General features: G+C 64.0%; 47 protein-coding genes. 22 read left to right on the top strand and 25 right to left on the bottom strand.

Features of this window, described 5'->3' with window-relative positions; translation table 11 throughout:
- Positions 1-104 precede the first annotated feature (104 nt).
- Positions 105-1,199, bottom strand: coding sequence for a cell division protein ZapE (zapE, locus tag ACVOLS_RS14170; protein ID WP_481546128.1), 1,095 nt, complete (start codon positions 1,197-1,199; stop codon positions 105-107).
- A 2-nt stretch (positions 1,200-1,201) separates the two neighbouring features.
- Positions 1,202-1,873 carry an alpha/beta hydrolase gene (locus tag ACVOLS_RS14165; protein ID WP_481546127.1) on the bottom strand — a complete coding sequence of 224 codons (672 nt, stop codon included), beginning with the start codon at positions 1,871-1,873 and terminating at the stop codon, positions 1,202-1,204.
- A 62-nt stretch (positions 1,874-1,935) separates the two neighbouring features.
- Between ACVOLS_RS14165 and ACVOLS_RS14160 the strand changes: the two genes are divergently transcribed.
- A complete protein-coding gene (locus ACVOLS_RS14160) occupies positions 1,936-2,796 on the top strand; it encodes an EamA family transporter (protein WP_481546126.1) in 861 nt (286 codons plus the stop codon).
- A gap of 158 nt (positions 2,797-2,954) precedes the next feature.
- On the opposite strand, the gene ACVOLS_RS14155 is transcribed toward ACVOLS_RS14160, so the two are convergent.
- The 3 genes from ACVOLS_RS14155 to ACVOLS_RS14145 form a co-directional block, all read right to left on the bottom strand.
- Positions 2,955-4,688, bottom strand: coding sequence for an ExeM/NucH family extracellular endonuclease (locus ACVOLS_RS14155; RefSeq protein ID WP_481546125.1), 1,734 nt, complete (start codon positions 4,686-4,688; stop codon positions 2,955-2,957).
- Positions 4,689-4,796: 108 nt separating this feature from the next.
- Positions 4,797-5,315 carry a c-type cytochrome gene (locus ACVOLS_RS14150; RefSeq protein ID WP_481514223.1) on the bottom strand — a complete coding sequence of 173 codons (519 nt, stop codon included), beginning with the start codon at positions 5,313-5,315 and terminating at the stop codon, positions 4,797-4,799.
- Positions 5,316-5,451: 136 nt separating this feature from the next.
- Positions 5,452-6,069 (bottom strand): TetR/AcrR family transcriptional regulator, encoded by a 618-nt coding sequence (locus ACVOLS_RS14145; RefSeq protein ID WP_481546124.1) that lies wholly within the window; start codon positions 6,067-6,069, stop codon positions 5,452-5,454.
- Between the two features lie 144 nt (positions 6,070-6,213).
- On the opposite strand from ACVOLS_RS14145, the gene ACVOLS_RS14140 reads away from it, so the two are divergent.
- From ACVOLS_RS14140 to ACVOLS_RS14130, 3 genes are all read left to right on the top strand, one after another.
- On the top strand, positions 6,214-7,377 hold the full coding sequence (locus ACVOLS_RS14140; RefSeq protein ID WP_481546123.1) for an isovaleryl-CoA dehydrogenase: 1,164 nt from the start codon (positions 6,214-6,216) through the stop codon (positions 7,375-7,377).
- A gap of 395 nt (positions 7,378-7,772) precedes the next feature.
- A complete protein-coding gene (locus tag ACVOLS_RS14135; protein ID WP_481546122.1) occupies positions 7,773-9,383 on the top strand; it encodes a carboxyl transferase domain-containing protein in 1,611 nt (536 codons plus the stop codon).
- Positions 9,384-9,740: 357 nt separating this feature from the next.
- Positions 9,741-11,720: an acetyl/propionyl/methylcrotonyl-CoA carboxylase subunit alpha gene (locus ACVOLS_RS14130; protein WP_481546121.1), complete on the top strand. Its 1,980-nt coding sequence runs from the start codon at positions 9,741-9,743 to the stop codon at positions 11,718-11,720.
- Positions 11,721-11,773: 53 nt separating this feature from the next.
- Here the strand turns inward: ACVOLS_RS14130 and ACVOLS_RS14125 are convergent, their stop codons facing one another.
- Positions 11,774-12,955, bottom strand: a complete 1,182-nt coding sequence (locus tag ACVOLS_RS14125; protein ID WP_481546120.1) for a putative peptide maturation dehydrogenase — start codon at positions 12,953-12,955, stop codon at positions 11,774-11,776.
- A 116-nt stretch (positions 12,956-13,071) separates the two neighbouring features.
- On the opposite strand from ACVOLS_RS14125, the gene ACVOLS_RS14120 reads away from it, so the two are divergent.
- Positions 13,072-13,413, top strand: coding sequence for an NHLP-related RiPP peptide (locus ACVOLS_RS14120; RefSeq protein ID WP_481546119.1), 342 nt, complete (start codon positions 13,072-13,074; stop codon positions 13,411-13,413).
- On the opposite strand, the gene ACVOLS_RS14115 is transcribed toward ACVOLS_RS14120, so the two are convergent.
- From ACVOLS_RS14115 to aceB, 4 genes are all read right to left on the bottom strand, one after another.
- On the bottom strand, positions 13,368-15,977 hold the full coding sequence (locus ACVOLS_RS14115; protein ID WP_481546118.1) for a putative peptide modification system cyclase: 2,610 nt from the start codon (positions 15,975-15,977) through the stop codon (positions 13,368-13,370). The two genes, ACVOLS_RS14120 and ACVOLS_RS14115, sit on opposite strands and share 46 nt — an antisense overlap.
- Positions 15,961-17,028, bottom strand: a complete 1,068-nt coding sequence (locus ACVOLS_RS14110; protein WP_481546117.1) for a GGDEF domain-containing protein — start codon at positions 17,026-17,028, stop codon at positions 15,961-15,963. The genes ACVOLS_RS14115 and ACVOLS_RS14110 overlap by 17 nt, the downstream gene beginning before the upstream one ends.
- A gap of 171 nt (positions 17,029-17,199) precedes the next feature.
- On the bottom strand, positions 17,200-18,531 hold the full coding sequence (aceA, locus tag ACVOLS_RS14105) for an isocitrate lyase (protein ID WP_481546116.1): 1,332 nt from the start codon (positions 18,529-18,531) through the stop codon (positions 17,200-17,202).
- A gap of 39 nt (positions 18,532-18,570) precedes the next feature.
- A complete protein-coding gene (aceB, locus tag ACVOLS_RS14100; protein ID WP_481546115.1) occupies positions 18,571-20,214 on the bottom strand; it encodes a malate synthase A in 1,644 nt (547 codons plus the stop codon).
- 107 nt (positions 20,215-20,321) lie between these two features.
- Between aceB and ACVOLS_RS14095 the strand changes: the two genes are divergently transcribed.
- The gene (locus tag ACVOLS_RS14095; protein WP_481546114.1) at positions 20,322-21,290 is read left to right on the top strand and encodes a LysR family transcriptional regulator; all 969 of its coding nucleotides are present in this window, start codon (positions 20,322-20,324) and stop codon (positions 21,288-21,290) included.
- A gap of 66 nt (positions 21,291-21,356) precedes the next feature.
- A complete protein-coding gene (locus ACVOLS_RS14090) occupies positions 21,357-22,265 on the top strand; it encodes a LysR substrate-binding domain-containing protein (protein ID WP_481546113.1) in 909 nt (302 codons plus the stop codon).
- Between the two features lie 145 nt (positions 22,266-22,410).
- Here the strand turns inward: ACVOLS_RS14090 and ACVOLS_RS14085 are convergent, their stop codons facing one another.
- The 6 genes from ACVOLS_RS14085 to lepB all read right to left on the bottom strand — a co-directional run bounded on the left by ACVOLS_RS14085 (position 22,411) and on the right by lepB (position 30,637).
- Entirely contained in the window at positions 22,411-23,706 is a 1,296-nt protein-coding gene (locus ACVOLS_RS14085) for an MFS transporter (protein ID WP_481546112.1), read from the bottom strand.
- A gap of 628 nt (positions 23,707-24,334) precedes the next feature.
- Entirely contained in the window at positions 24,335-26,032 is a 1,698-nt protein-coding gene (gene dld / locus ACVOLS_RS14080; protein WP_481546111.1) for a D-lactate dehydrogenase, read from the bottom strand.
- The gene (gene lldD, locus ACVOLS_RS14075) at positions 26,029-27,168 is read right to left on the bottom strand and encodes an FMN-dependent L-lactate dehydrogenase LldD (RefSeq protein WP_481546110.1); all 1,140 of its coding nucleotides are present in this window, start codon (positions 27,166-27,168) and stop codon (positions 26,029-26,031) included. The genes dld and lldD overlap by 4 nt, the downstream gene beginning before the upstream one ends.
- Positions 27,169-27,171: 3 nt before the next feature.
- The gene (lldR, locus tag ACVOLS_RS14070; protein WP_282268290.1) at positions 27,172-27,936 is read right to left on the bottom strand and encodes a transcriptional regulator LldR; all 765 of its coding nucleotides are present in this window, start codon (positions 27,934-27,936) and stop codon (positions 27,172-27,174) included.
- A 54-nt stretch (positions 27,937-27,990) separates the two neighbouring features.
- Positions 27,991-29,649 (bottom strand): L-lactate permease, encoded by a 1,659-nt coding sequence (gene lldP, locus ACVOLS_RS14065; protein WP_481546109.1) that lies wholly within the window; start codon positions 29,647-29,649, stop codon positions 27,991-27,993.
- Between the two features lie 367 nt (positions 29,650-30,016).
- Positions 30,017-30,637: a signal peptidase I gene (lepB, locus tag ACVOLS_RS14060; protein WP_481546108.1), complete on the bottom strand. Its 621-nt coding sequence runs from the start codon at positions 30,635-30,637 to the stop codon at positions 30,017-30,019.
- A gap of 195 nt (positions 30,638-30,832) precedes the next feature.
- On the opposite strand from lepB, the gene ACVOLS_RS14055 reads away from it, so the two are divergent.
- From ACVOLS_RS14055 to ACVOLS_RS14030, 6 genes are all read left to right on the top strand, one after another.
- Positions 30,833-31,243 (top strand): hypothetical protein, encoded by a 411-nt coding sequence (locus ACVOLS_RS14055; RefSeq protein WP_481546107.1) that lies wholly within the window; start codon positions 30,833-30,835, stop codon positions 31,241-31,243.
- Between the two features lie 3 nt (positions 31,244-31,246).
- Positions 31,247-31,696: a 3-dehydroquinate dehydratase gene (locus ACVOLS_RS14050; RefSeq protein ID WP_481546106.1), complete on the top strand. Its 450-nt coding sequence runs from the start codon at positions 31,247-31,249 to the stop codon at positions 31,694-31,696.
- Position 31,697: 1 nt separating this feature from the next.
- The gene (locus tag ACVOLS_RS14045) at positions 31,698-31,904 is read left to right on the top strand and encodes a hypothetical protein (RefSeq protein ID WP_481546105.1); all 207 of its coding nucleotides are present in this window, start codon (positions 31,698-31,700) and stop codon (positions 31,902-31,904) included.
- A gap of 188 nt (positions 31,905-32,092) precedes the next feature.
- Positions 32,093-32,437, top strand: coding sequence for a hypothetical protein (locus tag ACVOLS_RS14040; RefSeq protein WP_481546104.1), 345 nt, complete (start codon positions 32,093-32,095; stop codon positions 32,435-32,437).
- Positions 32,438-32,512: 75 nt separating this feature from the next.
- Complete coding sequence (locus ACVOLS_RS14035) at positions 32,513-32,944, top strand: hypothetical protein (protein ID WP_481546103.1); 432 nt, start codon at positions 32,513-32,515, stop codon at positions 32,942-32,944.
- On the top strand, positions 32,941-33,378 hold the full coding sequence (locus tag ACVOLS_RS14030; protein ID WP_481546102.1) for a hypothetical protein: 438 nt from the start codon (positions 32,941-32,943) through the stop codon (positions 33,376-33,378). Before ACVOLS_RS14035 ends, ACVOLS_RS14030 begins: the two co-directional genes overlap by 4 nt.
- Positions 33,379-33,621: 243 nt before the next feature.
- Here the strand turns inward: ACVOLS_RS14030 and ACVOLS_RS14025 are convergent, their stop codons facing one another.
- From ACVOLS_RS14025 to ACVOLS_RS13990, 8 genes are all read right to left on the bottom strand, one after another.
- Positions 33,622-34,482, bottom strand: coding sequence for a PA4780 family RIO1-like protein kinase (locus ACVOLS_RS14025; protein WP_481535837.1), 861 nt, complete (start codon positions 34,480-34,482; stop codon positions 33,622-33,624).
- Positions 34,483-34,760: 278 nt separating this feature from the next.
- Positions 34,761-36,317, bottom strand: a complete 1,557-nt coding sequence (locus tag ACVOLS_RS14020; protein ID WP_481546101.1) for an FAD-binding oxidoreductase — start codon at positions 36,315-36,317, stop codon at positions 34,761-34,763.
- A gap of 14 nt (positions 36,318-36,331) precedes the next feature.
- On the bottom strand, positions 36,332-37,912 hold the full coding sequence (locus ACVOLS_RS14015) for an alpha/beta hydrolase (protein ID WP_481546100.1): 1,581 nt from the start codon (positions 37,910-37,912) through the stop codon (positions 36,332-36,334).
- 9 nt (positions 37,913-37,921) lie between these two features.
- A complete protein-coding gene (locus ACVOLS_RS14010) occupies positions 37,922-38,929 on the bottom strand; it encodes an NADP-dependent oxidoreductase (RefSeq protein ID WP_481546099.1) in 1,008 nt (335 codons plus the stop codon).
- On the bottom strand, positions 38,929-40,101 hold the full coding sequence (locus tag ACVOLS_RS14005; protein WP_057626965.1) for an acyl-CoA dehydrogenase family protein: 1,173 nt from the start codon (positions 40,099-40,101) through the stop codon (positions 38,929-38,931). Before ACVOLS_RS14005 ends, ACVOLS_RS14010 begins: the two co-directional genes overlap by 1 nt.
- Positions 40,102-40,156: 55 nt before the next feature.
- Entirely contained in the window at positions 40,157-41,521 is a 1,365-nt protein-coding gene (locus ACVOLS_RS14000) for a flavin monoamine oxidase family protein (protein WP_481546098.1), read from the bottom strand.
- Between the two features lie 180 nt (positions 41,522-41,701).
- On the bottom strand, positions 41,702-44,137 hold the full coding sequence (locus ACVOLS_RS13995) for a TonB-dependent receptor (RefSeq protein ID WP_481546097.1): 2,436 nt from the start codon (positions 44,135-44,137) through the stop codon (positions 41,702-41,704).
- 89 nt (positions 44,138-44,226) lie between these two features.
- Positions 44,227-45,078 carry a DUF1838 family protein gene (locus ACVOLS_RS13990; RefSeq protein WP_481546096.1) on the bottom strand — a complete coding sequence of 284 codons (852 nt, stop codon included), beginning with the start codon at positions 45,076-45,078 and terminating at the stop codon, positions 44,227-44,229.
- A gap of 181 nt (positions 45,079-45,259) precedes the next feature.
- On the opposite strand from ACVOLS_RS13990, the gene ACVOLS_RS13985 reads away from it, so the two are divergent.
- The 6 genes from ACVOLS_RS13985 to ACVOLS_RS13960 all read left to right on the top strand — a co-directional run bounded on the left by ACVOLS_RS13985 (position 45,260) and on the right by ACVOLS_RS13960 (position 49,797).
- Positions 45,260-45,478 carry a hypothetical protein gene (locus tag ACVOLS_RS13985; RefSeq protein WP_481546095.1) on the top strand — a complete coding sequence of 73 codons (219 nt, stop codon included), beginning with the start codon at positions 45,260-45,262 and terminating at the stop codon, positions 45,476-45,478.
- 45 nt (positions 45,479-45,523) lie between these two features.
- On the top strand, positions 45,524-46,711 hold the full coding sequence (locus ACVOLS_RS13980; RefSeq protein ID WP_481546094.1) for a class I SAM-dependent methyltransferase: 1,188 nt from the start codon (positions 45,524-45,526) through the stop codon (positions 46,709-46,711).
- Positions 46,708-47,067 carry a hypothetical protein gene (locus ACVOLS_RS13975; RefSeq protein ID WP_481530407.1) on the top strand — a complete coding sequence of 120 codons (360 nt, stop codon included), beginning with the start codon at positions 46,708-46,710 and terminating at the stop codon, positions 47,065-47,067. The genes ACVOLS_RS13980 and ACVOLS_RS13975 overlap by 4 nt, the downstream gene beginning before the upstream one ends.
- Before the next feature lie 45 nt (positions 47,068-47,112).
- Positions 47,113-47,619 carry a DUF3598 family protein gene (locus ACVOLS_RS13970; protein WP_481546093.1) on the top strand — a complete coding sequence of 169 codons (507 nt, stop codon included), beginning with the start codon at positions 47,113-47,115 and terminating at the stop codon, positions 47,617-47,619.
- 272 nt (positions 47,620-47,891) lie between these two features.
- On the top strand, positions 47,892-49,034 hold the full coding sequence (locus ACVOLS_RS13965) for a nitrilase-related carbon-nitrogen hydrolase (protein ID WP_481546092.1): 1,143 nt from the start codon (positions 47,892-47,894) through the stop codon (positions 49,032-49,034).
- 184 nt (positions 49,035-49,218) lie between these two features.
- Complete coding sequence (locus ACVOLS_RS13960; RefSeq protein WP_481546091.1) at positions 49,219-49,797, top strand: methyltransferase family protein; 579 nt, start codon at positions 49,219-49,221, stop codon at positions 49,795-49,797.
- Between the two features lie 4 nt (positions 49,798-49,801).
- Here ACVOLS_RS13960 and ACVOLS_RS13955 read toward each other — a convergent pair whose 3' ends face one another.
- Entirely contained in the window at positions 49,802-50,551 is a 750-nt protein-coding gene (locus tag ACVOLS_RS13955; protein WP_481546090.1) for a hypothetical protein, read from the bottom strand.
- 141 nt (positions 50,552-50,692) lie between these two features.
- Here ACVOLS_RS13955 and ACVOLS_RS13950 point away from each other — a divergent pair, with 141 nt between their 5' ends.
- The 3 genes from ACVOLS_RS13950 to ACVOLS_RS13940 all read left to right on the top strand — a co-directional run bounded on the left by ACVOLS_RS13950 (position 50,693) and on the right by ACVOLS_RS13940 (position 53,077).
- A complete protein-coding gene (locus ACVOLS_RS13950; RefSeq protein WP_481546089.1) occupies positions 50,693-52,069 on the top strand; it encodes an amino acid permease in 1,377 nt (458 codons plus the stop codon).
- Between the two features lie 93 nt (positions 52,070-52,162).
- Positions 52,163-52,747: a YdeI/OmpD-associated family protein gene (locus ACVOLS_RS13945; protein ID WP_481546088.1), complete on the top strand. Its 585-nt coding sequence runs from the start codon at positions 52,163-52,165 to the stop codon at positions 52,745-52,747.
- A gap of 63 nt (positions 52,748-52,810) precedes the next feature.
- Positions 52,811-53,077 carry a hypothetical protein gene (locus ACVOLS_RS13940; RefSeq protein ID WP_282272864.1) on the top strand — a complete coding sequence of 89 codons (267 nt, stop codon included), beginning with the start codon at positions 52,811-52,813 and terminating at the stop codon, positions 53,075-53,077.
- The last annotated feature ends 135 nt before the right edge of the window (positions 53,078-53,212 follow it).

The raw sequence follows: 53,212 nt of genomic DNA, 5'->3' as shown, positions 1-53,212 counted from the left end.
GCAGTGGCTTTACCGGCAATACCTCTTGCCGAGCATGGCTCGGCACTACATTGGCATTGCTGGTAATACCCCTGCCGAGCATGGCTCGGCACTACAGGGGCGGGTCAGTTGCGGTGCGCGGTGCCCAGGTACTCGGCGCTCTGCATCTCGATCAGGCGGCTGGCGGTGCGCTCGAAGGCGCCAGCCAGGCGGGTGCCGCTGTACAGCAAGGGCGGTGCGTCCTGGGCGGTGCAGACCAGGTTGACCTGGCGGTCGTACAGCTCATCGATCAGATTGACGAAGCGGCGCGCGGCATCTTCGTTGAGGCGATCGAAATGCGGGATGCCACCCAGCAACACGGTGGTGAACTCGCGGGCGATCTCGATGTAGTCCGACGGCCCACGCGGGCCTTCACACAGTGCGGCGAAATCAAACCATGCAATGCTCTTGCCACGGCCACGCACCGGGATCTTGCGACCTTCGATCTGGATGTTGCCGCCGCGTGCTTCTTCAGCACCGCTCAGCTCCTTCCAGCGTCCGGCCAGCCACGCATCACTCTCAGCATCGAGCGGCGCGCGGTATACCGGCGAGCGGGTCAGCGCGCGCATGCGGTAGTCCTCGGTGCCTTCGGCGTACAGCTCGACGCAATACTTCTCCAGCAAGGCAATCGCCGGCAGGAAGCTGTCACGCTGCAGGCCGTTGAGATAGAGGTTCTCCACCGCCGTATTGGAGGTGGTCACCAGGGTCACGCCCTCGGCGAACAGCCGCTCCAGCAAGCGCCCCAGCAACATCGCATCGCCGATATCGGTGACGAAGAATTCATCCAGCACCAGCACGCGCAGCTTGTCGCGCCACTGCTGGGCGATCTTCGCCAGCGGGTCGCTCTGCCCCTGATGCAGGTGCAGCTGCTCGTGGATACCGCGCATGAAGCGGTGGAAGTGGGTGCGGTACTTCTGCTCGATCGGCAGGCCGTCGTAGAACAGGTCGACCAGGAAGGTCTTGCCGCGTCCAACACCACCCCAGAAGTACAGGCCCTTTACCGGCTCGGGCTTCTTCCAGAACGCGGACAAACGATCAAGCCAGCCGTCCTGTGCACTGTCGACAATGGCCAGGTGGATGCGGTCCAGCTCGGCCAACGCGGCGTGCTGGGCAACATCGTCGCGCCAATCGCCGCGGGCCACGCCGGCGGCGTAGCGTTGTGAGGGGGTCATTGCATCCATGCTCAGTTGCTGCCGTCGGGCAGCCAACGCCGCACTTCATGCTGGATGGCGCCACGCAGGTCAATCAGCTTGCGATGGAAGAAATGCGAGGTATCCGGCATGCGCACCAGCTGGGGCGGATTCGGCAGCGATTCCAGCCACTGGTACACACCCTGCGCGTCGACCACTTCGTCGGCATCGCCCTGCACTACCAGCCAGTTGGCCGGCGGCTGCACTTCGGAGAAATCCCAGGTGCGGCGGCCAACCGGCGGTGCGATCGAGATCAAGGCCTGCGGCTGCAACTGTGCAGCGGCGCGCAGCGATACATAGGCGCCGAAGCTGAAACCGGCCAGCCACAATGCGGCATCCGGGCGTTCGCTGCGCACCCAGTTGACCACCGCGCGCAGGTCGTCGGCTTCGCCTTCACCGTTGTCGTAGGTGCCGACCGAGGCGCCGACGCTGCGGAAGTTGAAACGCACGGTGGAGATGCCCAGGTCGCGCAGCGCGCGCGAGACCATGGTCACCACCTTGTTGTGCATGCTGCCGCCCTCGATGGACAGCGGGTGGCAGATGACGGCGATGATCGGACGTGCGGCGGACTCGCCATCGGGCAGGTCGATGCCGACTTCCAGCGGACCGGCCGGGCCGTCCAACATCAGCGTCGCCGATTCGTGGGGGAATGGGAGAGTTTGCATGCGGCCATAATAGCGGCCCCGTCCGGCGGCTTCACGCCCGCCCTTCACAACTGCCCAAATCCATGCATTTCCTTGTCCTGAGTGTGATCTGCAGTGTTCTGGTATCGGTGCTGCTGAAACTGGCACCGCGTCGTGGTGTCGATATCGCCCAGGCGGTGACCTGGAACTACCTGGCTGCCAGCGTGCTGTCGCTGTTGTTGCTCAAGCCTTCCTTGCAGTCACTGCAGAGCGGGCATACGCCGTGGCTGGCGCTGCTTGGCCTTGCCGTGGCCCTGCCCGGCATCTTCCTGGTGCTTGCGCGCGCAGTACGCGAGGCCGGCATCGTACGCAGCGACGTAGCCCAGCGGCTGTCCTTGCTGCTATCGCTGGCTGCTGCCTTCCTGCTGTTCGGCGAACAGGCCAATGGCTGGAAGCTGGCCGGGCTTGGGTTGGGCTTATTGGCCATCGTCGGTGTGACCGCGCGCGATGGCGGCACCGCAGAGCGTTCGCGTTCCAGCTGGGGCTGGTTGCTTGGAGTCTGGGCCGGCTTTGCCTTGATCGACATCCTGCTCAAGCAGGTGGCCGCCGCCGGTACGCCGTCCATCGCGGCCCTGCTGGTGAGCTTCGGCATCGCCTTCGTACTGATGCTTGTGTGGCAGCTGCAGCGGCACGTCAGCGGCAAGAGCCGGCTGACGCTGGGCAATCTTGGCTTTGGCCTGCTGCTCGGGCTGCTCAACTTCGGCAACATCCTGTTTTACGTGCGGGCGCACCAGGCGCTGCCACACAGCCCGGCGACGATTTTCGCGGGCATGAACATTGGCGTGGTGTGCCTGGGTGCGCTGGTCGGCGTACTGGTGTTCGGCGAGAAGACCAGCGTGTGGAACCGCGTTGGCCTAGCGCTGGCGGTGGTGGCGATAGCCTTGATTGCGCGCGGGACGCTTTGAGGGTTTCTGCTGGCTTGGAGCAACAGCAAAGGCACCCCTCCCCGGCCCTCCCCTTCGCTGCGCGAAAGGGAGGGAGAAAAACTGCCCCCTCCCTTTGCCGCAGGCAAGGGGAGGGCGGGGGAGGGGTGCTCTTAAGCTTCTAGCTTCTAGCCCTCACCTTAAGGCTCAAACCCCAACAGCAACGGATCATGGTCCGAGCTGCGCCACGGCCCCGGCACATTGCGGCCCTGATAACCAACCTCGTCGGCCTCATCGGCATTGATATGCCACTCGGCGGCGCCCTTCAGCCGTGCGGCCATGCCCGGGCTGAGCAGCGCGTGATCCAGACGACCGGTCAAACCGTTGTAGACGTAGCTATAAGGCTGCTGCACACCGGCTACCTTGAACGCGTCCTGCCAGCCGTCGGCATTCAAGGTGCGGATCGGGTCTTCCATCGCATAGGCGTTGAAGTCGCCCAGCAGCACCGCATCACGGCTGCCGGTGCCGGTGGGATCTTCCTGCAGCCAGCTGTGCAGCAGCTTGGCCGATTCCACGCGGGTCGCGTTCCAGCAGCCCTGGCCATCATTGCGGTCGGCATTCTCACCGCTCGCTTCCGAGCAGCCCTTGGACTTGAAGTGGTTGGCCACCACCACGAACGGGGTGCCCTTGCGACCCATGCGGAAGGCCTGTGCCAGCGGCACGCGGCTGCGTTCGCCAAACGGCTCGCGCTCCAGCACCGCAGGTTTGCCAACTGGGCTCACCTTTGAAGCGCGGTAGATGATGCCGACCCGGATCGGGTTGTCGCCCGGGCCCTTGCCTGCATCGACGAAGCGCCAGTCGCCATCCTTGCCCCGCGCGGCGTTGAGCGCACGCACCAGCTGATCGATAGCCGAGCCCGGGCCATAGCCGTCGTTCTCCAGCTCCATCAGCGCGGCAACATCGGCATTGAGGCTGCCGATGGTGGTGATCAGCTTGGCCTGCTGTGCCGCCTGCTGTTCGGCGGTCTTGGCACCACGCAGGGTCGGATAGCCGCCGCCCTTGCCGTCGCCATTGAAGTAATTCTCCAGATTGAACGCTGCGATGCGCAGGCCGCCAGCCACGGTCGGTGGCTGCTGCGGACGCTCTGCATCCACGACTACCGGCGCGGTCAGCTGCAGGCGATAGCCGCCATCGAAACGCTGGTCGACGATGCCCTGCACGTCGCGCAGCTGCGCGCCGCTGCGCAGCAGCTGGTCCGCAGCCAGATAGGGCACCGCGCCCGGCTCACGCTTGCCGCTGGCATCGTCCAGGCGCAGGCGACGGCGGTTGTTGTCGGCAATCACCGCTGCCTGTTCGGGGCTGCCGGCGGCGGCCACTTCGCTGGGTTGCCACAGGCGGCCACCGAAGGCAGCGGTCAGTTCACCGTAGCGCGACAGTTGATCCTGGCCGGCCACGGTCAGGCCGCTCGGAATGCGCACCTGCATGCCTTCCAATGCTTCCCAGTTGGCCGGCACATCGGTCAACACCAGCGCTGCCGGCAGTGGGCGCGCGGCGGCTGGAATGACGGTCTGCGCCTGCAGCGTGGTCAGGCCCTGCCCGCTCTTGCCGGCGGCCTGCTCTTCGACGGTGCCGGTAATGCGCAGCCACTGGCCGACCTGCACGGCCTGCTCCTTGGGGACAACCACGAACAAGGCATCTGACGTATTGGCATCGCCGTCACCTGCGTCCTGCACGAAGATGCCGCCCAGGCCATCACGCATATCTGCGGTCACCGCGCCCTCGATGGTGACGGTCTTGCCCGCATATGGGCTGTGGTCGGTCGTGCCCTGCACGCTGCCGATCGGCAGTACGACCGGCTTGGAGGGGGCAGCCAGCGCCGCGCCGGAACAGGCGGCAGCCAAGGCCAGGGCAAGCAAGCTAGGGGTACAACGCATGGACGCACTCCGGGGAAGACGGAAACACAAAGCGCCGCCCTGGTGGGGCGGCGCCGGCTATTCTGCAGCAATCGGGTCTATTGCCAGCTGCGTGAGTCTGGCGGCTTTCTATTTCAGATTGGCCAGCATCCAGTCCACGGTGGCGTGGATCTGCTCTTCGCTGAGCCCGGCATTGCCGCCCTTGGGCGGCATGATGCCGCCGTCCGGGCCGGTATAGCCCTCGATGGCGTGCTTGTAGAGGGTGTCCTTGCCCTGCGCCAGGCGCTTGTCCCAGTGGCTGTGGTCCAAGGTCGGCGCGTTGCCCACGCCGGTGGTGTGGCAGGCAGTGCAGAGGCTGTCGAAGATGGTCTTGCCGTCCAGAGTGCCACCGTAGGCGCCGCTGGCGGCTGCCGCGGCGGCAGCTGCTGCAGAGGCGGCGGCCTGTGCCGATGCACCGGTGGCACCGGCATACACCGCACCGATGGGCGCAATGCGTTCCTCGATGCGTTTGGTCGCGGTCGGCGACACTTCCTTGGGAATGACGTGCTGCAGGTAGGACGCGAAGATGATCAAGCCAATCGTGATGACGGCCAGGATGGCGATCACGATGGAAAAGCGTTTCAGGAACTCAAGGTCGTAATTCCGCACGTCTCATCACCCCGGGCGAGTTGTCGGTGGACCAGCAGCTGCTGGGCGAGTATAGACCAGCGTCCGCCCGCTCCCGCAATGCCCATGAACACGCACAGAAGTGCGGCATTGCAGCATCCCAAGGTGGTTACAGCACTCAGTGCGGCAGCGGTGCTCCAGCTGCGCGCAGGCACAGCGCACTGATCGCGCTGACCAGATGTTCGCCATCGCGCAGGCCATCGCGGCTGGGCGCGGTCGGCCCGACCAAGGCTTCGGTAAAGGCACCGACGATGCAGGCCGCGCTGATCTCCAGATCCTGCGCGGGCAGTTCGCCAGCGCGCACGCCGTCTTCGAGGATGCGCTTGAACACATCACCGAACAGACGCCGGCAGCGGATGCGCTCGGCCTCCACTTCCGGGTCCACCGGCTCGGCGATGAAGGCATAGGCCAGGCCCGGACCGGCCATGGCGCGGCGCACGAATGAGGCCACCGCCAGTTGCAGCCGCTGCGGCGCCGGCAAGGGCTCATCGGCAATGGCGGCGAGGATCTCCAGCTCGTGCTCGACGGCGAAGGTCAGCACCTCGACGAACAGCTCGGCCTTGGACGGGAAATGCCGGTAGATCAGCCCGGTCGACACCCCCGCCTCGGCCGCCACCGCAGTGATCGGCGCATTGCGGTAGCCGCCCGCAGCCACCAGCCGGCGGGCCGCGACCAGGATCCGCTCGCGGTTACCCGCCAGCCGTTTTTCCATCAATTCCGAGCGCTTGTAAGCCATTTGTTGATTCTATGTTCAATTTTTGAATTTGTATTCACTTTTTACCCGGGAGCCGCTAGGCTGCGCGCAAACGCCCGTGCCGACGGCCTGCCCGTCCCCCCAACCCGGTGCGCCCCTTATCGCCAAGCAGTACCGGAGCCAGCCATGCACGTCCCCACCCTGAATTTTGATCTGGGCGAAGAAATCGACATGCTGCGCGAAAGCGTGGCGCAGTTTGCCGCCGCGCACATCGCGCCGCTGGCAGCCGAAGCAGACGCCAGCAACCACTTCCCCAACCAGCTCTGGCGCCAGCTCGGCGAACAGGGCCTGCTGGGCATGACCGTGGAAGAAGAATACGGCGGCAGCGGCATGGGTTACCTGGCGCATGTGGTGGCGATGGAAGAAATCTCGCGCGCCTCCGGCGGTATCGGCCTGTCCTACGGCGCGCACTCCAACCTGTGCCTCAACCAGCTGCGCAAGAACGCCAGCGAAGCACAGAAGCACAAGTACCTGCCCAAGCTATGCAGCGGCGAACACGTTGGTGCTTTGGCGATGAGCGAGCCGGGTGCGGGTTCTGACGTGGTGTCGATGAAGCTGCGCGCCGACCTGCGTGGTGACCACTACGTGCTCAACGGCAACAAGATGTGGATCACCAATGGTCCCGATGCCGACGTGCTGATCGTCTATGCCAAGACCGATGCGAATGCCGGCTCGCGCGGCATCACCGCCTTCATCATCAAAAAGGGCATGAAGGGCTTCTCCACCGCGCAGAAGCTGGACAAGCTCGGCATGCGCTCGTCCAACACCTGCGAGCTGGTGTTCCAGGACTGCGAAGTGCCGGTCGAGAACGTGCTGGGTGCAGTCGGCGGCGGCGTCAAGGTACTGATGTCCGGCCTGGACTACGAGCGCGTGGTGTTGTCGGGCGGCCCGCTCGGTCTGATGTCTGCGGCGCTGGATGTGGTGCTGCCGTACGTGCATGAGCGCAAGCAGTTCGGCGAAGCAATCGGCACCTTCCAGCTGATCCAGGCCAAGCTGGCCGACATGTACGTCGGCCTCAATGCCTGCCGCGCCTATGTGTATGCAGTGGCCAAGGCCTGCGACCAGGGCCGCACCACGCGCCAGGACGCGGCTGGCGCGATTCTTTACTCGGCCGAGAAGGCGACCTGGGCGGCAGGTGAAGCGATCCAGATCCTTGGCGGCAATGGCTATATCAACGAGTACCCTGCTGGCCGTTTGTGGCGTGATGCCAAGTTGTATGAGATTGGTGCCGGCACTTCCGAGATCCGCCGTATGTTGATTGGGCGCGAGTTGTTCCAGAAGACCGCATAAATGCCGCTTAAGCCCCTCTCCCGCTTGCGGGGTGAGAGGGGCAGCTTGCGAACCACTGGTTCGCTGCCCGTCGAACGACCTTGCGCCAGCGCAAGGGCCGGGGCGCGGAGCGGGGGTTGGGGTGAGGGGAAGCTTCTAGCAAGCAGACCCAGTGCTTTAAAAGCTCCCCTCATCCGCCCCTGCGGGGCACCTTCTCCCGCAGGCGGGAGAAGGGACGCAACAGCAACAGCAGAGCAACGGCAAAAGCCAAGCAAAAGCCAAGCAAGAGCCAAGCAAGAGCCAAGCAAGAGCAAAGCAAGAGCAAAGCAACAGCAAAGCAAAAGCAAAAGCAAAAGCACCAACCCTGCCGCCATGTTTACGCGCGCAGACAAGCTCAAGAATCCAGGACCTCGGCCATGACCGTACTCACCTCCCAGCTGCAACCCGGCAGTGACAGCTTCGAAGCCAACCGCGCCGCGATGCAGGCCCAGGTCGATGATCTGCGCGCCACACTTGAAGCCACCGCGCGCGGCGGCAGCGATGCGGCCCGGGCCAAGCACAGTGCACGCGGCAAGCTGCTGGTACGTGAACGCATCGATGCCCTGCTCGATCCCGGCAGCCCCTTCCTTGAGGTCGCACCGCTGGCTGCGCACGGCATGTATGCCGATCCGGTGCCCGGCGCTGGCATGGTCGCCGGCATCGGCCGCGTCTCCGGGGTGGAATGCCTGATCGTCGCCAACGATGCCACGGTCAAGGGTGGCACCTATTACCCGGTGACGGTGAAGAAGCACCTGCGCGCGCAGGAAATCGCCCAGCAGAACCGCCTGCCCTGCATCTACCTGGTCGACTCCGGCGGTGCCTTCCTGCCGCTGCAGGATGAAGTCTTCCCCGACCGCGATCATTTCGGCCGCATCTTCTACAACCAGGCCAATCTGTCGGCGCAGGGCATCCCGCAGATCGCCTGCGTGATGGGCAGCTGCACCGCAGGCGGCGCCTATGTGCCGGCGATGAGCGATGAGACCGTCATCGTCAAGGAACAAGGCACCATCTTCCTCGGCGGTCCGCCGCTGGTGAAGGCCGCCACCGGTGAAGTGGTCAGCGCCGAAGAACTGGGCGGGGCCGACGTGCATACGCGCATCTCCGGTGTTGCCGACCACATGGCCGACAACGACCTGCAGGCGCTGGCGCGGGTGCGCTCCATTATCGCCAACTTGAACTGGCGCAAGCCCGATGCGGGCGTTGCCCTGCAGGCCAGCGAGGCGCCGTTGTTTGATGCGCATGAGCTTTACGGGGTGATTCCCTCCGATACACGCAAGCCCTATGACGTCCGCGAGGTGATCGCGCGCATCGTCGATGGTTCGCGTTTCGATGAATTCAAGCCGCGCTATGGCAACACCTTGGTCACCGGTTTCGCGCATGTGCATGGCCATCCGGTCGGCATCATCGCCAACAATGGCATCCTGTTCTCCGAGTCCGCGCTGAAGGGCGCGCACTTCATCGAGCTGTGTTGCCAGCGCAATATCCCCTTGCTGTTTCTGCAGAACATCACCGGCTTCATGGTCGGCCGCAAGTATGAGCACGGCGGTATCGCCAAGGATGGTGCCAAGCTCGTCATGGCGGTGGCCAACGCACGCGTGCCGAAGTACACGGTGGTGATTGGTGGTTCGTTCGGTGCCGGCAACTACGGCATGTGCGGGCGCGCGTATTCACCGCACTTCCTGTGGATGTGGCCGAATGCGCGGATCGGGGTGATGGGCGGTGAGCAGGCGGCCAGTGTGCTGGCCACGGTCAAGCGCGATGGTATCGAGGCCAAGGGGGGTGCGTGGTCGGCCGAAGAGGAAGATGCGTTCAAGCAGCCGATCCGCGATCAGTTCGAGTTGCAGGGTCATCCGTATTACGCGAGTGCGCGTTTGTGGGATGACGGGGTGATTGATCCGGCGGATACGCGCCGGGTGCTTGGGCTGGCCTTGGCTGCCAGTCTCAATGCGCCTGTGCAGGACACACGGTTTGGTGTGTTCCGGATGTGATGCGCATGCAGCCCCTTCTCAAGACAACGTCAGGAGCAAGGGCTTTCACTCCCCTACGGGGAGCGAGTCACTTTTCTTTGCTTGTGCAAAGAAGAAGTAACCAAAAGAAAGCACACCCTGCCTCCGCGCCCGGCACGCTGCGCGTGCCGGGTCCACTCCACCGGTGGGATTTTTCGACACGACATCCCTGTCGTGGCAAAAAACGATGTGCATCCCTGCACGTCGCCCTTCGGGCATTTCCCACCGGCTCCGTCGCTACGGAAGGGGCCCGTAAAGCCGATGCAAGAGCAACCGCAACAGCACCGGCGAAAGCCTTTGGCTCCTCCCCTGCCCGCGCGGCACATCGTGGATAAGACAATGTTCAACAAGATCCTGATCGCCAATCGCGGTGAAATCGCCTGCCGCGTTATCGCTACCTGCCGTCGCCTTGGCATTGCTACCGTCGCGGTTTACTCCGATGCAGATCGCAATGCGCGGCATGTGCGGCTGGCTGACGAGGCCATCCATATCGGTACCGCGCCGGCTGCCGAGAGCTATCTGCGTGCCGAGGTCATTCTCGATGCGGCGCGGCGCAGTGGTGCGCAGGCTATCCACCCGGGCTATGGATTTCTCTCCGAGAACGCTGGCTTCGCGCGTGCGTGTGAGGCTGCGGGTATCGTCTTCATCGGGCCGCCGGCCAGCGCCATCGATGCGATGGGTGACAAAAGTTCAGCCAAAGCATTGATGCAGACTGCCAATGTGCCGCTGACGCCGGGTTATCACGGTGAACGGCAGGAGCCGGAGTTCCTGCGCGCGCAGGCCGATGCGATTGGCTATCCGGTGCTGATCAAGGCCAGCGCCGGTGGTGGTGGCAAGGGCATGCGCAAGGTCGAGGCCAGTGCTGATTTCGAGGCTGCGTTGGCCAGCTGCCAGCGCGAGGCGCAGGCTTCGTTCGGCAATGCACATGTGCTGGTGGAGAAGTACGTCGAGCGTCCGCGTCATATCGAGATCCAGGTGTTCGGCGACAGCCATGGCAACGTGGTCTATCTGTTCGAGCGTGACTGCTCGGTGCAGCGCCGCCACCAGAAGGTGCTGGAAGAAGCGCCCGCGCCCGGCATGACCGCCGAACGTCGCGCCGCCATGGGCAAGGCGGCTACCGATGCTGCGCGTGCGGTCGGTTACGTCGGCGCCGGCACGGTGGAGTTCATTGCCGGGCCGGATGGCGATTTCTATTTCATGGAAATGAACACCCGCCTGCAGGTTGAGCACCCGGTTACCGAGCTGATCACCGGCACGGATCTGGTCGAATGGCAGCTGCGAGTCGCCGCTGGCCAGCCGATGCCGAAGACGCAGGAGCAGTTGCAGATCCACGGTCACGCCATCGAGGCACGGCTATACGCCGAGGACGCCGACCGCGGCTTCCTGCCTTCGACCGGCACACTGCGCCATCTGCGCCTGCCACAGCCCAGTGCCAATGTGCGCGTGGACGCCGGTGTCGAGCAAGGCGATGCAATCACCCCGTACTACGATCCGATGATCGCCAAGCTGATCGTCTGGGACGTGGACCGCGCCAGCGCCCTGCAGCGCATGCAGCAGGCCCTGGCCCAATGCCGGGTCGTTGGTGTGACCACCAACGCCGCCTTCCTGCGCCGGCTGGTGCTGACCGACTCGTTCCGCAACGCCAATCTGGACACGGCGCTGATCGAGCGCGAGCGTGAGGCGCTGGATATCCACCATGTCGCTGCCAGCGACAATGATTGGGCGCTGGCCGGCGTGCTTGCCGTAGCCAACGAAGCCGCGCACGACAATGACGCATCACCGTGGGCAATCGCAGACAGCTGGCGCCTTACTGGCTCGGCCGCACGCTTGGTGACGCTGGAACACCTGGATCAGCGCAGGCAGCTGGAGGTGCGCGACAGCGCCAACGGCTGGCAGGTGCAGGTCGGCGACGCATCGATCGCCGTGACAGGGAAGACCAGCAGCGCTGGTTACACTCTGCAGCTGGGCCAACGTCTGCAGCGCGGCAACGCGATCCGCGAAGGCAATACGCTGTACGTCTTCGGCAACGAGCAACAGCAGCGCTTCAACATCCACGACCCGGTCGCCGAAGCCGACAGCAGCAACGACCACGGTGGCAGTCTGTTGGCACCGATGCCCGGCCGCGTCGTCACCCTGCTGGTGCAGCCCGGCACCACTGTCAGCCGCGGCACGCCGTTGCTGGTGATGGAAGCGATGAAGATGGAGCACACCCTGCAGGCGCCGGCCGACGGCACCGTGCATGGCTTTCGCGCCAAGGCCGGTGACCAGGTTGCCGATGGCGCAGTGCTGGTGGATTTCGAGGCCGCTCCAGTCGTTTGAGCAAGCACTGCGGTCATCGCTGGCGATTTGGCTATAGCGCCAGCGATGCCTCCTCAGACATCGGCAGCCGAGGCCTGCCAGATATGCTCGGCCGGATCGAGCTCCATCGTCACCATCTCCGCTGCCCGCCATCCGAATCCGCAAACGGCCAGTACACCTTCGGTCAACGGATCCAGACCGAGCACCTGTTCCAGCAATGCTTCATTGATCGCGCAGGTGACATAGGCACCCAATCCCATCTCGGTCGCCGATATGTAGAGTGTCTGCGACAGATGCCCGGCTTCCAGCACGATGGCCCGGTATGCCTTGGCGTGGTGCCGGTACTTCCAGAAATTGCGGGTATAGCGCGGCGACAGGATCACCATCACGTGCGCGTCAGCGAACCAGTGCTGTTGCGCCACCGCGTCCAGCATCAGCTGGTCAATCGGCATCGCTGATGCAGGCAACGGTTCCAGCGCGTGCACCAACGGGTGATAGTGGTATAGACCATCGGCAAAGCCTTCGACGTTGCGCACCAGCAGGTAGGCTTCCATCGGGTGCAAGCCGCCGCCGGAAGGGCTGCTTTTCTTTAGGAAGACCGTGTCGTCCGTTACGCGCACCGAGGAGTGCGCGGCGAACACCCGCCCGAGCAATCCGGACAACAGCGCACCCGGCAATGGTCGGGTGGTATCGAAGTTGCGACAGGTCACGCGCTGCTCAAGCAGCCGATCGAAATCGCTTCCCTGTTGCGCGGGCAGTGCAATCCGCTCACCGTCGGCGACGCGACTGATGACTTCGGCAGGCGGCGCGCCCAGTTGCTGCCTGAGCTCTGCCGCGGTTGAGGTACCGGTATCGGCCATCGCCTGCACCGCATCGGCCCCCATCCAGCGCGTGAAGGCATGGAAGGTTGCTGCGAGTGGGTGCCAATGCGCCCCGCGAAGCTGCTCATCCCGCTCGCGGAACGTCGCGTAGCGCGCATGTCGACCTATCACCAAGCCTTTGCGCAGCAGCGAACGCAACGGCGCAGCCACGTCCGTTCCAAGCTCACCTCCGTCTATCCAGGCCTCCGGACTGATCCGCCCAAGCAGCATGCATTCGGCCTCGTCGACAGGCACTTCGCTGCCGATGTGGGGCGCCATGGCAACCCAATGACAACTGCGTGTCAGACCATCCCCGCCCGCCAACAGCCCGGCCAGATCGAACTCGACCCGCTCGCGCGGCTCCAGATGCAGGATCGAACAGCGTCTTACCTTCACACACCCACTCCTCGGACGTATAGTTACGGGATCCCTGAATGGGAGCGTAACAAGGCAGTCAGGCGTAATGCCTGATCCCCTAACCACAACCAGAAGTCTGCAGCGAAGGACACAACGTGGCAACGAAGAAACCCGGCATGCCGAAAGCGCATATCGCACTCACACCCGCAATTGCCGATCATCTTCTCGACCTGCTGAGCACGGATAACAGCTTCAGGCGCGCTTTCAAGAAGGACCCGGCTACCGCCCTTCTACAAATCGGCCATGAACCAACAGGGCAGGATGCCAACGCAGAATTGGACTACCTGCGTACCAGCCTCTCAGTGGAACGTCTGGCCAGCAAGGACAGCATCGCCAAATCCCGTGAAGAGATCAGGAAAATGCTGACCAACGGCCTGTCCATGATTCCCATTCAACTGAATGTGGAAGGCAGTGCTTCGCGACGGACCCGCAAGTAATCAGGCAGGGTCCTGGTTTTCCAGTAGGCATCAAACGCCTGTAGTTCCTTGAGCGCCGCATCGCGGCGCCCAAGCTGTGCCAGCAGTTCAATCTTCCTGAGCCGGGCCAGGTTGGAATCGGCGATGTTCAGACTCTGCCCGCACCATCCGCACCCGCCATGCTCGACGTAGGCCCAACCGCGGTGCGACACCATCCAATCAACCTGACGCAGCGCCGCCTCAGGATTTCCTTCTGCCGCGTAGGCCTCCATCAGCGCTGCCCGCAACTGGAAGGAGCCATGCTGGCCGAGCGTTGAAATCAGGCTCTCCAGTGCCAGCGCGCCGTTACCAGAGGCCATTGATTCACGCGCCTTGAGAACCTGCAGAAACCCTCCCACGGGCTGCATGGCAACAATCTCCGGTGCCTGTTCCAGCCGCTGGATGAGCTGCCGGGCCGGCTCGTGGTCACCCAAGCGCTGTGCGAGGATCGCACCATAGGCTGCGGTAATGGCTTCGCCACGCGCGGTAAGGCCTGCGGCACCATCCAGCTGGGCTATCGAGGCACGGACGATATTACGGCTAGCCTGCAGTGCACTCCTGCGATCACCAGACATCCATTGCATCACGGCAAGCTGTATCTGCCCCTGCCGGAACCTGCCGCCCTCAGGCGGCAACGCCTGCAGCAGCCGCCGCGCTTCCACCGACGCAGCCTGCAGTTCGCCCTGGTCAAGGAAGTGGGAGACACGATCAAAATGCGGCGCGGCAAGCTTCGCATCACGGGGCCACAGGCGCTCCGCTTCCTGGAAATTACCCTGTGCAGCACGCAGATTGGCCTGCCACACCGCTGTGGTCACCAGTCCACTTTCGGCAGAGCGCGAGAATGCGGCCGACGCATCTTCGTAGTTTCCCAGCGCCAGCGACAGCCGCCCCAACGCCTCTTGCGAGAGCGATGCGAACTCGTAGCGCGACTCGGAAGCACGACGGATATAAGGCAGCGCTTCCTCGTAACGGTTCTCCATTTCCAGGGCATAGCCGACGTTGGCAGCTGCGGCATAGAAATCCGGGTAGAGGTCGGACATCTGCCGCCACTTCTGCTGGGCTTCGCCGGGGCTGTTGATCTGCACCTCCCAGGCCTGCATGTACATCGCCTCCCTCGGCGACAGGCGGCTGGTCATCGCCTTCGTTTTCTGCAGGCTGAGCAAGCCTTTTGGAAGCTGCTCGGTCGCATTGAGCGAGCGCAGCACGCCCAGGTGCGCCAGTGCGAAATCCTTGTCCAGCGACACCGCGTGCTCATACAGCCCCAATGCCTGCTTGTACTGGCCTTTACCGTAGGCCTCCTGGCCCATCGCATAGGCGCGCAAGGCGTCCAGGTCACCAGTGCTGACTTCCGGTAGCGGCCGGGAATCACGCCCGATGGATGCTATCGCCTCACCAAGACGGCCACGCAGGCGAGCAGTCACCTGATCGACCGAGGCCAGCGCCGACTCAAGCCCACGCCCATCGGCAAACTCCGTGTACACCGTGTTCTGGGTAACCGGGTCGACGATCTCCACCGTGACACGCAGTCGCCCACCCACCTCCGACACCAGCGGCAGAATCACAGCGCGCGCGCCGTCCCGCAGCGCGACTTCGGAGGCTACGGCGCGGTCAACCAGAACCTTCTCCGGGTCCTTGCGCATCCGCGACAGCGTGTCGCGAACCTTCATGTCGCTGAGGACATTGATGTACTTCGACTGCTCCAGGCTGATCCGGAATGCCTGCTGCAAGGATTCATCCAGAACCTTCTGCCCGGTCAGGTTGCGCAGATCACCGACCACGACCCAATCACGCTCGGTGAAGGCGATCGCAGGTTCGGGACGCACCAGTATCCAGACCACGCCAGCGGCTACAACCACCAGCATCAACTCGGCGGCCAGGGCTGCTGGCCGCCTCCACAACGGCATTTTCCGCCAGGCCTTGCCCGAACGCACCGGCATGCGCAGTGGGGCATTGCCCGCCGCACCCACTTCAAACACCTCCTGCGGTGCCGGCAGGCCCTTGAAGTACCAATGACCGTGCGACTTCCATCGCAGGCCATTGCCGCGCTCGCCAAGCTCGCGCTGCGCGGCGCGCAGCAGCCCTTCGGCAACGGCCGATAACAGGATCTGGTTCGGCCGCGCCAGGGCCATCAGGCGCGCAGCGGTAGGCTTGGCCACGCCTTCCACATCCATGGGCTTGGCACCGGCGGCCACCGCTTCTTCGTCATTCCGCCAGAACAATACGTCGCCGACATGGATGCCAACCCGCGCCTGCAACGGCAGCTCCCGCTCCTTGCCGACCTCGGCCAGCAGATCCAGGTAATCCAGCGCAAAACCCAACCCATGCGCAGGCACGTCGAACAGCAACAGCATTCCATCGGAACGGTCGATCAGGCGTCCCGTCCAGCGCTGCAGCAACTGCAGTACACGCACATCCAGGCTGCGGAACAATTCGGCCGCCGCCGCATCACCGATCCGCGCGGTCAATGCCACCGAGTCACATAGGTCCGTCAACACCAGCGTCTTGAGCTGGCGATCGGATGAGGGGGGTTCAGTCTCGCTGGACATGGTCTACACCGAAAAATTCAAGGTCGACAGATTCTTCCTGGAACCACTGCGCACGATTGCCACCGGCGCGCTTTGCCATGTACAGCGCTTGATCCGCGCGCGAATAGGCGTCGTTCCAATGATGATCCTCATCGATCAACACCATGCCGACACTCAGCGAGCAGGCACCAACCGTCGCGCCTGGGTAGGCGATCAAGTGGCGCATGGCTTCGAGCACGAATTCGGCGGTGCGCGGAAGGCTCTCGGCGTCCGCCTTCATCAGCAATACGCAGAACTCGTCGCCACCAAGACGGCAGGCGATATCGTCCTTGCCGGTCACCGAGGCGAGAATGCGGCCGAAGCACTGCAGCGCATGGTCACCAGCGAGGTGACCGTAAGAGTCGTTCAAGCCCTTGAAGTCATCGCAGTCGAGCAGCAACAGCCCCTGCGGGCGATGACCGGAGCGGTGTGACTTCTGCAGATAGGCGGTCAGCGCACGGCGGTTGCTCAGCCCGGTCAGGTCATCGCTGTAGACCAGCTCGCGGGTGTGGTGCAGCTCGTGGTTGGCGCTGTAGAGATTGCCGAGCGCGGTTTCCAACTCGTGGTTGCGACGGCTGAGCTGAGCAATCAGGCGTTGCTCGCTGGACACCACCCGCGACAGGGTGCGACGCAGGAAGAACACCACCATCGCGGGGTCCTGGTCGATCAGGCGATGGAAATTTTCGTGGGTGATCTCAAGCAGCACGCTGTCGCAGTTGGCGCGCGCATCACAGGAACGCGGGTGGCGCTCGATCAACAGACCAAGTTCGCCAAAGAAGTCGTTGCAGCCCATCGGCTTGGGTGCCAGGCCGGCGCCGAAATCCAGGCTTACGGCGCCACTGACAATGATGAACATCGAGCTGCCCAGGTCGCCACGGCGGAACAGCACCTGCTCGGCTTGCAAGGTGCGGCGAACACCAAACTCGGAGAACAGCGCGAACTCCACCGGGGACAATTGCGCACGCAGCACCGTACCCCCCGCCGACGTAGCGACGGAAAGCTCGGACTCCAGTGCTGAACCCCCTGTTGCCATGCCGCTCATTCCCTGCCTCATGGACTGCTCGCCCATCTCAGACGAGTAATCTCGCGAGCCTATCATCAAAATTATCGGTTTTGTGATCCGCTACACCGTTTGATACAGGGCCATGCCCAAAAAAAAGAAGGGGCTCGTAAGAGCCCCTTTGAAACGACCTGGCCAGCGCCCTCAGGCAGCTACTTCAGTCTGAAACTGCTCTTCCTCGGTGGACCCGGTCAGCGCGGTCACGCTGGAGGCGCCGCCCTGGATCACCGTGGTCACATCGTCGAAGTAACCAGCACCCACTTCCTGCTGGTGCGAAACGAAGGTGTAGCCCTTGTCGCGGGCGGCGAATTCCGGCTCCTGCACCTGCTCCACGTAGTGGCGCATGCCCTCACCGCGGGCGTAGTCGTGGGCGAACTTGAAGGTGTTGAACCAGTTGATGTGGATGCCGGCCAGGGTGATGAACTGGTACTTGTAGCCCAGTGCGGCCAGCTCGTCCTGGAACCTGGCGATGGTCTTGTCGTCCAGATTCTTCTTCCAGTTGAACGAGGGCGAGCAGTTGTAGGACAGCAGCTTGCCGGGGCTGGCGGCATGCACGGCCTGGGCGAACTCGCGGGCGAAGCCCAGGTCCGGGGTGCCGGTCTCGCACCACACCAGGTCGGCATGCGGGGCGTAGGCAACGCCGCGGCTGATCGCCTGCTCCAGGCCGTTCTTGACCTTGTAGAAGCCCTCGGCGGTGCGCTGGCCGGTGATGAACGGGGTGTCGTTCGGGTCGAAATCGCTGGTCAGCAGATTGGCGGCTTCGGCATCGGTACGCGCCAGCACGATGGTCGGCACGCCCAGCACGTCAGCCGCCAGGCGCGCGGCGGACAGCTTCTGGATCGCTTCCTGGGTCGGCACCAGCACCTTGCCACCCATGTGACCACACTTCTTCACCGCCGCCAGCTGGTCCTCGAAATGCACCGCGGCGGCACCGGCGGTGATCATGTTCTTCATCAGCTCGTAGGCATTCAACACGCCGCCGAAGCCGGCCTCGCCATCGGCGACGATCGGCAGGAAGAAGTCGATCGCATCTTCGGCCTTGACCTTGCCGTCGATGATGTTCTTCCACTGGATCTCGTCGGCGCGCTGGAAGGTGTTGTTGATGCGGCGGACCATGGTCGGCACCGAGTCGTAGGCGTACAGCGACTGGTCCGGGTACATGGTTTCGGAGGTATTGCCGTCGGCGGCCACCTGCCAGCCGGACAGGTACACCGCTTCCAGCCCGGCCTTGGCCTGCTGCATCGCCTGGCCGGCGCTGATCGCACCGAAGGCATTGACGTAGCCCTTCTTCGAACCGCCATTGACCAGCTCCCACAGGCGCTCGGCGCCGCGCTTGGCCAAGGTGTGCTCGGGCTGCACGCTGCCACGCAGGCGCACCACGTCGGCGGCACTGTAGGTGCGCTTCAAGCCCTTCCAGCGCGGGTTGGTGTCCCAGTCCTGCTGCAGGGCGGCGATCTGTTGCTGGTAGCTGCTCATCGTTTCGTCCTCAAAGTGGTGCGTACGTAAGGGGAAGGGTCAATCGATCTGCCGGTAGGCCGGCAAGGTCAGGAAGTCGGTCAGCTCGTCGGCGCGGCTGAGCTGGTCGAGCAGGCCGATGGCCTGGGTGATGCGGCTGCCACCGGGCAGTGCGGAGGTGTCGCCAAGGCGCGCCGGCAAAGCGCGCAGGGTGCTGGCCAGCAACGCGAAGTCGATCGCGGTGCCGTCATCGAGGTGCTGGTTGCCGGCATGCAGCCACTGCCAGATCTGGCTGCGGCTGATCTCGGCGGTGGCGGCGTCTTCCATCAGGTTGTGGATGGGCACGCAGCCATTGCCATCCAGCCAGGCGGCCAGGTAACGCACGCAGACTTCGACGTTGTTCTCGAAACCGGCGCGGGTAACCGTGCCGCTGCACGGCGCGATCAGCTCATCGCGGTTGGCCTGCACGTCACGGCGCAGCACGTGATGCTGGTTGGGACCGGACATGTGCTCATCGAAGATGGCGCGTGCCACCGGGATCAGCGCCGGATGCGCCACCCAGGTGCCGTCATGGCCAGCAGTGACCTCACGTAGCTTGTCGGCGCGCACCCGTGCCATCGCCTGCTCGTTGGCGGCGGCATCGTTGTTGATCGGGATCTGCGCGGCCATGCCACCCATCGCATGCGCGCCGCGGCGATGGCAGGTCTTGATCAGCAGTTCCGAATACGCCTTCAGGAACGGCTGGGTCATCGTCACCTGGCCGCGCTCGGGCAACACCTTGTCGGCGTGGCGGCGGAAGGTTTTCAGGTAGGAAAAGATGTAGTCCCAGCGACCGCAGTTCAGCCCGACGATGCGATCGCGCAGCACGTACAGGATCTCGTCCATCTCGAACACCGCCGGCAGTGTCTCGATCAGCACGGTGACCTTGATCTGCCCATGCGGCAGGCCGAGCATGCCTTCGATGTGCGACAGCGCGGTCTCCCACAGCGCCGCCTCTTCCATCGACTGCAGCTTGGGCAGGTAGAAGTAGGGGCCGCGGTCCTTGTCCATCAAGGTCTGCGCATTGTGGAAAGCGAACAGCGCCGCGTCGAACAGGCCACCGGCTATCGGCTGGCCATCGACCAGCACGTGCTTCTCGTCCAGGTGCCAGCCACGCGGTCGCACGATCAGCACCGCCTGCTCATCGAACGGACGCAGCATGTAGTGCTTGCCCGGGCCCTTGGCGGTAGCCGGCGCGGTGAAATCCAGATCGCCGCGCACCGCCGCCTTCATCGTCTGCTGGCCGGCCAGCACATTGCGCCAGGTCGGCGATGTCGAATCCTCGAAGTCGGCCATGAACACCTTGGCACCGGAGTTCAGCGCATTGATGACCATCTTCGGGTCGGTCGGGCCGGTGATTTCGACGCGGCGGTCCTGCAATGCGGCCGGGATCGGCGCCACGCTCCAGTCCTCCTCGCGGATGGCACGGGTGTCGGCGCGGAAATCCGGCAGGCCGCCCTGGTCGAAGAAGGCCTGGCGCTCGCGGCGGGCGGCCAGCCGTGCCTGCCGGCCCGGCTCGACCGCACGGTGCAGCGATACGAGCAGGCCCAACACGCCGGCCGGCAGCAGCGCGGACTGGCCGGCCAACTGGGTGGTCAGGGTGATGCCCGGGGTCGGGCGAGGGGCGGACTGCGGGGTAGCGACTGCGTGGGCGACGGCGGACATCGGACTTCCTGCGTATGTCGGGGACTCCAACGTGCCGCCGCAGGCAGGTATTTAACAAAACAGTTTTTGCAATGTTATCTATAAGTTGTGCTAATACTTACTTCAAGATGCCAGCCAAGCCGCCCGTAACCCCGCGTTTTTCTTACAAGTCTGATCGGCTCAAGCCGCTGCGGGCGTTCCTGCAGACGCTGCGCCTGGGCTCGGTTTCGCGTGCCTCGGAAGCACTTTTTGTCAGCCAACCGGCGGTGAGCCTGCAGCTGCAGGCGCTGGAGCGGGAGTTGGGAGTGGTGCTGTTCGAGCGCAGCGGGCGCCGCCTGGTGCCCACCCGCGAGGGCCAGCTGCTGTACGACATGGCGCAGCCACTGGTGGAAAGCCTGGACGGGCTGCTGCCGCGCTTCCGCGAGAAGGTCAGCGGGCTGGATGCCGGCGAGCTCAATATCGCCGCAAATTCGTCGACCATCCTCTATCTCCTGCCCAAGATCGTCGAAAATTTCCGCCGACAGCACCCGGATGTGCGTTTGACCCTGCACAACGCAATCAGTGCCGACGGCACCGACCTGCTGCGCAGCGACGCCGCCGACCTGGCCATCGGCTCGATGATGGATGTGCCGGCCGACCTCAGCTATGCACCGGTCTACCGTTTCGACCAGGTACTGATCACCCCGCCCGACCACCCGCTGGCGAAGAAAAAGAACCTGACGCTGGAAGACCTGTCGCCGTGGCCGCTGATCCTGCCGCCGCGCCGGCAGATCACCTGGCGACTGGTCGACCTGGTGTTCCAGCAGCATCGCGTGCCTTACACGGTAGCGCTGGAAGTGGGCGGCTGGGAGGTGATCAAGCAGTACGTGGCAATGGGCATGGGCATCAGCATCGTCACTGCCCTGTGCCTGAACGACAGCGACCGCGACAAGCTGGCAACGCGGGCGATGAGCGATTACTTCCCCTCGCGCAGCTATGGCGTGGTGGTGCGGCGTGGCAAGGTGTTGTCGCCACAGGCCAGAGCGTTCGTTGAGCTGATCCAGCCGGATCTGTTTGCGCCGCGGCAGTACGACGATACCGGGCATTCGGAGCGGTAGACCCTGCATCGCGAGCCGACAGCACAGCAGTTGGTCGACAGCACCGCAGCCGCCTAGACTGCGGTCATGTCATTGGAACTCCGCCACCTGCGCTACTTCCTGGCCGTCGCCGATACCCTGCACTTCGGCCGCGCTGCGGAACGACTTGGCATGTCGCAACCGCCACTCAGCCAACAGATCCGGCAACTGGAAAACCTGCTCGATGCACAGCTGTTCGTGCGCAGCCATCGCCGCGTGCAGCTCACAGCAGCAGGCGAAGTACTGCTGGAACAAGCACGCGACATCCTGCAGCGCGTGGACAAGGCAGTCGACACGGTGCAGCGCGTACAACGTGGCGAAAGCGGCGAACTGCGCATCGGCCTGACCCGTGCAACCCCGCTGTCACCGCAGATTCCGCGTGCGATCTTTACCTATCGCCAGCAGCACCCGCAGGTGCAGATGCAGCTGCGCGAAATGAACAGCCTGCGCCAGATCGATGCCTTGCTGGCCGACGAACTGGACGTCGGCATCATCCGCAAACAGGTGCTACCGGACGAACTGGTTGCAAAGCATCTGTTCGACGATCCGCTCGCGCTCGTCGTCCATGCAAGTCACCCGGCGTTGCGCGGCATAGATCCGGCAACCGCACGGTTCTCGTTGAAGCAATTCGCACTCGACCCGTTTGTCGGCTTCTCACGCGACTCCGGTGCAGGCATCCACGACCATGTGATCACCCTGTGCCGCAATGCTGGTTTCAGTCCACGCATCGTGCAGGAAGCAGGCGAGTCATCCACCTTGATCAGCCTGGTTGCTGCGGGGTTGGGCGTATGCGTGCTGCCCTCCTCGTGCAGCCACATCCAGGTGGAGGGCGCGTGCTTTGTGGCGTTGGCGGATCGCGGTGCGGCGTCCGAGATTCAACTGGCATGGCGGCGTGAAGCGGTGACGCCGTTGTTGCGGCAGTTCATTGCGTTGTTGAAGCGGGAAGTGGCTGGTTGAAGGGGAGAGCAGCAGCGGGAGCAAGGGCAAGGGCAAAAGCACCCCTCCCCAACCCTCCCCTGCGCTACGCGCAAGGGAGGGCGAAGCTCAGCCCCCTCCCCTTGCCGCAGGCAAGGGGAGGGTTGGGGAGGGGTGCTTCTGGTTCTCAGCCCTTGGCCTCAACCAACACCAGCCCCGCTTCCTGCTCAAGCCGACGCCACAACCGCCACGCCGCACCAGCACCTGCCAACGTCAGCACCAGACTGAAGCCACAGACCCCCATCCAGCCCCAATGCGTATAGAACACACCGCCCAAGGCACCCAATACGCTTGAGCCCAGGTAGTACGAAAACAGATACAAGGCCGAGGCTTCTGCGCGCATTCCACCAGCACGCACACCCACCCAGCTGCTGGCCACCGAATGGCCGCCGAAGAACCCAAACGTCGCCAGCGCGATACCCAAGGCCACCGCCGGTAACCACGGCATCGCCAGCAGCACGATGCCAGCCAGTACCAGGCCGAATGACAAGGCCAGCACCGGTCCACGTCCGAGTCGATTGGCCAGCTGACCCATCCATGCCGAACTGACGCTGCCCACGAGATATACGGTGAAGATCAATCCGACCACGGTCTGGCTCAAGCCGTACGGCGGCGCCAGCAGGTGATAACCAAGGAAGTTGTACAGCGTCACGAACACGCCCAGCAGCAGGAAGCCACAGGCAAACAGCCACGGCAACGCCGCATCCCGGAACAGGCCGGCAAAGCGTGCAGGCAGCTGCATGGGCTCGGCACGCTTCGCGTGGAAATGGCGCGAGGCCGGCAGCTGCGTCCACAACGCCACGCTCGCCAGCAACGCGATCACACCGACCGCTGCAATGCCGGTACGCCAGCCCCAATGGTCGGCCACCACGCCAGCAATCAAACGCCCGCTCATGCCGCCGACCGCATTGCCGCCGATGTACAGGCCCATCGCCAGACCCAGCGAACGGCTGTCCATTTCCTCGACCAGCCAGGTCATCGCAACAGCTGGCACGCCACTGAGGCTCAGGCCGAGCAGGGTGCGCAGCAGCAGCAAGGTGTTCCAGTCATCGGTAAGCGCGGTGCCGAGCGTCAGCAGGGCGGACGTCAGCAGCGAAGCCACCATCACCGGGCGCCTGCCGATTCGGTCGGAGACCATGCCCGCCACCAGCATCGCTACCGCCAACACGCCGGTGCTAACCGACAAGGCCAGCGCGCTGTTGCCGGCACTGATCCCGAAGTGGCTGCTGAAACCCGGCAGCAGCGGCTGCACGCAGTACAGCACGCCAAAAGTAGCGAAGCCGGCCATGAACAAGGCCAGCACCGCGCGCCGGAACTCGGGCGTGCCCTGGCGGATGTGGGGGTATTCGGTTGCCGTGTTCGGCGGCGTGACTGGCGCGAGTGATTCGCTGCAGCTTGCCGTGTTGCTGGTTTCGGGTTGCATTGCATCTTGGCCTGTAACGGCAGGCCGGCTTATTGGGAGTGCCGGAAGCTTGAACCTGCGGATCGAGTCGATCCATAACCTGCTGTGTACGGATTGATACTTATGGCGTATTAATTCAGCGAGCGTGGCGGCTCATCTGCGGAAAACAGGCAGCGAAACCAATCCCTTCTCCCGCTTGCGGGGTTAAGAACAGGCGGTTACGAGCCAAAGGCTCGTGACTGTTCGTACGCCCCGCGTGCTACGCGGGGCTGGGCGCGGAGCGAGGTGCCCCGAAGGGGCGGATGAGGGGAGCCTTTAGCCTTTAGCCTTTAGCCTTTAGCCTTTAGCCTTTAGCCTTTAACTTTTAGCTTTTAGCTTTTAGCTTTTAGCTTTTAGCTTTTAGCTTTTAGCTTTCCGCTTTTAGCTTTCCGCTTTTGGTTATAGCTATTGATCATAGTTTTCCAGCTAGAAGCTTCCCCTCACCCCAACCCCCGCTCCGCGCCCCGGCCCTTGCGCTGGCGCAAGGGCGTTCGATGGGCAGCGAACCGGTGGTTCGCAAGCTGCCCTTCTCACCCCGCGCGCGGGAAAGGGGCTTTAGCAAAAACAAAAGCAAAAACAAAAACAAAAGCAATGGCAGGCGCTTCGCGCCTCAGCAATCACAGCCCTTCCAACCCGGCTGCTTGCTGGTCTGGCCTATGCCCGGGTTGAAGGTATTGCTCGGGTCCAGCTGCTGGTAGAACTGTGCCAGCGCCGGCTTGGCTGGATACAGGTGGCCAACATTGTGCTCGGCTGGGTATTCGGCGCCGCGCTCATCCAGCAGCTTCCACATGGCGTGTTCGATCGCCATCGGGTCTTCGCCTTTGCGCGCGATGTAGTCCTGGTGGAAGACATGGCACAGGAAGTGGCCGTAATAGAGTTTGTGCAGCAATCGCGCATCCAGCTTAGCCGGCAGCTGCTCGAACCACGCGCGGTCATCGCGGCGCAAGGCAATATCCAGGGCGACGATGTCCTCAACCTGCGCACGATGCACTTCGCGATAGCGCACCGCCGCACCAGCCACCGCGAACCGGTGCAGGAAGGCTTTGCGGCCTTCGTCCGGCGTGCAGTGGAAGTAAGCGCCTTCATGCCCGGCGAAGAAGCCGCGCAACCACTGCTCCGTCGCCGCCGCATCCTGTGCGGAAACCTTGACCAGCAAGTGGTGCTCATAGCGCTGACGGAACTCGCCCATGCGCTTGGGCAGGTGCGATGGCAACAGCCCGGTCAGCAGCTGCATCGCGTGATCGGTCACGCCACGCAGGCCCAGCCGCTCGAACCAGCCATCGACCCGGCTCTTCAGTGCGAAGGCCGCCGGCACCCGTGCGGTACCGAGCTTGTCGATCAGCAGGAAGGTATCCTTGCCGTAGCGCTCGCCAATGTCATAGGCGACGCGATGGATGTATTCGCCGGAAATCGGCAGACGCTCGAAGCCGGTCAACAGCTGGCGGCGGATCGCGGTGAGGCTATCAGTGCTGTTGCTGCCGATATAGAACACCTCGGCCGCTTCCTTGGCGAAAGTATCCAGGCGCACCGCGAACACCGCCAGTTTGCCGGCCGAACCCGCTGCTTCGTAATGACGGCTGGGGTCGGCGTTGAAACGCGCCGGCGTTGTCGCGTCCACCTGCCTCACCTGTTCGGCGTAACGCGGATCGGAGCCGGCGCGCTCACCATCAACACGCACATCGGCAGGCTGGTAGTCGCCGGCCTGTAGGCGCTGCAGGATCTCTTCCGGCGTGTCGCCCAAAGCGATGCCAAGATGGTTCACCAACTGCAGGCCGCCATCGCCATCCACCTGCGCATACAGCGCCATCTCGGTATAGGCCGGGCCACGTCGCACCAGCGAGCCACCGGAGTTGTTGCAGACACCGCCCAGTACCGAAGCACCGATGCACGAGGAACCGATCACCGAATGCGGCTCGCGCCCAAGCGGTGCCAATGTCTGTTCCAGACGATCCAGCGTGGCACCGGGCAGGCACAGCACCTGCCGTCCTTCATCAAGCAACTGCACGCCGGTCAGGCGCAGCGTGCTGATCAATACAATCGGCCGCCCGTAGTCGTTTCCATCCGGCGTGGAACCGCCGGTCAGGCCGGTATTGGCCGCCTGCAGGATGATCGCCGCCCCACCCTGCACGGCTGCCTGCAGGGCGCGCCACATCTCCAGCAAGCTTCCCGGCCGTACCACCGCCAGCACGGCGCCATCGCCAAAGCGGTACCCCTTGCGAAAGCGCCGGGTTGCCTTGTCGCCAGTCAGCACATGGGCGTCACCAACGGCGCTGCGCAGCTGCGCCAACAGTGCTTCGTTCGCACTCATGCCAGGTTGACCAGCGAGTCGCGGCTGATATCGGCAATGCGACGTGCGCCGGTCAGCGTCATCGCCACGCGCATTTCCTTGGCGATCAGGTCCAGCAGGTTGGCCACGCCAGCCTCGCCCTGTGCGGCAAGCGCGTAGACGAAGGCACGACCCAACAGCACGCTGTCAGCGCCGAGTGCGAGCATGCGCACCACGTCCAGACCGGTACGGATGCCCGAATCTGCGAGAATTTTCAGATCGCCCTGCACCGCGTCTGCAATCGCCGGCAAGGCGCGTGCGGTGGACAGCACGCCATCCAGCTGGCGACCACCGTGATTGGAAACCACGATGCCGTCGGCGCCAAAGCGCACCGCATCGCGGGCATCGTCCGGATCAAGAATGCCCTTGATCACCATTGGCCCCTTCCAGAACTCGCGGATCCATTCCAGGTTCTTCCACGATATCGACGGGTCGAAGTTGTTGCCCAGCCAACCGATGTAATCCTCCAACCCGGTCGGGCTGCCGCGATAGGCGGAGATGTTGCCCAGATCATGCGGACGGCCAAACAGGCCAACGTCCCAGGCCCAACGCGGATGGGTCATGGCCTGACCAATGCGGCGCATGCCGGCATTCGGACCACTCATACCCGAGTGCGCATCGCGGTAGCGCGCGCCCGGCACCGGCATGTCGACGGTGAATACCAGTGTGGTGACGCCGGCAGCCTGTGCGCGCTCCAGCGCGTTGCGCATGAAGCCGCGGTCGCGCAGCACGTACAGTTGGAACCACATCGGTCGTTTGATCGCAGGTGCCACTTCTTCGATCGGGCACACCGACACCGTCGACAAGGTGAACGGAATGCCGCGGCTGTCCGCCGCACGCGCCGCCTGCACTTCACCACGGCGCGCATACATGCCGGTCAGGCCGACCGGCGCCAACGCAACCGGCATCGCCAACTTCTCACCGAACAGCTCGGTTTCCAGGCTGAGATCGGACATGTCGCGCAGGATGCGCTGGCGCAGCGCGATGTCGGACAGGTCGGAAACATTGCGTTTGAGCGTGTGTTCGGCATACGCGCCGCCATCAATGTAGTGGAACAGGAACGGCGGCAGACGACGCTGCGCGGCCGCACGGTAATCGGTGGAGGCGGAGATGATCATGGGTCAACCGTGGGGGGAAGGAAGCCGCGAAGCGCGGGCACGCCGCGCCTCGTCTTCATCGAGCGTGCGCAGCGTGGTGTGCACGAACTCAAGATGGGTGTGCGCTGCGGCACGCGCACGCTCGGGGTCGCCGGCCAGTACCGCATCCATCATTTCGCGGTGCTGGTCAGACAAAGGGGAAAACGTTGTCGATGCGGTGTATAGCTTCTCGCGACTCTGCGAGATATTGGTCTGCAGCAGCTCGAACAGGCCGCGCATCACCTGCAGCAGCACCAGATTGTGCGAGGCCTCGGCGATGGACAGGTGGAAGGCCGCGTCGGCGCGCGCTTCGCCGGCCGGGTCGTCCTTGCCGTGCGCATCCATCATGGTCTGGAAGGCCTGCGCGATGCGTGCGCGGTCCTCGTCGGTAGCCCGCAATGCTGCATGCCAGGCGGTTGCACCTTCCAGCGCGTGGCGGATTTCCAGCACGTCGAAGCGGTATTCGGGATCGCCCTGGAACAGCGGCAGGTACGGCACCAGCGGTTCATCCAATGCCTGCCGCGCACGTGCGGCCGGCTCGGCCACATAGGTGCCGCCACCAACCCGCGCCACCAGCAGGCCCTGACTGCCAAGCTGGGCAATCGCCTCGCGCAACGCCGTGCGCGAGACCCCGAGCTGCACCGCCAAAGCGCGCTCGGAGGGCAGCCGGTCACCCGGCTGCAGTTGTTGTTCGTCCACCAGCACGCGCAGCTGCGCGGCCACCTTGTCGGAAATACGTTGCGTACTCATGCCGACATTGTGGCCCGAAGCTGCTTGGCGTTGGCGGGTGCGCGTGGCCATGGCTCAGGGAATCATCCAGGTGAGCCAGTAAGCCTGCGCGGTGGTGATCAAGCCGACCATCACGGTGAAGATCAGGCTGTGCTTGACGGTGAAGCGGAACAGGTCCGATTCCTTGCCAGCCAGGCCCACCGCTGCACAGGCAATGGCGATGGACTGCGGCGAGATCATCTTGCCGGTGACGCCACCGGTGGTATTGGCTGCAACCAGCAGCACCTCGGATACCCCGATCTGCTGCGCCGTGGTTGCCTGCAAGGCCGAGAACAAGGCGTTGGACGAGGTATCCGAACCGGTCAGGAATACACCCAGCCAGCCAAGGAACGGCGAGAAGAAGGTGAATGCCTTGCCGGTATGCGCAAGCGCCAGCGCCAATGTCGCCGACAGCCCGGAGTAGTTGGCGATGAAGGCGAAGGCCAACACCATGCCGATGGAGTAGATCGGCATCTTCAGTTCATTGACGGTCTCGCCAAACGTGCGCACCGCTGCGCGCACCGGCATGCGCAAGTAGAGGATCGCAATCACCGCCGCCAGCATGATTGCGGTGCCGGTGGCCGAGATGGCATCAAACTTGTACACGGCCTCGTAGGCAGTAGGCGCGTTAACGATCGGCGGCATCTTCTGCACCAGCTGGTCCAGGCCCGGCACCGGCAGCTTCAACACCCAGCTTTCCAGCGGCCCGCCGGCGGCGAACAAGGCCTTGAACGGCTTGATGCTCCACAGCGTCACCATCGCGGTGAGGATCAGGAACGGCGACCACGCCTTGGTGATCTGGCCGGCGCTGTAACGCGGTGCGGCCGATGCCTGTGCGGCAGCGTCAGCACTGGCCTCGGTTTCGAAGCGGAAGATGCGCTTGGGCTGCCAACGGCGCAGGAACAGTGTCAGGCACACCAGCGACGCCAGCGACGCGGTGATGTCCGGCAGCTCCGGGCCGATGAAGTTGGAGGTCAGGTACTGCGCGATGGCAAAGGAACCACCGGCAACCAACACTGCCGGCCAGGTTTCCTTGATGCCGCGCCAGCCATCCATTATGGCCATGATCCAGAACAGCACGATGATGGTCAGGAACGGCAGCTGGCGGCCGGCCATCTGCCCGATCTCGAAGGCATCCAGCCCGGTGACCTGGCCGGCGACGATGATCGGAATGCCCATCGCACCGAAGGCCACCGGCGCGGTGTTGACGATCAGGCACAGTCCGGCGGCATACAGCGGCTTGAAACCCAGCCCGACCAGCAGCGCGGCGGTGATCGCCACCGGTGCGCCAAAACCTGCGGCACCTTCAAGGAATGCACCGAAGGCGAAGCCGACCATCAGCATCTGCAGGCGCTGGTCTTCGGTCACCGACAGGATCGAGGCGCGGATGATCGCGAACTGCCCGGTCTTGACCGACACCTTGTACAGGAACACCGCGCCGATGATGATCCAGGCAATCGGCCACAGCCCGTACAGGAAGCCGAAACCGGCTGCACCCAAGGCCTGCGACACCGGCATGCGATAGAACAGCAATGCAACCGCCAGCGCGATGACGACGGTGATGGTGCCGGCCAGCCAGCCCTTCATGCGCAGCACGGCCAGGGCGACGAAGAAGAAGGCGATCGGCAACAGCGCGATCAGGCTGGACAGCCAGAGGTTGCCAGCGGGGTCGTACAGTTGTTCCCAGGGCTGCATGCAGGTTCTCGTCAAAGGCGAAAGGCGGCCCACCCGCAGGTGGCGTGGCGATGGTCGCGAATATTGGTATTACCAATATTCAATCAGTCCGACCAACGAACCGCGATTGAATCGCCGTTGCCGCGAAGATCCTATTAGACCATAGGGTTAGTGAAGACTATTGGTATTACCAATGTGCGGTTTTTGTAGGAGCGGCGTAAGCCGCGAAACCGATATCAATACAGCTACCCTTCCACTTGCTACTGCATCCATGCAGCTTGCTTGCACCGTCAGCTTCGCGGCTCACACCGCTCCTACAAGAAAAACAAAAACGAAGGCAAAAAAAACGGCACGTCTCCGTGCCGGTTTTCTTCGTCGCTATCGATCCTTACAACCGCTGCCACTCCGGCCCATCACCGCGCCGCCAGTACACGGCCACCGCCTTGCCATAAACCGTATCGGCATCCACCAGACCGAAGAAGCGGCCATCGAAGCTGTTGCCGCGGTGGTCACCCACGACAAGCAACTTGCCGGCCGGAATGGTGATGCCATTGATGTCCGGGCCACCGCCATCACGCAGATCCAACTGCACCTGCTTGCTGCCGAACAACTCGCGCGCCACGTCCTGCCGCAACGGCTGTTCGTTGATGGACAGATAGCCGTCATGCAGCTGCACGCGATCACCGGCAACAGCCACCACGCGCTTGATGAGCCGCGTGCCATCAGCCGGGGAATCAAATATCGCCACATCACCACGCTGCGGTGCCTGCCCGGCCAGCAGCTGCACATCGGTGAAGGGCAGGCGCAGGCCGTACGCACGCATATCCACCACCACCCGGTCACCGGGCTGCAGAGTCGGCTGCATCGAGCCGCTGGGCACCTGGTAGTGGTTGGCCAGGCTGTCGCGAGCCGCGAACAGCAGCAGCAACATCACGCCCAAGGGCAAGGCTTCACGTCGCAGCCAGGCCAGCACGGGATGGGGCGATGCAAGGGACTCGGTCTCACTCATGGCTGATCACCAACTCCGGAGGTCAAGCCGAACTGACCGCCAACGCTGGCCGAAGTTCCCCATGGCCAAGAAACGCGGCCCGCACGATTTGCTACGCAGACTTTACGCCGCCCCGCCCAGCCGCCATGGCGATTTGATGTAGCCGCGGCGCATCTTGGCACCACCGCGCCGCAAGGCGCTTGAACGTGGTGCTACATGAGCGTTTTACTGATCCGGCATACCCGCAACCCAGTGCCGGATGCATCCCTTCTACCCGCCCAGCTCGCCGACCAGCCGCTGCAATGCCTGCACTGCGGCTCACTGCCTGCGTTGGCCCAGTGTCTGGATAACGCCCGACATCAGGCACCAAGCTGGGTGCTGATCGAGAACACCGCCACCGACGAGGCGCAATGGGCGCTGCACGGCCGCAGCGTCTGCAACGCACTGGATGCCCTGCCCTCGCCGTATATCGAGATCGCCCGCAGCGATGCAGATACGCTCGAAGCCCACCTGCATCCGCATCATGCCGCGACCGCATTGGTGGTCTGCAGTACCGGTACCGACGAGGCGCGACGCCTGTCGCTTGCGATCACCACGCGTCTGCTCAGCAACGGACAAGGTGCCTGAGCCATGGCGATCTTCATCGTACGTGGGCCCGAGGCTTCTGATGCGCAGCTGCAAGCTGCTCCACCGCTGCCAAGCAAGGTCATGAATGCATTGGTGCATCGCGCACTCGACGTCGGTATCAGCGTGGCGCAGCGCAACTGCCGCTCCGAACAGGAACTGCTGGACTCGCTGTGCGCGGCCGACCACAACCCGGACGACGTGATCCTGCTGGCCCCCGCCGCCTGTGTGCACAGCGCCCGCCTGCAGCGACTGCTGCCTCGCCTGCGCAACGCCTACGTGGAAGTTCACGAGGATACCAGCGGCGCGCCGCAGTCCTGCCTGCCGGAGCATCTTGGCCATCGTCTTGGCATCGCCCAGGGCTACTGTGCGCAAAGCTATGTACTGGCCATGGAACTGGCGCTTGAACACCTGTGCTGCAGCGATGTCGGCGACCGCGTGCATGTAGGCACCTGAGATGGATGCGCATCGCTACATCGTTGGTTATGAGATCTACCTCGACGGCCAGCCGTTCTGGTGGGGCCATCTGGCCGTGCAGCTGCAGGAAGCGGATCCGATGTTGCTGCAGCCACAGGCGCTGTTGGATCATATCTGCGCCATGGCGGCGGAACGACATGATGTCGCTGCGGCGCAGGTGCGGTTGAAGATGATCAGTCGGTTGTAGCGTACGACGTTCCAGCTCCCAGGCTTCGCGGCTTACGCCGCTCATACACAAGGCTGGTGGATTGCTTGGGATGCCCCTCGCCGAGCATGGCTCGGCACTACATGCGGCGGTCTGGCCCGCTTTTGCAGTTGGGCTACGCCAATTACACTCAGCCAGCCTTCTTCTTGAACTGCGGTTGCCAGGTCCATATGCCTCTCCTCAACGGCTTCACGCTGGGCCAGGATTTCGACATCGAAACCGAGCTGGTACAGGCCTGCAACGAAGACCCGAACAACATCCTGGAACAGCTGGTTTTCAGCTCGGAGCTGGATTTCTGGCCCTGCTGTGAACAACTCGACAGTGCGCTGTCGCTTCGCTACGGGCCATCCGCTGCACCGGTGGTGAGTGTGCAGGGAGAGGTCTCCGTTGCCTGCTATACCTTCGCAAAGGACGCAACACGGGTTACCGCGCAGATATCCTGTGAAGGGCCGAACTACCGCTGCCATGGCTTCATCCATGCCACTACTTGCTGGCAGCCGGATTCGCGTTCGTGATTCGCTATCATCGGCGAGCGGGCGGGTACACGCCTGCGTGACGCACGCACTCGATTCCCAAGGACGATCGCTGACATGAATAGTCATTCCATGCTGCTGTGCTTGCTGCTTGCCGTTGCGCCGGCTGCTGCGGCCGATACCCCGGACGAGGCTGCCACATTGGCCATCGTCACCGCCGGCCATTGGCAGTCAGGGCAACAGCATGGTGTTTACCGGGTGCGGTTGGAGAACATGGGCTTCGAGCACGTGTCCTGTCGCGTCTGGATCGAATGGCTGAGCGCATCGGCCCCGGGAAAGCCCTTAGTGACCGTCGCAAAGCTGCCATTGGCTGAAGCATCGGACAGCTTCTGGTCGTGCCCCAACCGAAGCGGCACTGTCGTGCTGAACGACGCCACGTTGCAGCTCAATCTGGTCCATGCCTATTCGCTGGAGCCGCGTGTGTTCAATGTGGCGCTGGGCGCGCCGGGGCACTACCAGTTGCAGACCGAGGGGAGTGCATCACCGTGACGAAAGCAATTTCCCCTTCCTTCATCCTGATGAAGAGCACTTCGCGCTTGATCGGCCGCAGCCTGTTGTTGCTGGGAGTGTTGCTACTGGGCGCATGCGCAACCCGCCCCGGCCCGCTGGGCGCTTTGTCCAACATCGTGGTTACCGGCAGTGGCGTCGACAACGAGCGCGATGCGCTTCTGTGCGATGGATTCAAACCTGATGCGCAGCAGCTGCGTGTGTTCTTCCGCCATGCCGTGTTGATCACCCCGCGCCAGGAACATGATTTTTTCCTGCACGGGCCCTGCTATGTGCGCGGCACGCTCACCACCCGCTATGAGAGTTGGCACTGGGAACTACGCAACGGCGGCACCGCGCGGGTTACTTCCGCTGCGGGTGATGATTCCTTCCTGCTGGCCGATCCGCGTGAGGAATCATCGCTTGGCGATGAGTGAGGCCAGCGCCGTTCCGTAGTGCCGAGCCATGCTCGGCAGGGGCGTTACTGGTACGGCCACTGCCGAGCATGGCTCGGCACTACCGCTTCTGCTCCCTCCCTTGCGCCGCAGGCGTAGGGGAGGGTTGGGGAGGGGTTGGCTTTTGTGGCCTTTCCAGCGCTGCCGGCGTCGCGGCTTACGCCGCTCCCACAACGCTGGCGGATTGCTGGGAAAGCCTCTGCCGAGCATGGCTCGGCACTACCTTCAGTAGTCTTCTTCGGCAGCGGCTTCGCGGCCTTGCTGGCGGATCAGTGCTTCTTCGCGGGCGTCGTTGATGGCGTGACGCACGCTGTCCAGGTCCACCGCGTGCTCATCCGGGGTGAACTCGCCGGTCAACACGGTGTCCGGCAGCAGCTCGCCGGCTTGGAACAACTCCCACATTTCTTCGCCGTACCAGGTTTCCAGCAGCTCCGGAGCCCAGCGGCCAAGGTTGGCGGTGAGGTTGTTGACGTCGCGCAGCAGCATGGTGCGGGCGGCGTTGTTGCCACCGGCGCTGACCACCTGTGGGAAATCGATCACCACCGGGCCATCCGGCCCGACCAGCACGTTGTACGGCGACAGATCGCCGTGGATCAGGCCACAGCACAGCATCAGCTTGACCTGCTGCACCAGCACCGCGTGGAACTCGCGCGCCTGCTCGGCGCTGAGCTCCACCTCGCCCAGACGGGCGGCGCTGAAGCCCTCGGCATCGGTCACCAGTTCCATCACCAGCACGCCATGGAAATAGCCGAACGGTTCCGGCACGCGCACACCAGCGTCGCGCAGCTGGTACAGCGCGTCGACCTCGGTGTTCTTCCACGCCGCCTCGGCCTGCTTGCGGCCGTAGTTGCTGGCCTTGCCGATGGCGCGGGCCTCACGGCTGCCGCGCACCTTGCGGCCTTCCTGGTACTGCACGCGCTGCTGGAAGCTGCGCTGCGCCATATCCTTGTAGACCTTGGCACAACGGATCTCATCGCCGCTGCGGACCACGTAAACCGCTGCTTCCTTGCCGCTCTTGAGCGGGCGCAGGACCTCGTCGATGACGCCGTCGTCTATCAGTACCTGCAATTGTTGGGGTGTTTTCACAGTGTCTCGGTGGCTGCGGGTGGCGGCTCGATCTGCATCGAACGTGGGCCGTCCGGGTGGGATCAGGCCGGCATATTGTTGCCGATGGTACGGAAACCGGCCAGCGATGGAAGCACAGAGGGTTCAGGCTGGACAGTTGCGGTGGCACATACGCGAACGGCCAGGCGTTGAGCCTGGCCGTGGGGCTGGGGCTATTGGGGGTGATGGCGGTTTGCCCAGCAGGCTGCGCCTGCCCTCTCCCCAACCCCTCTCCCGGTGGGAGAGGGGCTCAGGTCTGCTTAGCGGCTGAGCACGCCGGGGTTCATCAGGCCCTTGGGGTCGAGCTGGGCCTTGACTGCGTCCAGCACCGCCAGCGCGGCCGGGTCGCGGCCGGCGCGGTAATCGTAGAACTTGCCCAGTTGCAGGTTGGCGGCGCCATGTGCGCGCATGGTGTCGGCGATCTGCCGCTTGAGCGTGTCCGCAGCACTGCGCGCATCGAGGTGCTCGCCCGGGCAGCCGATGCGCTCACGGTGGTCGGCATCGACGGTGCGGACGTGGAAGGCATTGTGGCTGTCCGGCCAGTAAATGCAGGGCTCGATCAGCGCGACCTGCGCACCCACGCTGGAAAGGAGGGTGCCGATGAAGATGCCGTGCTTGTCCATCGTCTCCTGCTCGCGCGCGAACAGCGCCTGCAGCGCGTTGAACATGCTGGTGGCCTTGGAATGCGGTACCAGCGCATGCACCGGTGCCCAGCGCTCGCCCTGTGGGCCCAGCATGGAGTTCCAGGCGGCAAAAGGATTGGCCGCCATCATCCTGGGGATGGAGGGTTCGATGCTTTCACCAAACTCACCCACCAGCTTGCGCGCGCGGGCGACGCGATCGGCCACCTCGGCGGCGCTGTCACCTTCCAGCGTGATGTGCAGCGAGAACTGCTCCTGGTCGACGATGTCGCGGCCCTTCACCGCCAGCTTCAGGCCGGAGATCAGGCCGCCCTTCCTGATCACGTTGCCCAGCGCCTTGACGTCGCTGGACAGCCCGGCGCGGCGCATGCGCACGCGGGTAAGCGCTGGATCGAAGGCCGCCGTTTCGCTGGCAAGGCTGTGCCGCGCAAGCACGCCAAGCGCTGCAAACAGGCCATCGGCGGTCGGGAACTGCCAGGACAGATAGTCGATATGCGTGTGCTTGGGGATGAGCTTGAGCACGATGCGGGTCTTGATGCCGAGCAGGCCGCAATCACCGAGGAACAGCCCGGTCAGGTCCGGCCCATACCAGCGGAAGAACGGCGCGGTATTGGCGGCTGCCGCCGAGCCGGTGGTGAGGATGTCGCCATTGGCGGTGACCACCTGCAGGCCAAGCACCACATCGGCCGAACAGCCGTAGCGCGCGGAGCCGTGGAACACCGCGCCCTGCGACATGCCGCCGCCGACCGTGGCGTGTGAACCAGACATCGGCCCGAAGTACGGCGTGCGCACGCCCTTGGCGTCCAGCGCGTCCTTCAGGGCGCGCCAGGTGACGCCGGCTTCGACCACCACGTAGGCATCTTCCAGATTGATCTCGACGATGCTGTCCAGCGAACTGGTATTCACCAGCACGCTTGGGCTCCGTGCAGCGGTGTAGCCGCTGGTGTAGCTCATGCCACCGCCGCGCGCGATCACCGCGACACCGGCATCGGTGAGCTGCTTGACCGCAGTGGCGAGCTGCTGTGCATCGTTCGGACGCAGCACCGCCAGCAGTGGCTGGCCCTGCGAGTAGACGTCGGTGGCGTAGTACTCAAGCTCGCTGGCATCGGTGACGATGCTGCCGCCCCAGCTGGACTGCAGCGTGGCGATGACGGCGGTTGCGGTGTCGTTGCTCATGGAAGTCCTTCAGCTCAGGCAGACAGGGCGGCGGCGCGCCCCTGGTAATCGGATTCGGCATCGGTGATGACACGCAGCGGTACCGGCAAGGCGCGCAGGCGCGCTGCCAGGTCCGGCGCGGTGACATCACGCAGCAGGTCATGCAGGCGGCTGCCGAGGCGTAGCAGTTCGACAACGTTGGCATGCACCAACGCAGGCGCAGGCGCATCTACGCGGCGGCGCGCAGCGGCACTTGGCGGCAGCCACGGCCACAGCAGATGGCGCTCGCGCTCCCATTGCCAGGCGTCGCAGAGATAGCCGCCCGCACGGTCGATGAGCGTGCTTGGCAATCCCTGCAGCAGCAAGGCCTGCTCTTCTGCGTTGAGCAGCCATGGCGAATGCAGCACGACTTCGCTGACGCGCGCACCCAAGGCATCCACCAAGGCGGGAACGTAACCAGCGGCGGCACCATGGGCTTCAATCAGCAACGGCAGATCGGCGCTGTCGCGCACTGCCTCCGTCAAGGCAGCGACCACGCTGGCGGCATCCAAGGCAACATCGCCCTCACAGGACGCGCCGTGACCAGGAAGATCCGGCAGCAGGCATGCGCTGTCATTGTCATCAAGCTGCTGCGGCACCAGCGGGCGGGTACCGGGCGCATGCAGGAGCAAGCGCAGCGGCCCCTGCCCTGCCCGCTCCCATACCGCCATGTCACCGCTGGCGGTGGCGATGATGCGTCGCTGCCAGCGGTCATTCGCCGCTGCAACCGCGCTGCCAGCAACGAAGGCCGGCTCGGCCGCCAAGGTCTGCGCCAACCAACCATCCATGCTGTCGAGCATCGCCGGAATACCTGCAGGCTCTTCAACCACCGCAACATTGTCAGGTAGACCGCGCAGACGCGGCATATGCGCCAGCAGTGGATCGCCGTGGCGGTAGACCAGCCACGACGGCATCTGCAGCTGTTGCAGCCAGAAGTGGTCGTTGTGACGGAACGCCGCCGCATAACCGGCGCGATACGTATCGCCCACGTCCAACACGTCCATCACCGTCTCGCGCGTGCTCTCGGTGGTCTGCGGCGCGATCATCATCGCAGCGTCAGCGCGGCCGTCGTACCAGGGGAAGTAGTACTTCTGTTCGCGCATGCGCGACCACAGCCAGCGCAGGTGTGAACCATCCCACTGCGGTACGAATGGCGGCAGGTAGGCGTCGCCATAGAACCCGCTCTCTTCCGGGGTGAAGGCCGCATAGCCATCAACAATCACAGCGGCGACGCGCTGTGGACTCGCCCAGGCCAACCAGGTGGCGATCAAGCCACCCGTGTGCATGCCGAACACCGCGAAACACTGCAGGCCTATGGCGTCGGCGAACGCCAGGGTAGCCGCGCCGAACTCGGCAATCGTCATCGGATTGCCGGGCAAGGCATCGGAATAGCCGAAACCCGGCGTGTCCGGCGCAATCACCGTATAGCGGTCGGCATAGCGTTGCTGCATCTGCGCCCACATCCGCGAGTTCTGCGGTGACTGGTGGATCAACAGCAACGCCGGGCCGCTGCCGGCAATACGGTAGTGCACCTGCCGTCCATTGACGGAAGCGAAGCGCCGCTGGATCTGGGTCATCCGGTTTCCTTAGAGCCTTACCAACGCCTTGCCCAGGTTCTCGCCATTGAGCAGGCCGATGAAACCGGCCGGCGCTGTGGCCAGCCCGTCGTGGATATGCTCGCGGTACCGCAGCGTGCCGGCGGCGATCATCTGCGCCAGTTCAGTGCGGCATTGCGCGAAGTCGGCCAGATGGTCGTAGACCACCAGGCCTTCAAGGCGTGCGCGCGCACCAATCACCGGCCCGAGATTGGGACCAGCCGGGCGCTCTGCGCGGTTGTACTGATCACTGAGCCCGCACAGCACCACGCGCGCATGCAGGCGCAGCAATGACAGCGCCGCTTCCAGCACAGCGCCACCGACATTGTCGAAGTAGCCGTCGATGCGGTCCGGGCACGCTGCACGCAGCGCGTTGATGAAATCCGGATCGCGATAACTGACGCAGGCATCAAAGCCGAACTCATCGGTGACGATGGCGCACTTCTGCGCGCTGCCGGCAATACCAACGACGCGGCAACCGGCCGCCTTGCACAGCTGTCCAACCACGCTGCCAACCGCGCCAGCAGCAGTGGATACCAGGATGGTCTGGCCGGCTTTTGGCTGCAGGATCTTCCGCACACCCGCCCACGCGGTGAGGCCGGGAACACCAAGCACACCGAGGAAGGTACCAGCCGGTGCCAACGTCGCATCAACCAGCGACGTGGCGTTGGCATCCAGGGCGGCGTACTCGGCCCAACCGGTCATCCCGGTCACGACATTGCCGGGCGCGAAACGACCACTTCGATCGGCGATCACCGTACCAATGCCATAACCCGGCACGACGCTGCCCAGCGGCGGGCACGGTACCGCATAGCGGCCACCGAGTTGTGCACGCAGGAACGGGTCCAATGACAACCACTGCACCTGCACCAACAGCTGGCCGTCACCGGGGTTCGGCAACGGCAGCTGCTGCGTTTCAAAGTCCTGCAGCTGCGGCAGGCCCTGCGGGATGTTCCGCAGGCAGACGGCCTGCATTGTCGTGTGCAGGCCGTCCATCATCAGAACGCGTTAATGCCGGTCAGTTCGCGGCCGATCACCAGCTGGTGCACGGTCTCGGTGCCTTCGTACGTGATCACCGATTCCAGGTTCAGCGCATGACGGATCGCACCGTGCTCGGTGGTGATGCCGGCACCGCCAAGCAGGTCACGGCATTCACGGGCGATGTCGATGGCCAGGCGGCAGTTGTTCCACTTGGCCAGCGAGACCTGCTGCGGCTGCATCTGCCCAGCGTCCTTCAGACGACCGAGCTGCAACACCAGCAACTGGCCGGCGGTGATGCGGCGGGCCATGTCGGCCATCTTGATCTGCGCGCTCTGGGTGGCGGCGACCGGGCGGCCGAACAGGATGCGTTCCTTGGTATAGGCCAGCACTTCGTCCAGGCAGGCAATCGCCGCACCCAGCGGGCCCCAGGTAATGCCGTAGCGGGCCTGGGTGAGGCAGCCCAGCGGGCCCTTCAGGCCCTTGACGTTGGGCAGGCGGTTGGCATCGGGCACGCGCACGTTGTCGAAGAACAGCGCGCCGGTGACCGAGGCACGCAGGCTCATCTTGTGCTTGATTTCCTGGGCAGTGAAACCCGGCGTGCCCTTCTCGATGACGAAACCCTGCACGCCCTCGTCGGTATTGGCCCAGACGATGGCGATATCAGCCACCGAGCCATTGGTGATCCACATCTTGGACCCGTTGATCACCCAATCGCCGCCGTCCTTCACTGCGCGGGTCTTCATGCTGGCCGGGTCGGAGCCGCCATGGGCCTCGGTCAGGCCGAAGCAGCCGATCACCTTGCCGCGCGACATGTCCGGCAGCCAGCGCATGCGCTGCTCTTCCGAACCGTAGGCGTAGATGGGGTACATGCACAGCGAGCTCTGCACCGAGACGAAGCTGCGGATGCCGGAATCACCGCGCTCCAGCTCCTGGCAGATCAGGCCGTAGCTGACGCTGTTCAAGCCGGCGCCGCCGTACTGTTCCGGCAGCGAGCTGCCCAGCAGGCCCATGTCGGCGATTTCGCCGATCAGCTCGGTCGGGAAACGCCCCTGGTCGAAGCAGTCGCCGATGATCGGCAGCACGCGCTCATCGGTGAAACGGGCAACGGAATCCTGTACAGCGCGTTCTTCCTCGCTCAGCAGCGAACGCACGTCGAACAAATCGTAGGGGTTCAGTGTCTTCAGGCTCATTACTGTCTCTGGAAGGCGCATCCGCGCCCGGAAGGTAGGGGATAAGGTAGTTCAATCAGGCCGAAAGAATTGCTGCAGCTGCACGCTCGCCCGAGGTTACGGCCGCTTCCATGCCCGGAACCTGCAGTTCGGTCTGCTCACCAGCGAAGTGGATGCGCCCGAACGGGGTGTTGGCCCAACGCAGGGTTTGCGCGAAATGGCCCGGCGAGATCTCCGAGAACGCGCCATCGGCCAGCGGATCATTGCCCCAGCTGCGGGTCTCCAACGGTAGCAGCGCGCCCTTGGACGCCGGCCGCAGCCGTTGCATGGCGTTGATAGCCCAGGCGAAGCGGGCTTCGCGGTCGAGCTGATCGGCCTGCAGGGCCATGGCGCCGTTGAGCCAGACGATCAGGCGGTTGATCTGGCCATCGGCACCGGGCACGGCAAACACGCGCTGCAGCGGGCCGTCGCCCCATAGCGACAGTGGCAAACCATCGTCTTCCCAGAACCTGCGGGTCGGCTGCAGGTGGATGGTGGTGACGGCGTTGGAGCGCCGTGCGGCCCAGACTTCCTGCTGCGCAACCGGCGGTGCCGGATCAATGACGATGCGGCTGAGCGGGCCGCTGGGCAGGGCCAGCACCAGATGCGCGGCACGGAAGCGACGGCCATCGGCGCAACGGACTTCCAGTTTGCCGCGCACGGATTCGACGCGGGTGACCTGGGCGTCGAGCAGCGGTGGCTGCGGCAGCGACGCCGCCATCGCCTCCGGCAGGGCCTGGCTGCCGCCCTGCACCCAACCAGTGCCCTTGGAGCCGAACCTGCGCAGCGCATCGCGGCGCAGTGCGTCGAGCGCACTGATCGACTGCAGTGAAGTGAAACTATTGCCGATATCCATCCACTGCAGCGCCTGTGGCGACCAGCCCTTGCTGGCGATCAGTTCTGACAGCGGGATATCCAACGAGAGATTGGCAGGGTCGCGCCAGCTGTCCACCGCCGGCAGGCCAAGCTCGGCAATCGCGGTGGCCAGCAGCATCGGCGGCAGCAGACCATGCTCGCGCCCCTGCAAGGTGTTCAGCGGGCTTTCGCCCCATGATCTGGCTGGCACCAGCGTATCGCCGATGGCCAGGCCCAGACCGGCGGCGGTCGGCAAGGCCGCGGATGGTGGCACGATGCCAACACCAACGCGCTTGGCGTGGGCGTGTACGCGTTCGTAGGCAGTGCCGACTTCAACCCCACCGATTTCAAAGCGGATGCCGTTGCGCACCACCGTCTGCAGACGACCACCAACGCGTGGATTGGCTTCCAGCACGGTGACCCGCGCACCGCCTGCTTCCAGGGCATGGGCGGCAGACAGACCAGCCAGGCCGGCACCGACCACGATGACATCGCTGGTAGGCACGTTGGCGTGCAGCATGCCCGGCAGCAGCGACAGTGCAGCCATGGCGGAAACTCCGTTGATGAAATCGCGTCGTTGCATTGGTTCTGCCTGCAAAGGTGCGGGGTTTTTGCTTCAAGGGCCGTCATTCCCGCGCAGGCGGGAATGACGATCTGCTGGTGTGTCGGTAACGCCAATCAAGCGCGGCTGGGACGGCGCAACGACCCTCCCAGCCCGCCTCACCGCTTAGAACTTGTAGCTGACCTCAATGCCGTACATACGCGGCAGCGAAGGCGTCAAACCAAAATCACGCAGGTTGGTCACCGCCAGACCGGTCAACGGCGGCACTGCCGGCACGGCGACGTAAGCATCCGGATTGATGGTGCGCTGCGCGTCTTCCAGGGTGCGGTCATTGAACGCATTGGTCACGTAGGCCGAGACCTGCAGCTGCTCGGTCGGGCGGATGCTGAAGCGGAAGTTGGTGCGGGTGGAGGCGCCGATGTACGCCAGGTTGTCGACCTGGATGTAGCGCTTGCCTTCGTAGTTGACGTCCATGTTGGCGGTGTATTCCCAGCCATTGGACAGTGCTCCGTCATACATCAAGCCCAGCGTTGCCTTGTGCTTGGGCACACGCGGCAGGGTAGCGCCGGCGGCATCGGCGGCCGGATCAGCCAGCGTCGGTGCATTGCTGCTCGAGAACAGATCGGCCTGGTCCTGGCTGATGAATTTCAGGATCTCGGCATCGGTGAACGAGTACGCCAGGCTGGCCAGCCAACCCTGCGCGAACGCCCACTGACTTTCCAGCTCGAAACCGCGAATGCGCGATTCACCGACGTTGGTGGTGTAGCTGGTGGAGAACAGCGAACCGTTCTTGCGGATCACCGGGCCGGTTTCGGTCAGCTGCTGGTTGGTCCAGTCGATCTGGTAGATATTGGCATTGACGCGCAGGGTGCCGTCCAGCCAATCGCTCTTCATGCCCAGCTCGTAGTTCCAGGCCTCTTCTTCCTTGTAGGTGTTCAAACCACGGGCGATCAGCGCGTCGCGGTCGGCTTCGCGGAAGTCGGCGCGGTAGACATCGGTGTTGAAACCACCGGGCTTGTTGCCCTTGGAGACCAGCCCGTACAGGTTGACGTTCTCTCGCGCCTGGTAGCTCAGTGTCCAACGCGGGGTGAAGCTGCTGAAGGTCTTGTCCAGCGCATACGACTGCCGGTAGGTGTTGGCACCGAGCACGCGTACATCGGTACCGCCCTTGCTGATTTCATCGCGCGCATAACGGCCTTCCAGCGAGGTGGTCCACTGCTCGTTGATACGCCAGTTGATCAGGCCGTAGAGCGCCTTGTTGACGGTCTGGTCATCCGGATTGGTCGGTATGGGCGTGACCACCTTGGTACCACCGATGGTGTAGCCGGTTAGGTCGCCGCCCCAGCCCGGCTGCGCGTTCTGCTCGTAGTAGTACGCGCCGAGCATGCCCGACACTGCAAGGTTCTGGTCGGTGGTCAGGCGGATGTCCTGCGACCAGTTCTTTACACCGCTGCTGGCGAAGCTTTCGAACGCGCCGCCATAGCCGCGGATGGCGCTGTAATCCTGATCGCTGGCAGCGTAGGTCTCGCTCTTGTTGTAGGCCGAGGTCGATGTCAGGTTCCAGCCGTTGGCGAACAGATAGTCCACCACCACGCTGGTGCGCAGCAGGTCGGTCTTGCGCCCGGAGAAGTAGCCTGCAGTCTCGAATTCCCTGGTGTTCAGCGCATAGTCCGACGGCTCCTTCAGCTCACCGCAGTAGTAGCCGCGACGACGCGATTCCAGGATCGGGTACAGGCCGAAGTGCAGGCCGCCGGTGTATTCGGGCAGGTAGCAGTTGAGGTTGTTGCTGCCCAGACGCGCGGCGGCGAAGTGCTGGTCTCGGCTCTTCTGCTTCATCACCCTTGCGGTGATGTCCAGCGAATCCGTCGGTGACCAGGCGATGGCGGCCATGCCGCTGATGGTCTCGGTGCCATTGAGGTCCTTGCGGCCCGACGCGTTGTTGTAGAACACGCCATCGTTGCCGCGCTTGTTCAGGCTGACGTCGTAACCGAACGAGCCGTCCTCATTCGCGCCCGAGTAGAACAGGCCCATCTTTTCCTGGCCATAGTTGCCCGCGCCCAGGGTGAGCTTGCCGCCCGGTGCACTGCCCGGCCGCTTGGTGATGAAGTTGACCGCACCGGAAAAGGTACGGCGACCGAAGGCCGCCGACTGCGGGCCACGGATCACTTCCACGCGCTGGATGTTCTCCAGCCCGTAGCTGGAGATATCACCTTCAACGTAGATGCCGTCGATGAAGAACGAGGCATTGGCCTCGCCCTGGATGTTGGACATGCCGCGGATCACCGGGCGGTCGAAACCACGGCCATAGCCGGACTTGAACGAGAAGCTCGGCGACAGATTGGCGATGTCGCGCACATCGGTCAGGCCCTTCTTCTCGATGGTCTGCTCGGACATGGCGGTGATCGGCAGCGGCATCTGCTGCAGCGGCTCGGACACGCCGCGCGCGGTCACGGTGATCTGGTCAAGACTTTGTACGGATTCACTACTGGCGGCCGGCGGAGCGCCCGATTCGTCGGCGGCTTCGGCCGCCGCGGTGCCTGCACACAACATCAGTGCGAGCGCGATCGAGGAGCACAGCAGGTCTGGCTTGATGGTTTTCATGGAATTCCCGACTGCAAGGTGTGATCGGTATGGATTGGGAGGATGGATGCGCCGTCTTGGGGGAGGGTTCCGTCCGGTGTTTCCGTACTTCAGTCCTGCTGTTTCGCCGCCGCGCCCTGCTTGAGCTGCTTGTAGGCGCTCCAGCTGGTGACGTTGGGCTGCACCCAGGTTTCGGGTGCGCGTGCGTATTCCGGGTAACGGCTACGCACGAGTTCCTGGATATCGGCCGGCAGTTCGCTGACCGATGCGCGCTTGTTGCCCTGCGCGATGTACAACAGGCTGCCCGGGCGCATGCCCAGCTTCATCCACGGCAACCACGGCCCGACGCGGGTCCAGCCGTAGGTGACCGGCACGCTCTTCAGCGCCGGGTTTTCCAGATCCGCGCGTGGCGCGAAGAACATGAAGTGCTCCGAGCCCATATAGGTCGGGCCACTGGATTCGGCGGGGAATTCGGCCGGCTGCAACGGGTTGGGATAGGCCAGCGGAATATTGAGGGTCAGCATCACCTGATCGCCGGCTTCCACCCATGGCAGGTGCATCGGGCGGCCCGGCGCGTTGAGCACGGTGTTGACCGGATCGTTGGCGACCTGCACGACCTCGTTGCGTTCGCCCGACAGCGGGTTGTCCCAGCTGTCGATGATCTTGCCGGTCTTCAGGTCGCGATAGAACGTGAGCTCACGCGTGTATAAGCGCCACACGCCATCGGCCTGTTTCTCGGCACGGCAGATGTTGTAGCCCTCGAAGCCCATCAGCGGCGCGGCCTTCTTGCCCGGCTCCTGCGCGAACAGGGTGCCGGCCCACCACAGGATCTCTTCCTGCTTGGGGTCCAACGAGCAACGCAGCTTGACCATCGCCTCGACGCTGCCCTGTTCGGACTGCAGATCCAGCGCTTTTGCCTGTGGCGAAAGTGCGATTGCGACAGCCAGCAAAACCGATGACATTCGAATCACGTCCAACCCCCGATTGAAATGGAGCGATGAAGCCAATGCCTTGGCCTGCTCCGGACCACGGAAGACAGGCCTGTTGACCCATCGAAGATGACATATAGCTATATCATTAGTACATTATTGTCCAATCATTTGTAGAACCTATCTCGCAGATCCCCCGGCGGCGCTGGCCGGCATGAAAACCTTGCTGCGCGGGGCACTGGCGAGACTGCGCAAGATGTTGCTTTGCAACAAAAAAGCCTCAACCACGGCCATGAAAATCGGCACTGGCTTTTTGTCCGGACATTTGAGAAATTCGGGAATCGGGGTACGCCAGCAGGACTCAGCAGCCACCACCGCTGGCACCGTGGCGCAGGTATCAAACCGCCGCTTGACCCCGACCAGACCAACATGACATATAGATATAACTTTAGAACTTGAAGCCTTCCGAGGAATCGCCATGAGCCAGCAAGCCCTGCCCCCCAGTTGGCAGCACGTGGGCCGCCACGCGGTGTTCCCTGACAGCGCGCTCGACGACACCGCACGCTTCGACTTCCTGGCCAACCTCAATGGCTACCTGGCCACCCAGCTCAGTCCCAAGGTCAAAGTCGCCTACGAAGCTCGGGTAAAACCCGCCTTCGAGAAGGAAAAGGGCCGCGCGCCGCAAACCCGCCATGAAGTGCGCAAGGCGATGGCTGGCGATGCGATCTACCAGACCTGGAGCGCCTTGCGCCGCAGCAGCATGGAGATGCGCCAGCAGGCCGGTCGCGGTCTGGTGCTCAAACAGGTGGATGCATTGATCGAGAAAACCCGCGCGCTCAACGCCAGCGACGACGGCCTGCAGCTCGATGCCTCGGTGCAGGTGCCACGCTATTCCAGCGCGGTCGACATCCACTGCATGCCCGGCGGCTACCACACCGAGCTGCTGGCCGATGACGTCTCCGCCGCGGCCAACTACGATTGCGGCATCTTCGCCACCACCGGCGGCATGCTCGGCCGTTACAACGACGGCGGCGGCCAGGCCTTGGCGCAGTGGCTGCAGGAACAGCATCCCGGGTTCAAGCCACGCCGTATCCTCGATATCGGCTGCACCGTCGGCCACAACATCGTGCCGCTGGCGCAGGCCTTCCCGGACGCGGAAGTCATCGCGATCGATGTGGCCGCGCCGATGCTGCGTTATGCGCATGCCCGCGCCCGTGCGCTGGGCGTCAACAACATCACGTTCCGCCAGGCCAACGGCGAAGCGCTGGACTATGCCGACGGCTCGTTCGACCTGATCACCACTGCCATGTTCTGGCATGAGAGCTCTTCCACGGCGATGCCGCGCAAGCTGCGCGAGATCCAGCGCCTGCTGGCCAGCGGCGGCCTCACCGCGCACCTGGAGCAGCCGCAGTACCACGGCATGGACCCCTACGAGCAGTTCATCCGCGACTGGGATGCGTACAACAACAACGAGCCGTTCTGGAGCGTGATGCACGAATACGACCTGCGCCAGATGATGACGGCGGCAGGCTTCGATGCGGAGCGCTATTTCGAAACCAAGGTCCGTGGTGTGGTTGACCGCGACATCTTCCCGGTCGCCAGCGAGAGCGGCGAAGACCACGGCCGCGCTGCGCTGTGGACCATGTTTGGAGCGTGGAAAGCATGAGCATCGATCCGATCGCCCTGGCCGGCAGCCGCGCCCGTGGCAAGCGCCCGTACTTCTTCAAGGACCCGGACGTGGAGCGCGTGCTGTCCATCGCCATGGCCATCGCCATGGAGAACGCGGTGACCCATCAGCGCCTGGATGCGCTGGAACGCCTGATCGAACAGAAAGGCCTGCTCAGCCGCGAGGAACTGGACCAGTTCCGCCCGGACCGTGAGGCCGAAGCACAGCGCACGCTGTGGATGAAGGAATACATCGCCCGGGTCCTGCGCATCGTGCAGCAGGAAACCGAGGTGTTGGAAAGCGGTGCTATGGACGTGCCGATGGAAGAAGTCATGGATGAACTTCGCGACCAGTAAGACGCAACAGCGTCGCCCATCAAAGACCACAACCAAGGAAAGCACATGACCGATCTGGCCAAGCACATGCCCGCCCTCGCCCGCCATGAGGGCGTCTGGGATGGCGTGTACCGTTACTACGATGCCAACGGCGACAAGATTGACGAGCACAAGTCGCGTTTGATCTGCCGCATCACCGACGACGACAAAGCCCCGTACCACCAGACCAACCATTACAGCTGGGCAGACGGCAAGACCGAAGTACGCGACTTCCCGACGTCCTACCTGTTCGGCCGCATCATTTTCGACAATGAGCTGATTTACGGTTGGTGCACCGAAATTCCGGAAGACGACCATCACCGAACGCTGATGCTGTATTGGCAGCGCAAGGGTGAAGACGGTCTTGAGCTGTACGAAATGATCCAGCTGTCAGATGACGGCCAGCTACGCAACCGCATCTGGCATTGGTACAAACGCGGCGTACTGGTACAGCGTACGCAGATTGACGAGAAGTTTGTGAGCCGGGATTGGCAGAAGATCAAGGGCGAGAGCTTCAACGGCGACCCGATCTGATCTGCAGATTTTGCTTGAGCCGCTCGCCCGGGCGCGGGGGGGGGGTTGGGGTGGGGGGAGGCTCCTAGCAAGCGAAGCAAACGCTTTAACGGCTCTTGAAGCTTTAGAAGCTCCCCTCATCCGCCCCTTCGGGGCACCTTCTCCCGCAAGCGGGAGAAGCAACAGCAACAGCAACAGCAACAGCGCAAGCAACTGCAACTGCCACTGCAACTGCAACTGCAACTGCAACTGCAACCAAGATGATCCACGCCGCCCATCCATCGAGGCAAGCAATGAGCAACACCCGCAGACATTTCCTCGGCAGCGCCGCCGGCCTGGCCGCACTCGGCGCCGTCGGCCCCGCCCTGCTCGGCACCTCGGCTCCCGCACAGGCAGCCATGGGCAAGGGGCCGGATGCGCTCAACGAGCGCACCGACGGCACCTACGCCACGGTTGAATTGGCCAAACCGGCCTGGACTCTTGGTCTCGTGCAATCGCGCGTGCACAGCTTCGATGCCAAGGAATGGAAGGCGGGCAGCAAGCGCAACCTGGCGCATATGCTCGAGCTCATCGACAAGGCGCATTACCACGCCAAGCCCGATCTTCTGCAGTTCCACGAGTTCCCGCTCAGCGGCTGGCGCAAGTGGACCCGCGATGAAATCCTCAAGTTCGCCATCACCATTCCCGGCGAAGAAACCGAAGCCATCGCCAGTAAGGCACGCCAGTACGGCACCTGGATCGTGTTTGGCGCCTACGCCACCGATCCGGATTGGCCGGGCCATGTGTTGTCGATCACCACGATCATGAACGACAAGGGCGAAATCGTGGACAAGCACTGGAAGGCGCGCAACCTCAAGGGTGCGTTCCCGGACTTCGAGCTGTTCACCACGACTACCTACGACGTGCTCGACCGCTACGTGGAAATGTACGGCCGCGATGCGGTGGTGCCGGTGACCCGCACGCCGCTGGGAAATATCTGCACCAGCTCGACGCAACGTGAGCCGGAGCTGTTCCGCGCAATGGCGTTCAAGGGTGCCGAGGTGTTCCTGCGCACCGCCTCCGGTGGCTTCTCGGACATGGATATCGCCGCCTGCGCGATGTACAACGGCGTCTATTCGTCCATCGTCAACAACTCGATCTCGCCGGACAACGGACCGTACTTCGATGATCCGGGCTCAGGCGGCACCGCCCTGTATGACCCCAGCGGCAAGATCGTCGCCGAGGCGCAGAGCAAGGAAGAAACCCTGGTGCTGGGCCGCGTGCCGATTGCCGAGCTGCGTGCACGCAAACGCCAGCCTGTCGTGCACATGGATCTGTTCCGCGACGTCTACGACGCCTACCAGAACGCCTATCCGCCGAACCTGTGGTCGGAGTACCTGCCTACTTCACTGGAAGATGCGGCGCGCTACATCCGCGGCAAGTCGCGCTGGAAGTAAGTTGAACCGACAACGGCGCCGCAAGGCGCCGTTGCCTCATCCAACGCCCCCCTGATTCCAGGAGCCAGGAGAAAGGCGGCTTCAAGGTGCAGCGCGCGGCCATGCCTACAGCCAATCCTACTCACGAGCAGGTGACGTGGCGTGGATCAAACTGAGCGCCAGTTCTGCAACGACGGACTCGCCAATGCCAACCGTCTTCCATCTCGGCCTGCTGCTGTGCTGGGCGGTGGTGCTTGGCTATTGGGCCATCACCGCACTGCGCGCCAAGCCGGTGACCCGCAACGAGTCGCGTACCAGGCAGTTCCTGGCGTACTGGCTGCCGTTGATCATCGCGGTACTGCTGCTGGGTCCAGGCCATTGGTTCGGCCACAGTTGGCTGCGTGAGCAGTTCGTTCCGCATTCAGTGCCGATCTACACGTTGGGTCTGCTGCTGTGTGCGGCCGGTGCCACACTCGCGTTGTGGTCGCGCTGGCAGCTGGGTCGCAACTGGAGCGGCAACGTGCAGATCAAGCAGGCGCATGAGCTGATCAGCAGCGGCCCGTATGCGCATGTGCGCAACCCCATCTACAGCGGCTTCCTGCTGATGTTCAGCGGCACCGCGCTGATGATTGGAGATTGGCGTGGGGTGATCGCCGTGGCAATCGTGTTCGCCTCGTTCTGGGTCAAGCTGCGGCAGGAGGAGCGCTTCCTCGCGGCCCACTTCGGGCCCGCTTACAGTGCCTATGCGGCACGCACCAAACGCCTGATTCCCGGTCTGCTGTAAGGCCTCAGGCGCCGCGCTCCGGGTCATCCTCACCACCGCGTCCTGCGCCGTAACCCAGCCCGGCGCCCATGCCCATGCCTGCCCCCATCCCACCCATGCCACCGCCACCGGCACCGCCTTTGCCACCACCAGCGGCGTCCCTCTCGGCGCCTTTACCTGCACCCTTGTTGCCGCCCCCGCTGCCCGCCGGACGCAACGGCCCTTGCCGGGGAATGGCGACGGCAGCCGGTATCACCTCCAGGTCCAATACGCTGCGGACGAAGTCGCGCAGTGACACCACCAGCTCGGCGGTATGGATCGGCCGGCCCTCGACCATATCGGTGGCAGCGCGCGCGGCCAGCCGCACCTGTTCCTCGGTGCCCAGCAGGATCACATCCGACAGCGCGGCCTCCACCGCATCGCGGATGCGGCGCGCCCGTTCTCCTGCCTCGCCCGGATCCGGGCTCGGCAGCAGCAGGGCACCGTCGGCGGTCGTAGTGGTCTGTCCCTGCGCCAGTTCGGCAGCACGTCGGCGCAGATCGCGCAGGTGGCTGGGGTCAACGCTGAGATCTCCTGTAAAGGAACCACCCAGCGTCTTGTAGGCTGCAATCAGGGTCTTCAGCCGCTCGTTGATCTGGCGGTTGGCCGCCTCACGCTTCTGCTGCACCGCCTGCATCACCAGCAGGCGGATGCCCACGCCGATCAGGGTGATGATCGCCAGGCCCAACAGCGTCGACAGCAGGCCCTGCCAGGAACTGAAATCCAGACCACGCATCCGCGCACCCGTTGCTGCAGGCGCACATGCGCGCCGGAGCCTTCATCGTACCGGCAGCATGCCCATCCCCACCAACGGCACAGCCACTGGGGCCGGCGGACGCGGTATCGTGTCGCCCTCTTCTTGTCCTAGAACCCGCCGATGCCCAGCACTTCTTCCGCCCCGGCCAGCGCCCCCTCACACAAGCTGGAACGCGCGCTCAAGCCGCGCCAGCTGATCATGATGGGGCTGGGCAGCGCCATCGGCGCAGGTCTGTTCCTGGGCTCGGGTGTGGGTATCCAGGCCGCCGGGCCGGCCGTGCTGATCTCCTATCTGGTGGCCGGCACCCTGGTCATCATCATGATGCACGCCATGGGCGAGATGGCCGCCGCGCGGCCGGCCAGCGGTGCCTTCTCGGTATACGCAGCCGACGCCCTCGGTGCCACCGCCGGCGCCACCGTGGGCTGGCTGTGGTGGGCGCAGCTGGTGGTGGTGATCGCGGCCGAATCGGTTGGCGCCGCCGGCCTGCTCAGTACGGTCTGGCCGCAACTGTCGGTACCGCTGACCTCGCTGACGTTCATGCTGGTGTTCACTGCGATCAACCTGCTGGGCGTGCGCAATTTCGGTGAGTTCGAGTTCTGGTTCGCCATTCTCAAGGTAGGCGCCATCGTCGCTTTCATCCTGGTCGGCATCGCCCTGCTGCTGGGCCTGCTGCCGAACGTGCCCTCGCCCGGCCTGGCCAACATCACCGGCCACGATGGCTTCATGCCCAAGGGCCTGGCCGGCATCGGCGCGGCGCTGTTGGTGGTGATCTTCGCCTTCGGCGGCACCGAGATCGTGGCCGTGGCCGCGGCTGAAACCCAGGACCCCGAGCGCAGCCTGGCCCGCGCCATCCGCACCGTGGCCTGGCGCATCCTGGTGTTCTACATCGGCTCGATCGGCGTGATCATCGCGGTGGTGCCTTGGAACAGCGAAAGCCTGAAGTCACCATTCGCCGCGGTGCTGCAGGTCGCCAATATCCCCGGGGCCGCCACTGCCATCACCCTGATCGCAGTGATCGCCCTGCTGTCGGCGCTGAACGCCAACCTCTACGGCGCGTCACGGATGATCTATTCGCTGGCAGAACGGGCTGAAGCGCCGCGCTGGCTGGGCCTGACCAATACCCGCCAGGTACCGGTAGTGGCCGTCCTGGCCAGCGTGCTGTTCGGCTTCGTCGCCACCGTGCTGGAACTGATCTACCCGGACAAGGTGCTGCCGGTGCTGCTCAACGTGGTCGGCTCGACCTGCCTGCTGGTGTGGACCATCACCCTGGTATCGCAGCTGATCCTGCGCCGTCGGGCCGACCGCCTGGGTACGCCGCTGCCGTTCCGCATGGCCGGCTTCCCCTACCTGACGGTGCTGGCGCTGGCGATCCTGGCGCTGATTTTCGCGCTGTTGCTGGCCACCCCGGAAACCCGCCTGCAGTTCCTGTCGATGGCCGCCTTCACCGCTTTCATCGCGCTGTGCAGTGGCCTGGCAAGGAAGTCGCAGCGCGCCTGACCGTGCCAGAACAGGCTGTTCGCCCGCCTACGACCATGGCGGGCTTGTTTTAACGCGAAACTAACGGCAGGCTGCGCCCATCCGAGGCCAGTCATGCCAACCCCAGACCCCCGCGTAGACGACTACATCGCCAATGCCGCCGCTTTCGCGCAGCCGATCCTGCACGAGATCCGCCTGCGTGTGCACAGCGGTTGCGCGACGGCTGAGGAAGCCATCAAGTGGGGCATGCCTGCGTTCCTGTACAAGGGCAAGCTGCTGTGTGGCATGGCCGCGTTCAAGGCGCACGCCACGTTGGGTTTCTGGCAACGCGAGGCCGGCAGCGGCGATGACTCGGCCATGGGCCAGTACGGCCGCCTGCAGTCAACAACCGACCTGCCCGGCAAACGCGAATTCACAACCCAGCTACGGGCCGCCATGCAACGTATCGATGCAGGCGTAACCCGCCCCAAAGCGGCCCCGCGCGCGCCGCTGCCAATGCCCCCGGCGTTCGCCGAGCCGCTGGCTGGTGCAGCAGTCGCCAAGGCACACTTTGACGGTTTCAGCCCCGGCTACCAGCGCGACTATCTGGAATGGACAGGTGAAGCCAAACGCGACAGTACCCGCCAGCAGCGGATCGCCCAGGCCATCGAGTGGTTATCCGATGGCAGGCACCGCGGTTGGAAACATGAGAAGCATTGACGTGGACCGCGCCAGCGATTCCACTTGCCGCAAACATCCCCCCATCAGTCCTGTTGCTACGCCATGATCGACCTAGAAGACCTCATCCAGCGCTCCATCGACCCTGAGTCCGTCAGGCTGGAAGGCACCCTGACAAACCCGCCGTCGTTCGGCGTATACGCCATCGAGAACATCGATGACGGCAGTACCCATTACCGCTTTGGCAATCACCCGGTGCGCAAGCAGGAACTGGAGGACAAGTTCGGCAGCGCCGAGCTGGAGTACCTGTTCCTCAGCCGCGAAGACGCCGCTGCATTGACCGCGGCCCTGAATCGTCCCGAAGCGGACTGAGCAGGCCGAGGTAATGCCGAGCCATGCTCGGCTGGGGCATTCCCGAGTAGTGGGGGGGGGGGGGGGGGGGGGGGCGGCGGGGCCGGGGGGGCGGGCGCCGGCCCGCATCGCGGCAGGGCGGGCGGACGCCGGGGC

It is taken from the genome of Stenotrophomonas sp. STEN038 (genome assembly GCF_056759895.1).
This window is presented reverse-complemented; position numbering and strand designations above follow the sequence as displayed.

Coding starts and splice junctions, on each gene's coding strand:
- zapE (WP_481546128.1), bottom strand. CDS start 1,199: ATGGATGCAATGACCCCCTCACAACGCTACGCCGCCGGCGTGGCCCGC.
- ACVOLS_RS14165 (WP_481546127.1), bottom strand. CDS start 1,873: ATGCAAACTCTCCCATTCCCCCACGAATCGGCGACGCTGATGTTGGAC.
- ACVOLS_RS14160 (WP_481546126.1), top strand. CDS start 1,936: ATGCATTTCCTTGTCCTGAGTGTGATCTGCAGTGTTCTGGTATCGGTG.
- ACVOLS_RS14155 (WP_481546125.1), bottom strand. CDS start 4,688: ATGCGTTGTACCCCTAGCTTGCTTGCCCTGGCCTTGGCTGCCGCCTGT.
- ACVOLS_RS14145 (WP_481546124.1), bottom strand. CDS start 6,069: ATGGCTTACAAGCGCTCGGAATTGATGGAAAAACGGCTGGCGGGTAAC.
- ACVOLS_RS14140 (WP_481546123.1), top strand. CDS start 6,214: ATGCACGTCCCCACCCTGAATTTTGATCTGGGCGAAGAAATCGACATG.
- ACVOLS_RS14135 (WP_481546122.1), top strand. CDS start 7,773: ATGACCGTACTCACCTCCCAGCTGCAACCCGGCAGTGACAGCTTCGAA.
- ACVOLS_RS14130 (WP_481546121.1), top strand. CDS start 9,741: ATGTTCAACAAGATCCTGATCGCCAATCGCGGTGAAATCGCCTGCCGC.
- ACVOLS_RS14115 (WP_481546118.1), bottom strand. CDS start 15,977: ATGTCCAGCGAGACTGAACCCCCCTCATCCGATCGCCAGCTCAAGACG.
- ACVOLS_RS14110 (WP_481546117.1), bottom strand. CDS start 17,028: ATGGCAACAGGGGGTTCAGCACTGGAGTCCGAGCTTTCCGTCGCTACG.
- aceA (WP_481546116.1), bottom strand. CDS start 18,531: ATGAGCAGCTACCAGCAACAGATCGCCGCCCTGCAGCAGGACTGGGAC.
- aceB (WP_481546115.1), bottom strand. CDS start 20,214: ATGTCCGCCGTCGCCCACGCAGTCGCTACCCCGCAGTCCGCCCCTCGC.
- ACVOLS_RS14095 (WP_481546114.1), top strand. CDS start 20,322: ATGCCAGCCAAGCCGCCCGTAACCCCGCGTTTTTCTTACAAGTCTGAT.
- ACVOLS_RS14090 (WP_481546113.1), top strand. CDS start 21,357: ATGTCATTGGAACTCCGCCACCTGCGCTACTTCCTGGCCGTCGCCGAT.
- ACVOLS_RS14085 (WP_481546112.1), bottom strand. CDS start 23,706: ATGCAACCCGAAACCAGCAACACGGCAAGCTGCAGCGAATCACTCGCG.
- dld (WP_481546111.1), bottom strand. CDS start 26,032: ATGAGTGCGAACGAAGCACTGTTGGCGCAGCTGCGCAGCGCCGTTGGT.
- lldD (WP_481546110.1), bottom strand. CDS start 27,168: ATGATCATCTCCGCCTCCACCGATTACCGTGCGGCCGCGCAGCGTCGT.
- lldR (WP_282268290.1), bottom strand. CDS start 27,936: ATGAGTACGCAACGTATTTCCGACAAGGTGGCCGCGCAGCTGCGCGTG.
- lldP (WP_481546109.1), bottom strand. CDS start 29,649: ATGCAGCCCTGGGAACAACTGTACGACCCCGCTGGCAACCTCTGGCTG.
- lepB (WP_481546108.1), bottom strand. CDS start 30,637: ATGAGTGAGACCGAGTCCCTTGCATCGCCCCATCCCGTGCTGGCCTGG.
- ACVOLS_RS14055 (WP_481546107.1), top strand. CDS start 30,833: ATGAGCGTTTTACTGATCCGGCATACCCGCAACCCAGTGCCGGATGCA.
- ACVOLS_RS14050 (WP_481546106.1), top strand. CDS start 31,247: ATGGCGATCTTCATCGTACGTGGGCCCGAGGCTTCTGATGCGCAGCTG.
- ACVOLS_RS14045 (WP_481546105.1), top strand. CDS start 31,698: ATGGATGCGCATCGCTACATCGTTGGTTATGAGATCTACCTCGACGGC.
- ACVOLS_RS14040 (WP_481546104.1), top strand. CDS start 32,093: ATGCCTCTCCTCAACGGCTTCACGCTGGGCCAGGATTTCGACATCGAA.
- ACVOLS_RS14035 (WP_481546103.1), top strand. CDS start 32,513: ATGAATAGTCATTCCATGCTGCTGTGCTTGCTGCTTGCCGTTGCGCCG.
- ACVOLS_RS14020 (WP_481546101.1), bottom strand. CDS start 36,317: ATGAGCAACGACACCGCAACCGCCGTCATCGCCACGCTGCAGTCCAGC.
- ACVOLS_RS14015 (WP_481546100.1), bottom strand. CDS start 37,912: ATGACCCAGATCCAGCGGCGCTTCGCTTCCGTCAATGGACGGCAGGTG.
- ACVOLS_RS14010 (WP_481546099.1), bottom strand. CDS start 38,929: ATGATGGACGGCCTGCACACGACAATGCAGGCCGTCTGCCTGCGGAAC.
- ACVOLS_RS14005 (WP_057626965.1), bottom strand. CDS start 40,101: ATGAGCCTGAAGACACTGAACCCCTACGATTTGTTCGACGTGCGTTCG.
- ACVOLS_RS14000 (WP_481546098.1), bottom strand. CDS start 41,521: ATGGCTGCACTGTCGCTGCTGCCGGGCATGCTGCACGCCAACGTGCCT.
- ACVOLS_RS13995 (WP_481546097.1), bottom strand. CDS start 44,137: ATGAAAACCATCAAGCCAGACCTGCTGTGCTCCTCGATCGCGCTCGCA.
- ACVOLS_RS13990 (WP_481546096.1), bottom strand. CDS start 45,078: ATGTCATCGGTTTTGCTGGCTGTCGCAATCGCACTTTCGCCACAGGCA.
- ACVOLS_RS13985 (WP_481546095.1), top strand. CDS start 45,260: ATGAAAACCTTGCTGCGCGGGGCACTGGCGAGACTGCGCAAGATGTTG.
- ACVOLS_RS13980 (WP_481546094.1), top strand. CDS start 45,524: ATGAGCCAGCAAGCCCTGCCCCCCAGTTGGCAGCACGTGGGCCGCCAC.
- ACVOLS_RS13975 (WP_481530407.1), top strand. CDS start 46,708: ATGAGCATCGATCCGATCGCCCTGGCCGGCAGCCGCGCCCGTGGCAAG.
- ACVOLS_RS13970 (WP_481546093.1), top strand. CDS start 47,113: ATGACCGATCTGGCCAAGCACATGCCCGCCCTCGCCCGCCATGAGGGC.
- ACVOLS_RS13965 (WP_481546092.1), top strand. CDS start 47,892: ATGAGCAACACCCGCAGACATTTCCTCGGCAGCGCCGCCGGCCTGGCC.
- ACVOLS_RS13960 (WP_481546091.1), top strand. CDS start 49,219: ATGCCAACCGTCTTCCATCTCGGCCTGCTGCTGTGCTGGGCGGTGGTG.
- ACVOLS_RS13955 (WP_481546090.1), bottom strand. CDS start 50,551: ATGCGTGGTCTGGATTTCAGTTCCTGGCAGGGCCTGCTGTCGACGCTG.
- ACVOLS_RS13950 (WP_481546089.1), top strand. CDS start 50,693: ATGCCCAGCACTTCTTCCGCCCCGGCCAGCGCCCCCTCACACAAGCTG.
- ACVOLS_RS13945 (WP_481546088.1), top strand. CDS start 52,163: ATGCCAACCCCAGACCCCCGCGTAGACGACTACATCGCCAATGCCGCC.
- ACVOLS_RS13940 (WP_282272864.1), top strand. CDS start 52,811: ATGATCGACCTAGAAGACCTCATCCAGCGCTCCATCGACCCTGAGTCC.